At 63.9% G+C, this 56,090-nt stretch carries 56 protein-coding genes and 1 riboswitch (2 of these 57 cut by a window edge); of the genes, 43 read left to right on the top strand and 13 right to left on the bottom strand.

Annotation, left to right across the window (positions count from 1 at the left end):
- From DAEP_RS0112115 to DAEP_RS0112085, 7 genes are all read left to right on the top strand, one after another.
- Positions 1-159, top strand: the 3' end of a protein-coding gene (locus DAEP_RS0112115) for an FAD-linked oxidase C-terminal domain-containing protein (protein WP_027244851.1). Its footprint begins 1,287 nt before the window's first position; 159 of the gene's 1,446 nt are visible here — the last part of the coding sequence; its start codon lies off the left edge, out of view; its stop codon occupies positions 157-159.
- Positions 160-209: 50 nt separating this feature from the next.
- Complete coding sequence (locus DAEP_RS0112110) at positions 210-1,307, top strand: FAD-binding protein (RefSeq protein ID WP_027244850.1); 1,098 nt, start codon at positions 210-212, stop codon at positions 1,305-1,307.
- 3 nt (positions 1,308-1,310) lie between these two features.
- The gene (gene glcF / locus DAEP_RS0112105; protein WP_027244849.1) at positions 1,311-2,633 is read left to right on the top strand and encodes a glycolate oxidase subunit GlcF; all 1,323 of its coding nucleotides are present in this window, start codon (positions 1,311-1,313) and stop codon (positions 2,631-2,633) included.
- A gap of 102 nt (positions 2,634-2,735) precedes the next feature.
- Positions 2,736-3,545, top strand: coding sequence for a trypsin-like serine peptidase (locus tag DAEP_RS0112100; protein ID WP_027244848.1), 810 nt, complete (start codon positions 2,736-2,738; stop codon positions 3,543-3,545).
- The gene (locus DAEP_RS0112095) at positions 3,542-4,357 is read left to right on the top strand and encodes a trypsin-like serine peptidase (protein ID WP_027244847.1); all 816 of its coding nucleotides are present in this window, start codon (positions 3,542-3,544) and stop codon (positions 4,355-4,357) included. Before DAEP_RS0112100 ends, DAEP_RS0112095 begins: the two co-directional genes overlap by 4 nt.
- Before the next feature lie 132 nt (positions 4,358-4,489).
- Complete coding sequence (locus DAEP_RS0112090; RefSeq protein ID WP_027244846.1) at positions 4,490-4,954, top strand: Hsp20 family protein; 465 nt, start codon at positions 4,490-4,492, stop codon at positions 4,952-4,954.
- Between the two features lie 204 nt (positions 4,955-5,158).
- Complete coding sequence (locus DAEP_RS0112085) at positions 5,159-5,557, top strand: globin domain-containing protein (RefSeq protein WP_027244845.1); 399 nt, start codon at positions 5,159-5,161, stop codon at positions 5,555-5,557.
- A 27-nt stretch (positions 5,558-5,584) separates the two neighbouring features.
- Here DAEP_RS0112085 and DAEP_RS0112080 read toward each other — a convergent pair whose 3' ends face one another.
- Positions 5,585-7,057, bottom strand: a complete 1,473-nt coding sequence (locus DAEP_RS0112080) for an NAD-dependent succinate-semialdehyde dehydrogenase (protein ID WP_027244844.1) — start codon at positions 7,055-7,057, stop codon at positions 5,585-5,587.
- 200 nt (positions 7,058-7,257) lie between these two features.
- Between DAEP_RS0112080 and DAEP_RS0112075 the strand changes: the two genes are divergently transcribed.
- The 12 genes from DAEP_RS0112075 (at position 7,258) to DAEP_RS0112020 (ending at position 19,076) form a co-directional block, all read left to right on the top strand.
- Positions 7,258-8,043, top strand: coding sequence for an alpha/beta hydrolase (locus DAEP_RS0112075; RefSeq protein ID WP_008556453.1), 786 nt, complete (start codon positions 7,258-7,260; stop codon positions 8,041-8,043).
- Positions 8,044-8,237: 194 nt separating this feature from the next.
- Positions 8,238-9,446 (top strand): aminopeptidase P family protein, encoded by a 1,209-nt coding sequence (locus DAEP_RS0112070; RefSeq protein WP_027244843.1) that lies wholly within the window; start codon positions 8,238-8,240, stop codon positions 9,444-9,446.
- 304 nt (positions 9,447-9,750) lie between these two features.
- Entirely contained in the window at positions 9,751-10,491 is a 741-nt protein-coding gene (gene pssA / locus DAEP_RS0112065; protein WP_008553508.1) for a CDP-diacylglycerol--serine O-phosphatidyltransferase, read from the top strand.
- Positions 10,492-10,518: 27 nt separating this feature from the next.
- Entirely contained in the window at positions 10,519-11,142 is a 624-nt protein-coding gene (locus DAEP_RS0112060; protein WP_027244842.1) for a class I SAM-dependent methyltransferase, read from the top strand.
- Between the two features lie 180 nt (positions 11,143-11,322).
- Positions 11,323-12,405, top strand: coding sequence for a coiled-coil domain-containing protein (locus DAEP_RS0112055; protein WP_027244841.1), 1,083 nt, complete (start codon positions 11,323-11,325; stop codon positions 12,403-12,405).
- Between the two features lie 248 nt (positions 12,406-12,653).
- Positions 12,654-12,935: a hypothetical protein gene (locus DAEP_RS0112050; RefSeq protein WP_027244840.1), complete on the top strand. Its 282-nt coding sequence runs from the start codon at positions 12,654-12,656 to the stop codon at positions 12,933-12,935.
- Positions 12,932-14,053, top strand: coding sequence for a hypothetical protein (locus tag DAEP_RS0112045; protein ID WP_027244839.1), 1,122 nt, complete (start codon positions 12,932-12,934; stop codon positions 14,051-14,053). Before DAEP_RS0112050 ends, DAEP_RS0112045 begins: the two co-directional genes overlap by 4 nt.
- 104 nt (positions 14,054-14,157) lie before the next feature.
- Positions 14,158-16,095, top strand: a complete 1,938-nt coding sequence (locus DAEP_RS0112040; protein ID WP_027244838.1) for an AAA family ATPase — start codon at positions 14,158-14,160, stop codon at positions 16,093-16,095.
- Entirely contained in the window at positions 16,092-16,793 is a 702-nt protein-coding gene (locus DAEP_RS0112035) for a DUF2971 domain-containing protein (RefSeq protein ID WP_027244837.1), read from the top strand. Before DAEP_RS0112040 ends, DAEP_RS0112035 begins: the two co-directional genes overlap by 4 nt.
- Positions 16,790-18,151: a DUF6638 family protein gene (locus DAEP_RS0112030; RefSeq protein ID WP_027244836.1), complete on the top strand. Its 1,362-nt coding sequence runs from the start codon at positions 16,790-16,792 to the stop codon at positions 18,149-18,151. The genes DAEP_RS0112035 and DAEP_RS0112030 overlap by 4 nt, the downstream gene beginning before the upstream one ends.
- A 2-nt stretch (positions 18,152-18,153) precedes the next feature.
- The gene (locus DAEP_RS0112025; protein WP_027244835.1) at positions 18,154-18,420 is read left to right on the top strand and encodes a hypothetical protein; all 267 of its coding nucleotides are present in this window, start codon (positions 18,154-18,156) and stop codon (positions 18,418-18,420) included.
- Positions 18,421-18,431: 11 nt separating this feature from the next.
- Positions 18,432-19,076, top strand: coding sequence for a DUF1523 family protein (locus tag DAEP_RS0112020; protein WP_027244834.1), 645 nt, complete (start codon positions 18,432-18,434; stop codon positions 19,074-19,076).
- On the opposite strand, the gene DAEP_RS22660 is transcribed toward DAEP_RS0112020, so the two are convergent.
- Positions 19,001-20,251, bottom strand: coding sequence for a zinc-binding dehydrogenase (locus DAEP_RS22660; protein ID WP_342665822.1), 1,251 nt, complete (start codon positions 20,249-20,251; stop codon positions 19,001-19,003). The genes DAEP_RS0112020 and DAEP_RS22660 overlap by 76 nt on opposite strands.
- Before the next feature lie 318 nt (positions 20,252-20,569).
- A riboswitch (cobalamin riboswitch) is annotated at positions 20,570-20,768 on the top strand.
- 107 nt (positions 20,769-20,875) lie between these two features.
- On the opposite strand from DAEP_RS22660, the gene DAEP_RS0112010 reads away from it, so the two are divergent.
- On the top strand, positions 20,876-22,111 hold the full coding sequence (locus DAEP_RS0112010) for an aromatic ring-hydroxylating oxygenase subunit alpha (RefSeq protein WP_027244833.1): 1,236 nt from the start codon (positions 20,876-20,878) through the stop codon (positions 22,109-22,111).
- A gap of 4 nt (positions 22,112-22,115) precedes the next feature.
- Positions 22,116-23,201 carry an FAD-binding oxidoreductase gene (locus DAEP_RS0112005; protein ID WP_036760634.1) on the top strand — a complete coding sequence of 362 codons (1,086 nt, stop codon included), beginning with the start codon at positions 22,116-22,118 and terminating at the stop codon, positions 23,199-23,201.
- Between the two features lie 341 nt (positions 23,202-23,542).
- On the opposite strand, the gene DAEP_RS0112000 is transcribed toward DAEP_RS0112005, so the two are convergent.
- A complete protein-coding gene (locus tag DAEP_RS0112000) occupies positions 23,543-25,120 on the bottom strand; it encodes a DUF5928 domain-containing protein (protein ID WP_027244831.1) in 1,578 nt (525 codons plus the stop codon).
- Between the two features lie 141 nt (positions 25,121-25,261).
- Here DAEP_RS0112000 and DAEP_RS0111995 point away from each other — a divergent pair, with 141 nt between their 5' ends.
- A complete protein-coding gene (locus DAEP_RS0111995; RefSeq protein WP_027244830.1) occupies positions 25,262-26,080 on the top strand; it encodes a sulfotransferase family protein in 819 nt (272 codons plus the stop codon).
- A gap of 386 nt (positions 26,081-26,466) precedes the next feature.
- Here the strand turns inward: DAEP_RS0111995 and ilvD are convergent, their stop codons facing one another.
- Both ilvD and DAEP_RS0111985 read right to left on the bottom strand, forming a co-directional pair.
- Positions 26,467-28,311 (bottom strand): dihydroxy-acid dehydratase, encoded by a 1,845-nt coding sequence (ilvD, locus tag DAEP_RS0111990; RefSeq protein WP_008554891.1) that lies wholly within the window; start codon positions 28,309-28,311, stop codon positions 26,467-26,469.
- Between the two features lie 134 nt (positions 28,312-28,445).
- The gene (locus tag DAEP_RS0111985; protein WP_027244829.1) at positions 28,446-29,624 is read right to left on the bottom strand and encodes a benzoate/H(+) symporter BenE family transporter; all 1,179 of its coding nucleotides are present in this window, start codon (positions 29,622-29,624) and stop codon (positions 28,446-28,448) included.
- Between the two features lie 106 nt (positions 29,625-29,730).
- Between DAEP_RS0111985 and DAEP_RS0111980 the strand changes: the two genes are divergently transcribed.
- From DAEP_RS0111980 to DAEP_RS0111965, 4 genes are all read left to right on the top strand, one after another.
- Entirely contained in the window at positions 29,731-30,291 is a 561-nt protein-coding gene (locus DAEP_RS0111980; RefSeq protein ID WP_027244828.1) for a helix-turn-helix domain-containing protein, read from the top strand.
- Positions 30,292-30,372: 81 nt separating this feature from the next.
- A complete protein-coding gene (locus DAEP_RS0111975; protein ID WP_027244827.1) occupies positions 30,373-31,227 on the top strand; it encodes a DMT family transporter in 855 nt (284 codons plus the stop codon).
- A 45-nt stretch (positions 31,228-31,272) separates the two neighbouring features.
- Positions 31,273-31,755, top strand: a complete 483-nt coding sequence (gene smpB, locus DAEP_RS0111970; protein WP_008556184.1) for an SsrA-binding protein SmpB — start codon at positions 31,273-31,275, stop codon at positions 31,753-31,755.
- Between the two features lie 217 nt (positions 31,756-31,972).
- Positions 31,973-32,455, top strand: a complete 483-nt coding sequence (locus DAEP_RS0111965; RefSeq protein WP_027244826.1) for a hypothetical protein — start codon at positions 31,973-31,975, stop codon at positions 32,453-32,455.
- A gap of 70 nt (positions 32,456-32,525) precedes the next feature.
- On the opposite strand, the gene DAEP_RS0111960 is transcribed toward DAEP_RS0111965, so the two are convergent.
- On the bottom strand, positions 32,526-33,617 hold the full coding sequence (locus DAEP_RS0111960) for a leucine-rich repeat domain-containing protein (RefSeq protein WP_245595086.1): 1,092 nt from the start codon (positions 33,615-33,617) through the stop codon (positions 32,526-32,528).
- A 284-nt stretch (positions 33,618-33,901) separates the two neighbouring features.
- Between DAEP_RS0111960 and sseA the strand changes: the two genes are divergently transcribed.
- Positions 33,902-34,756, top strand: a complete 855-nt coding sequence (gene sseA, locus DAEP_RS0111955; RefSeq protein ID WP_008554545.1) for a 3-mercaptopyruvate sulfurtransferase — start codon at positions 33,902-33,904, stop codon at positions 34,754-34,756.
- Positions 34,757-34,759: 3 nt separating this feature from the next.
- Positions 34,760-35,944, top strand: a complete 1,185-nt coding sequence (locus DAEP_RS0111950; protein ID WP_027244824.1) for an amino acid aminotransferase — start codon at positions 34,760-34,762, stop codon at positions 35,942-35,944.
- A gap of 74 nt (positions 35,945-36,018) precedes the next feature.
- On the opposite strand, the gene DAEP_RS0111945 is transcribed toward DAEP_RS0111950, so the two are convergent.
- Entirely contained in the window at positions 36,019-37,353 is a 1,335-nt protein-coding gene (locus DAEP_RS0111945) for an ammonium transporter (RefSeq protein WP_027244823.1), read from the bottom strand.
- A gap of 26 nt (positions 37,354-37,379) precedes the next feature.
- On the bottom strand, positions 37,380-37,718 hold the full coding sequence (locus DAEP_RS0111940) for a P-II family nitrogen regulator (RefSeq protein ID WP_008557216.1): 339 nt from the start codon (positions 37,716-37,718) through the stop codon (positions 37,380-37,382).
- 269 nt (positions 37,719-37,987) lie between these two features.
- Here DAEP_RS0111940 and DAEP_RS0111935 point away from each other — a divergent pair, with 269 nt between their 5' ends.
- On the top strand, positions 37,988-40,201 hold the full coding sequence (locus tag DAEP_RS0111935; protein WP_008555324.1) for a transglycosylase domain-containing protein: 2,214 nt from the start codon (positions 37,988-37,990) through the stop codon (positions 40,199-40,201).
- 284 nt (positions 40,202-40,485) lie between these two features.
- Here DAEP_RS0111935 and DAEP_RS0111930 read toward each other — a convergent pair whose 3' ends face one another.
- Complete coding sequence (locus tag DAEP_RS0111930) at positions 40,486-41,073, bottom strand: MlaC/ttg2D family ABC transporter substrate-binding protein (RefSeq protein WP_027244822.1); 588 nt, start codon at positions 41,071-41,073, stop codon at positions 40,486-40,488.
- Positions 41,074-41,075: 2 nt separating this feature from the next.
- On the bottom strand, positions 41,076-41,837 hold the full coding sequence (locus DAEP_RS0111925; protein WP_008555814.1) for an MlaA family lipoprotein: 762 nt from the start codon (positions 41,835-41,837) through the stop codon (positions 41,076-41,078).
- A 179-nt stretch (positions 41,838-42,016) separates the two neighbouring features.
- Here DAEP_RS0111925 and DAEP_RS0111920 point away from each other — a divergent pair, with 179 nt between their 5' ends.
- From DAEP_RS0111920 to DAEP_RS0111895, 6 genes are all read left to right on the top strand, one after another.
- Positions 42,017-43,750, top strand: coding sequence for a type I secretion system permease/ATPase (locus tag DAEP_RS0111920; protein WP_027244821.1), 1,734 nt, complete (start codon positions 42,017-42,019; stop codon positions 43,748-43,750).
- The gene (locus DAEP_RS0111915; protein WP_008557492.1) at positions 43,747-45,051 is read left to right on the top strand and encodes an HlyD family type I secretion periplasmic adaptor subunit; all 1,305 of its coding nucleotides are present in this window, start codon (positions 43,747-43,749) and stop codon (positions 45,049-45,051) included. The genes DAEP_RS0111920 and DAEP_RS0111915 overlap by 4 nt, the downstream gene beginning before the upstream one ends.
- A gap of 159 nt (positions 45,052-45,210) precedes the next feature.
- Positions 45,211-45,669, top strand: a complete 459-nt coding sequence (locus DAEP_RS0111910) for a RidA family protein (protein WP_027244820.1) — start codon at positions 45,211-45,213, stop codon at positions 45,667-45,669.
- Entirely contained in the window at positions 45,666-46,439 is a 774-nt protein-coding gene (locus DAEP_RS0111905; RefSeq protein ID WP_027244819.1) for a glycerophosphodiester phosphodiesterase family protein, read from the top strand. The genes DAEP_RS0111910 and DAEP_RS0111905 overlap by 4 nt, the downstream gene beginning before the upstream one ends.
- A gap of 48 nt (positions 46,440-46,487) precedes the next feature.
- Entirely contained in the window at positions 46,488-47,675 is a 1,188-nt protein-coding gene (locus DAEP_RS0111900; protein WP_027244818.1) for a GNAT family N-acetyltransferase, read from the top strand.
- Positions 47,672-47,980, top strand: a complete 309-nt coding sequence (locus tag DAEP_RS0111895) for a 4a-hydroxytetrahydrobiopterin dehydratase (protein ID WP_008555268.1) — start codon at positions 47,672-47,674, stop codon at positions 47,978-47,980. The genes DAEP_RS0111900 and DAEP_RS0111895 overlap by 4 nt, the downstream gene beginning before the upstream one ends.
- 149 nt (positions 47,981-48,129) lie before the next feature.
- On the opposite strand, the gene DAEP_RS0111890 is transcribed toward DAEP_RS0111895, so the two are convergent.
- Positions 48,130-48,618 (bottom strand): peroxiredoxin, encoded by a 489-nt coding sequence (locus tag DAEP_RS0111890; protein WP_008554589.1) that lies wholly within the window; start codon positions 48,616-48,618, stop codon positions 48,130-48,132.
- Positions 48,619-48,713: 95 nt separating this feature from the next.
- On the opposite strand from DAEP_RS0111890, the gene DAEP_RS0111885 reads away from it, so the two are divergent.
- The 5 genes from DAEP_RS0111885 (at position 48,714) to DAEP_RS23600 (ending at position 52,002) form a co-directional block, all read left to right on the top strand.
- Positions 48,714-49,925, top strand: a complete 1,212-nt coding sequence (locus DAEP_RS0111885; RefSeq protein ID WP_027244817.1) for an NAD(P)/FAD-dependent oxidoreductase — start codon at positions 48,714-48,716, stop codon at positions 49,923-49,925.
- Entirely contained in the window at positions 49,922-50,473 is a 552-nt protein-coding gene (gene rsmD, locus DAEP_RS0111880; protein ID WP_027244816.1) for a 16S rRNA (guanine(966)-N(2))-methyltransferase RsmD, read from the top strand. The genes DAEP_RS0111885 and rsmD overlap by 4 nt, the downstream gene beginning before the upstream one ends.
- Before the next feature lie 133 nt (positions 50,474-50,606).
- The gene (locus tag DAEP_RS0111875; protein ID WP_008557633.1) at positions 50,607-50,933 is read left to right on the top strand and encodes a YgdI/YgdR family lipoprotein; all 327 of its coding nucleotides are present in this window, start codon (positions 50,607-50,609) and stop codon (positions 50,931-50,933) included.
- A gap of 190 nt (positions 50,934-51,123) precedes the next feature.
- Positions 51,124-51,786 (top strand): HAD family hydrolase, encoded by a 663-nt coding sequence (locus tag DAEP_RS0111865; protein ID WP_027244815.1) that lies wholly within the window; start codon positions 51,124-51,126, stop codon positions 51,784-51,786.
- Positions 51,787-51,810: 24 nt separating this feature from the next.
- Positions 51,811-52,002, top strand: a complete 192-nt coding sequence (locus DAEP_RS23600) for a hypothetical protein (RefSeq protein ID WP_008554259.1) — start codon at positions 51,811-51,813, stop codon at positions 52,000-52,002.
- A 73-nt stretch (positions 52,003-52,075) separates the two neighbouring features.
- Here DAEP_RS23600 and map read toward each other — a convergent pair whose 3' ends face one another.
- Complete coding sequence (gene map, locus DAEP_RS0111860; protein WP_008557078.1) at positions 52,076-52,885, bottom strand: type I methionyl aminopeptidase; 810 nt, start codon at positions 52,883-52,885, stop codon at positions 52,076-52,078.
- Between the two features lie 154 nt (positions 52,886-53,039).
- Here map and DAEP_RS0111855 point away from each other — a divergent pair, with 154 nt between their 5' ends.
- Positions 53,040-53,927, top strand: a complete 888-nt coding sequence (locus DAEP_RS0111855; RefSeq protein WP_027244814.1) for a mechanosensitive ion channel family protein — start codon at positions 53,040-53,042, stop codon at positions 53,925-53,927.
- Positions 53,928-53,951: 24 nt separating this feature from the next.
- Here DAEP_RS0111855 and sfsA read toward each other — a convergent pair whose 3' ends face one another.
- Positions 53,952-54,656: a DNA/RNA nuclease SfsA gene (gene sfsA / locus DAEP_RS0111850; RefSeq protein WP_027244813.1), complete on the bottom strand. Its 705-nt coding sequence runs from the start codon at positions 54,654-54,656 to the stop codon at positions 53,952-53,954.
- A 48-nt stretch (positions 54,657-54,704) separates the two neighbouring features.
- Here sfsA and DAEP_RS0111845 point away from each other — a divergent pair, with 48 nt between their 5' ends.
- Entirely contained in the window at positions 54,705-55,427 is a 723-nt protein-coding gene (locus DAEP_RS0111845) for a competence/damage-inducible protein A (protein WP_027244812.1), read from the top strand.
- Positions 55,424-56,090: the 5' portion of a GNAT family N-acetyltransferase gene (locus DAEP_RS0111840; protein ID WP_027244811.1), read on the top strand. Its footprint extends 59 nt past the window's final position; only the first 667 of its 726 coding nucleotides appear in the window; the start codon lies at positions 55,424-55,426; the stop codon falls past the right edge of the window. The genes DAEP_RS0111845 and DAEP_RS0111840 overlap by 4 nt, the downstream gene beginning before the upstream one ends.

The raw sequence follows: 56,090 nt of genomic DNA, 5'->3' as shown, positions 1-56,090 counted from the left end.
GAGAAACGGGATCTGATGCTGCATCAGTATGATGAGGCGGATCTGGAGGCGCAGCTGAAGGTCAAGGATGTGTTTGACCCCAAGTGGCTGCTGAACCCGGCCAAGGTTTTCCCGCTTTCGGTGACAGAGGGCCGGCGCGCGGCTTTGGCAGCAGAATGATTGGGGGCTTGCCCCCAAACCCCCAGAGTATTTCCGGAAAGATGAAGATGATGACACCAGGGAGCGAGGCAGAACTGGCGGAGGCCATTGCAGGCGCAAGCGGGCCGCTCTGCATTCAGGGTGGCGGCAGCCGCGGGCTGGCGGTGGAAGGGGAGGTGCTGAGCACACGCGCCCTGTCCGGTATCGGGCTGTATGAGCCCGGCGCGCTGACGCTGGTGGTGAAGGCAGGCACGCCGGTGGCTGAGGTGGAGGCGCTGTTGGCCGCCGAGAACCAGCGGCTGGCGTTTGAGCCGATGGACCACCGCGGGCTGCTGGGCACCGAAGGGGAGCCGACCATCGGCGGGGTGATTGCCGCGGGCATTTCCGGCCCCCGGCGCATTCAGGCGGGCGCGGCGCGCGATCATTTGCTGGGCGTGCGCTTCGTGGACGGTTCCGGCCAGGTGGTGAAGAACGGCGGCCGGGTGATGAAGAATGTGACCGGCTATGACCTGGTGAAACTCCTCTGCGGCGCCCACGGCACACTGGGGGTGCTGACGGAGGTATCGCTCAAGGTGCTGCCGCGGGCCGAGGCGGAGGCGACGGTGACGGTGGCCGGGCTGGACCTGCCGCAGGCCGTGCGGGCGATGTCGGCGGCTTTGGGCTCGCCCTATGATGTCACCGGCGCGGCCTATGACGCAGAGGCCGGTCAGGTCTGCATCAGGGTGGAAGGGTTTGCGGGGTCCGCCGCCTACCGCAGCGGCAAGCTGTCGGAGCTTTTGTCGCCCTTTGGCCAGGCGGAGGTGCAGCCGAAGGCCCGGGATCTGTGGCAGGGCCTGCGCGATGTGTCGGCCTTTCATGGACGCGCGGGGGATGTCTGGCGGATATCGGTGAAGCCATCGGACGCGGTGAAACTGGCGCCGCAGCTGCAGGCAGAGGCGCTGCAATTCGACTGGGGCGGCGGGCTGATCTGGGCACTGGTGCCGGAAGGCACGGAGCTGCGGAGCCGGATCAATGTGCCGGGTCATGCGACGCTGGTTCGCGCGGAAGCCGAAACCCGCGCCCGGCTGGGCGTGTTCCAGCCGCAGCCCGCGCCGCTGGCAGCCATTTCCGAAGGGCTGCGGCGGCAGTTCGATCCGCGCGGCATCCTCAATCCGGGCTTGATGGGATAAGACATGCAGACCACCTTTACCGAACAGCAGCTGCAGGACCCGGGCACCAAGCGCGCCAATGAGATCCTGCGCACCTGCGTCCATTGCGGCTTTTGCACCGCGACCTGCCCGACCTATCAGGTGCTGGGCGATGAGCTCGACAGCCCGCGTGGCCGGATCTATCTGATCAAGGACATGCTGGAGAACGAGCGGGTGCCGGACGCCAAGACCGTCAAGCACATCGATCGCTGCCTGTCGTGCCTGGCCTGCATGACAACCTGCCCTTCGGGCGTGCATTATATGCATCTGGTGGATCATGCGCGCGCCTATATCGAAAAGCACTACGACCGCCCGTGGAGCGATAAGGCCCTGCGCTGGCTGCTGGCGCGGATCCTGCCCTATCCGGCCCGGTTCCGGCTGGCGCTGATGGGCGCCAAGCTGGCCAGACCATTCAAGGGCCTGCTGCCCGACCCGCGGCTGCGCGCCATGCTGGAGATGGCGCCGAAACACATTCCGCCGGTGAGCCGCAATGACGATCCGCAAAGCTTTGCCCCAGCCGTGCCGCGCAAGAAGCGCGTGGCGCTGATGACCGGCTGCGCGCAGAAGGCGCTGAATACCGACATCAACGACGCCACCATCCGGCTGCTGACCCGGCTGGGCTGTGAGGTGGTGGTGGCCAAGGGCGCGGGCTGCTGCGGCGCGCTGACCCATCACATGGGACGCGAGGACGAGAGCCACGCCACCGCGGCCAAGAACATCCGCGCCTGGGCGGCAGAGATGGACGGGCAGGGGCTGGACGCCATTGTCATCAACACTTCCGGCTGCGGCACCACGGTCAAGGACTATGGCCACATGTTCCGCAATGAGCCGCTGGCGGCGGATGCGGCGCGGGTCTCTGCCATCGCGATGGATGTCTCCGAACTGCTGATGCAACTGGAGCTGCCCGAGGGCGCAGACAAGGGGCTGACCGTGGCCTATCACGCCGCCTGCTCCCTGCAGCACGGCCAGCAGATCAAGACCCACCCGAAGACATTGCTGAAACGCGCAGGCTTCACCGTGGTGGAACCCGCCGACAGCCACCTTTGCTGCGGGTCGGCGGGCACCTATAACCTGATGCAGCCGGAAATCTCTGCCGAGCTGAAGGCGCGCAAGGTGAAGACGCTGGAGGCAAAGAACCCTGACTTGATCGCGGCGGGCAATATCGGCTGTATGATGCAGATCGGTTCCGGCACTGAACTGCCCATCATGCACACCGTTGAGCTGCTCGATTGGGCCACCGGCGGCCCGCAGCCGCCTGCGCTGACCGCGCCCGGCAAACGCGCCCCGGAGGTGCCGATGCTGCGCTGAGGCTGCCCGCAAAAAGAATCAGGCTGCAATCTTCGCGGGCTTGCCGTAATTTTGCCGGAACGGGCACGTAATCTCCCAGCCGGTGGATAAGAGGAGACGCAGGTGAGGCAGTGGATTCTGGCGGTGCTGGCAGTGTTGCTGCCGGCCGCGGCAATGGCGCAGGACAGCCGCCTGCAGCGGATGGATAGTCTGGACGCGGGCCGCAAATGGGACGCCGTCGGGCGGCTTGATGTGAATGGCGAGGGGTTCTGCACCGGCGCGCTGATTGCCCCGGATCTGGTGCTGACCGCCGCGCATTGCCTCTATGACAGCCGCACCAAGGCGCCGATTGACCCCACCACCATCGAATTCCTGGCCGGATGGCGCAACGGGCGCGCCTCGGCCTACCGCAGCGTGCGGCGGGCGGTGCAGCATCCTGCCTATGTCTATGACGGGGAGCTGTCGACCGGCCGGGTGCGCAACGATATCGCGCTGCTGCAACTGCAGCGCCCGATCCGCAACACCACCGTAACGCCGTTCGAAACCGACGAGCGCCCGCGCAAGGGGGCCAAGATCGGTGTGGTCTCCTACGCCCATGACCGTTCCGAGGCGCCGTCCCTGCAGGAGGTCTGCGCGGTGATGGCGCGCCAGCAAGGGGTGCTGGTAATGTCCTGCGATGTGGATTTCGGATCTTCCGGGGCGCCGGTGTTCTCCTTTGAGGGCGGCACCCCGCGGATCGTATCTGTAATTTCTGCCAAGGCGGAGGTGAGCGGTGAGCGGGTCTCGCTCGGATCGGCCCTGGCCGAGGAACTGACGCTGCTGCAGGCGCAACTGACCGGCGTGGCTACCGGCGGCCGCCTGCCGCCCGGCGTTGGCCGTGTGCGCGTCGGCGAGGGGCGCAGTTCCTCCGGTGCGAAGTTCATCAGGCAATGAGCTGGCGGGCGCTGATCCTGGCGGCTGCCGCCCTGGCCTATACCGGCGGCGCAATGGCACAGGGCACCGGCCTCCGGCGCCTGACCGGCCGCGACGACCTGCTGGGCTGGGAGGCCGTGGGGCGGCTGGAGCTGAACGGGCAGGGGTTTTGCACCGGCACACTGATCGCGCCGGAGCTGGTGCTGACGGCGGCCCACTGCGTCTATGACCGGAATGCCAAGGTGCGGCCGGCTGAGCAGATCACCTTCCGCGCCGGGCTGCGCGATGGGGTGGCGATTGCCGAACGGCAGGCGCTGCAGGTCGCCGCGCATCCGGGGTATAATCCGCACGGACGCCTCGACCTCGAAAACATCCGCCATGATGTGGCGCTGATCCGGCTGGCCGAACCCATTCTCAGCGGCGAGGCCGATGCCTTTGCCCTGCACTCCGGCAGCGGGTACGGCAGCGGCATTTCCGTGACCTCCTATGGCCGGGGCCGCGCCGAGGCGCTGTCGCGGCAGCGGCAGTGCAACCTTATGGGCGAGCATGAGGACGTGCTGATGATCGACTGCAACGTCACCTTCGGTTCCTCCGGTGCGCCGGTGTTCTCCGAGGCCGGCGGCCGCGGGCGCATCCTGGCGCTGGTGTCCGGCGGCGGCAATTACCGGGGCAAGCAGGTGGCGTTTGGCATGAAGCTGCCGCAGCGGGTGGCAGAGCTGAAGGCCCAGCTGCGCCGCAATCCTGCGGCCGCGCCCGACCGCCGGATCAAGCGGATCCGGGCTGGCGGCGGCGCCTCTGCCGGGGGCGCGAAATTTGTGCGCCCGGGCGGCTGACAGCCCCCTTGAAGCCGCATTTTCCGTCCCTATCTGAGGACTATCCGGGCAGCCGCTGATTGGGGCCCGGAAAATTCCTGCCTGTCCCCGCGGGGAAGGCATCCTGAAATCGCTCATGAATGAGGATGGAAAATGCGTACGTTTGATTTCACACCGCTGCACCGTGCAACCATCGGCTTTGACCAGATCGCCAACCTGATGGACCGCGCCCTGAGCGCTGATGCCGCCCAGTCCAGCTACCCGCCCTACAACATCGAAAAGACCGACGCCGACAGCTATCGCATCTCGATTGCCGTCGCCGGTTTTGCCGAGGAAGACCTGAACGTCGAATTGAAGGAAAACGCTCTGGTCGTTGCTGCCAAAAAGGCGGAAGACGCCGAGGAGCGCACCTTCCTGCACCGCGGCATCGCAACCCGCGCCTTTGAACGCCGGTTTACCCTCGCCGACCATGTCCGTGTGACCGGCGCCAGCCTGGAAAACGGCATGCTGCATATCGATCTGCACCGCGAGGTGCCGGAGGCGCTGAAACCGCGCCGGATCGAAATCTCCTCCTCCCGCCCGGCCCGTCCGGAGATCGAGGCCAAAGCGGTCAACTGATCCCGCGGACTGCGGTCCGAGCGTATATGCCCCCCGGTTTTGCCGGGGGGCTTTTTTGTGTCGCGGGCTTCAAACAATTCTTAGCCTTTTGGCCGCAGTGTTTGGGGGAAGATGTCGTTTGCACCGGCGCAGTTTCCGCCAGCGGCAGGCTGCGCTGCGGAGAGGTTTGGTGCCTTGGTTTGGTTGCGGTGAATTGGCGGTTTGATGACCCCTCAGGAAGTTCAGCATGTTCAGCAAAGCTTTGCCGGGGTTTTTGCCCGCAAGGCGGATCTGGCGGAACGGTTTTACGTGCATCTGTTCACCCGCCTGCCGCAGGCGCGCGGAATGTTCCGGGGCAATTTCGTGAAGCAGAAGGCGATGCTGACGGAGATGATTGCCGCCTGTGTGCGCAATCTGGACGATCCGGCGACGCTGGCAGAACTCAGCGCTCGGCTGGTTCAGGACCACGCGCACCTGGATCTTGGCGCGCGGGAGAGCGAGGCGGCAAAGCGGGCGCTGATTGCCGCTTTGCGCGATGTTCTGGGGCCGGCGCTGGACCCGGAAACGGAAACCGCCTGGGCCAGCGCCATCAGCAGGGTGGCCGGGGCGATGGCCCGGCATTGACCTGCCCTTGCACCCTGCGTTTCGGGATCAGACCGACATGCAGATGTATTTCATCTCCAGGTAATCCTCGATGCCGTGGTGGCTGCCTTCGCGGCCCAGACCCGACTGTTTGACGCCGCCGAACGGGGCCACTTCGGTGGAAATGATGCCGGTGTTTACTCCGACAATCCCGTATTCCAGCGCTTCGGCCACCTTGTACACGCGGCTGAGGTCCTTGGCATAAAAATAGGACGCAAGACCGAAGATGGTGTCATTGGCCATCGCGATCACCTCGTCCTCGTTCTCGAACTTGAACAGCGGCGCAAGCGGGCCGAAGGTTTCTTCGGTGGCAAAGGCCATGTCCTGGGTCGCGCCGGTTACGACGGTCGGCTGGAAGAAGGTGCCGCCCAGCTCCGACGGGTTGCCGCCCAGGATCACGCTGCCGCCTTTGGATTTGGCGTCGGCAATGTGCTCCTCGACCTTCTCCACCGCGTCCTTGGTGATCAGGGGGCCGAAATCCGTTCCCTCTTTCAGCCCGTCGCCGATGGTCATTTTCTGCAGCGCCGCTTTCAGCTTCTCCGCAAAGGCATCGTAAACGCCGGCCTGCACATAGATCCGGTTGGCGCAGACACAGGTCTGGCCATTGTTGCGGAACTTGCACATGATGGCGCCTTCGACTGCGGCGTCCAGGTCGGCATCGTCAAACACGATAAAGGGCGCGTTGCCGCCCAGCTCCATCGAGCATTTCATCACCTGCTCGGAGGCCTGCTTCAGCAGGATGCGGCCCACTTCGGTGGAGCCGGTGAAGGTCAGCTTGCGCACCGCGGGGTTCTCGCAGAATTCCTTGCCCACATCGGAGGACCGCGACGAGGGCACCACGTTGAACACGCCCGCGGGGATCCCCGCGCGCTCTGCCAGAACCGCCAGCACGATGGCCGACAGCGGCGTTTCTGCCGCCGGGCGCGCAACGAACGAACAGCCCGCCGCCAGCGCCGGACCGGCCTTGCGGGTGATCATCGCGTTGGGGAAATTCCACGGGGTGATCGAGGCGGCCACCCCGATCGGCTGCTTGATCACCGTGATGCGCTTGTCGCGCTGGTGGCCGGGGATGGTCTCGCCGTAGATCCGCTTGGCCTCCTCGGCGAAGAACTCCACAAAGGAGGCGCCATAAGCGACCTCGCCGCGCGACTCGCTGAGCGGCTTGCCCATCTCGGCGGTCAGGATCACCGCCAGATCCTCCTGGTTTTCCATCATCAGGTCGAACCATTTGCGCAGCACATTGGCGCGCTCCTTGCCGGTCCACTTGGCCCAGTCCTTCTGTGCGGCCTCGGCCTGGGCAATGGCGCCCGCCACTTGGGCGCGGCTGACATCCGCCACCTTGGCAATCACGTCGCCGCGCGCCGGGTTGGTCACGTCAAAGGTGCCCTCGCCATCGACGAACTGGCCGCCGATATAGGCGCGCGTCTCCAGCAGGCTGGGGTCTTTGAGCAGGGATTTCAGGTCAGTGGTTGCATCAAGCATTGCGGGCCTCCCGGGGGTTCTGTCTCTGAAATGCAAATCAGCTGTGCCTTGATATGTCCAGACAGATCGATAAGTCCAGAATTTGATCAAATTATTTTGCCAAGAGTGCCGCGGACTGAAATTTCCGCCGGGCAATTTGACATGTCCTGTGCGAGACTGTCAGGTAGCCGCAAAGCATAATTTCAACGGGGAGACTGGGCATGGAATTGGATGATGCCTATGCCAACGGGGCCTACATTGAGAACGCAGAGAAGTACCCGCCGCGCTGGGCCGCCTCAGCCGAGGACTTCCGCAACAGCCTGCACAAGCGTGCCCGGCTGGACATCCCCTATGGCGAGGGGGCGCGGCAGCGGTTCGACCTGTTTCTGCCGGAGGGCGAGCCTAAGGGCGTCTTTATCTTTGTCCACGGCGGCTACTGGCTGGCCTTCGACAAAAGCTCCTGGTCGCATCTGGCCCGCGGCGCGATTGCGCATGGCTGGGCGGTGGCAATGCCGTCTTATGACCTGTGCCCGGAGGTGCGGATCGCCGATATCACCCGGCAGATCACCGCGGCGGTGACCCGGATCGCGGCGGAGGTGGACGGCCCGATCGCGCTGGCCGGCCATTCGGCGGGCGGCCATCTGGTGGCGCGGATGCTGGACAAGGCGCTGCTGCCGGCAGAGGTGGGCGAGCGGATCAAGACGGTGATCCCGATTTCGCCGCTGGCGGATTTGCGGCCGCTGCTGCGGACGTCGATGAATCAGAAGTTCCGGATGGACTCGGCTGCGGCCATTGCCGAAAGCCCGGTGGAGATGACAGACCGCTATCCGGCGGAGGTCACGGTCTGGGTCGGCGGCGAGGAGCGCCCGGCGTTTCTGGATCAGGCCATCTGGCTGGTGGAGGCCTGGGAGACCGACCACGTGATTGCCTTTGGCAAGCACCATTTCAACGTGATCGACCCGCTGGCGGACCCCGAAAGCGACCTGGTGGCGCTGATCGTGAATTGATCGCGGAGCGGTGGGCGGGATCGCCCACCCTACAAGCTCCCTGGCCGTAAAAACGTCTTGCCAGAATCCGGTTTTCACCGCATCGTCCGCGCAAGGGCCAGGCGATGGCGTCGCCGCATGGAATACATGGTGCCCCCGCATTCCCAAACCGTCCTGAACGCCGGGACCTTTCTTGTAAGAAGGAAGGGTCTGATATGACTGCACGTCCTGAAATGTACCGTTTTCACAATGGTGAGAAGGCGCCGCTGCAATTTGCCGTCTCCGAGTACGAGGCGCGGATCGCCGGCCTGCGCAAGATCATGGCCGAAACCGGGGTGAGCGCCGCCGTATTCACCTCGATGCACAACATCTCCTACTATTCCGGCTTCACCTATTGCGCCTTTGGCCGGCCCTACGGCCTGGTGGTGACCGGGACCGAGGCGGTTACCATCTCGGCAGGCATCGACGCGGGCCAGCCCTGGCGCCGCTCGTTCTGCGATAACATCACCTATACCGACTGGCAGCGCGACAATTTCTGGCGTGCCATCAAGTCGGTAAGTGGCGAGGGCGCGGTTGTCGGCTATGAGAGCGACCACCTCACCCTGCTGCAAAAGGGCAAGTTGGAGGCGTTCCTGGCACCGTCGAAACTGGTCGATCTCTACCTGCCGACCATGGAACAGCGGATGCGCAAATCAGCGGCCGAGATCGGGATGATCCGGGCCGGTGCGGCGGTGGCCGACGTGGGCGGTTTTGCGATCCGCGATGCGGTCAAGGAAGGCGTGCGCGAGATTGATGTGGCGATGGCCGGGCGTGACGCGATGGAGCTGGAGATTGCCAAGCGGTTCCCGGATGCCGAATATCGCGACACCTGGGTCTGGTTCCAGTCCGGCATCAACACCGACGGCGCCCACAACCCGGTGACGGGACGCAGGCTTCAGCGCGGCGATATCCTGTCTCTGAACACCTTCCCGATGATCTCCGGCTATTACACCGCGCTGGAGCGGACCATGTTCGTGAAGGAAGTGGACGCCGATAGCCTGAAGATCTGGGAGGCCAATGTGGCGGCCCATGAATACGGCATCTCGCTGCTGCAGCCGGGCGCGAGCTGTGCGGAAATCACCCATAAGATCAACGCTTTCTTTGAGGAGCGGGATCTGCTGCAGTACCGCACCTTCGGCTATGGCCATTCGTTCGGCGTACTGTCGCACTACTATGGCCGCGAGGCTGGGCTGGAGCTGCGCGAGGACATTGACACGGTTCTGGAGCCGGGCATGGTGATCTCGATGGAGCCGATGCTGACCATCGCCGAGGGCAATCCCGGCGCCGGCGGCTACCGTGAGCATGACATCCTGGTGATCCACGAGGACGGCAACGAGAACATCACCAAGTACCCCTACGGGCCGGCGTTCAACGTGGTCGGCTGAGCCGCGGCGCAGGCGGGGGCTCCCGCCTGCTCATGGCCTCCCGCCGGGAGGCCTTCGCAGTTGGGCGTGGCACCGTGCGATGCACGGTGCCCTTTCTTTTCTGGGGGCACCGCCTGTACACTCCCCATGCACCCCCTGTGCACCCCCTTGACGCCGGGGCGGCTGCCGGGTCCGTGAATATTGCGCTGCGGCAGCGCTTGGGGCATAGGAGCGCAACGGTTACAGTAGCCCCAAGTTTACCCCAAGGTTTGCCTCTGCGCCGCGGCCTCTCCAGCGCCGCCGCGAGGAAGAAAGAGCCACCGCCATGTATGACGTCCCGGAAAAGAAGAAATCCGAATTTGCGCTGATCCAGCTGATGCCGAACTTGATGACCATCGGCGCCATCTGTGCGGGCCTGTCGGCGATCCGCGCTGCGGTTTACGGCAACTACACGCTGGCGGTGATGCTGATCCTGCTGGCCGCGGTGCTGGACGGGCTGGACGGGCGGCTGGCGCGGGCGCTGCACAGCGAAAGCAAGATGGGTGCGGAGCTGGATTCGCTGGCCGATTTCCTGAACTTCGGGGTGGCGACGCCGATCGTGATATACCTCTGGGCTTTGCAGGATGTGCGCGGCGTGGGGTGGATTTCGGTGCTGGTGTTCTCGGTCTGCTGTGTGGTGCGTCTGGCACGGTTCAACGTCAGCAGTAAATCGGAGGAGGAGCCGAAGGGGCGTAGCGGCTATTTCGAAGGCATCCCGTCGCCTGCCGGGGCGTTCCTGGCGATGCTGCCGATGTTTGTCGCCTTTGCCTTTGACGGAGCGATGGTGCTGCCGGAGCTGCTGATCTGCCTGCATATGGTGGTGGTCGGCCTGCTGATGATCAGCCACATCCAGACCTGGTCGCCCAAGGCGATGAAAATCTCCCGCGAGCATGTTAAATACCTGCTGGTGGGATTTGCCTTCATGGCTGCGGCACTGTTGACCTATGCATGGACGGTGCTGGTTGTGCTATGCGTTGGCTACGTTGCTATGGTGATTTGGGGGCTGGTTTCCAAACCAAAGGACTAGCCCAAGACGTCCAATGGGAGGGACGAATTGGATATCAAGGCAGTTGAGGAATCTTACGCGCGCTGGGCGCCGGTATACGACAGGACCTTTGGCGCGGTGACGCGCTCAGGCCGCCGCCGCGCAACCCGCTATATCAATTCCCGGCAGGGCAATGTGCTGGAGGTCGGCGTCGGCACCGGGCTGTCGCTGCAGCATTATGCGCCGCATCTGCGGGTGACCGGCATCGATTTCAGCCATGACATGCTGAAAAAGGCGCAAGCCAAGGTGCGGGAGTTGGGGCTGACCCAGGTCGAAGCGCTGCGGCAGATGGATGCCCGGCAGCTGGATTTCCCGGACAACTCCTTTGACAACGTCGCTGCCATGCATGTGCTGTCCGTCGTGCCCGAACCGGAGCGTGTCATGCGCGAGATCGCCCGGGTGCTGAAGCCCGGCGGCAAGGTGGTGATCACCAATCATTTCAAGAGCGGCAAAGGGGTCAGGGCCTCGCTGGAGAAGCTTTCTGCGCCCTTGGCCAATGTGATCGGCTGGCATTCCGACTTTGCGCTGGAAACGGTGCTGCAGGAGGACGGGCTGAGTGTCGAGCAGCAGGAGAACATTCCGCCGTTCGGCATGATGACCTTTCTGGTTCTGGGCAAGCAGCAGACCATGTGACGATGCCCCGTTTGCGCGAAACCGCCCCCGGATCCGCTCAGGCGCGTCCGGGGGTTTTCTTTGTGCAGCCTCTCTGCAACAGTGATTTGGAAACGGGCGGAATTGCGCCGCCCGGGGGATGTAAAATCTTTTTACATCCCCATATCCGGATCAGTTATTTGAGCGGGAGGAACGGACACGATGAGTGTTTCCCAATTTGACAGGATGGTACAGGAGAGCCAGGAGAAGGTCCGGGACTCCCAAGCCAGGATCGAGGCGATGACCTCGCGCATCGAGACTGCGCGCAGCAAGATCGAGGCGGGCGAGGATGCCAGCATCGACATCGAGAACGCGACGCTGGAAGATGTTCACGCGCATACCGAGGTGATGAACGCCAATATCGCCGAGCTGATCATGGGGCTGGACGACGTGACGGCGGCGTTCTCCAAGGACTTCAATGAGATGCGCTCGAAAACCGGGTGGGAGAGCTTTGTCGGCTTCTTCTCCAAGGGCAAATCGGACTCGATGCGCCAGGAGCGGATGCGCACCGCCAATATCGACGACAAGCTGCAGGATCTGATCGCCAAGTCGGACGTGATCGTGAAGCTGCTGGAAGGCCAGCTGGCCACCCTGGAAGAGCAGCGCGAGAAGGTGCAGGTGAACTTGTCGGCCACGCTCGATGACCGCGAGTTCACGGTACAGGAGCTGGAGGGCGTGCGCGCCCGGATCGTGGCGCTGGACCCGCAGATCATCGAGCTGGAAAACAAGATCGCGGTCGAGCAGGACGCGGCCGCGCGCACCAAACTGGAGACTGAGCTGGCCGAGCTGAACACCAAGTACAACGCGCTGGTGCAGGAGGAGCAGGTGAAGCTTGCGAAATCCCAGACGCTGGAGCGTTATATCGAGAAGGGCAAGACTTGGGTCGACTCCCTTCAGAACCAGGCGGCGACGCAGATGGTGCTGATCAACAAGCTGCAGACGGACACCCAGCAGCGGGTGGTGCTGTATGACGCGCTGACCAAATCGCTGAAGACCGCGCAGCAGCAGGATGTGGCGCACCGGATCAACGAGATCGGCGTGCAGACCGACAAGGAAGCCCAGACCGCAATGGCGGCGATCGGCACCGCGACCAACCAGAAGATGGCCGATATGCTGGAAAGCCATGAGGGCAACATGGTGTTCGCCCGCGACGTGCTGGAGAAAAAGGCCAAGGCCGATGAACGCTTTGCCCGCAGGTTTGCCGCGATTGTCGAGAAGCACGACAAGAACCTGTATGGTGGGTGAGCTTGGATTGGCTTGAGTTCCTGAATATCCCGTATCCGCCGAACTGGTTCTGGTGGAGCGTGCTGGCGGTTATTTTGGAACTTTGGCTGTTCTCTACTTCGTCGTCGGAGGCCCTTTTGCAGGCTGGGTTGTGGCCACAGTAGCGGGAGTGTTCGCAATCTTTGCCTGGGAACTTTCTAAGGAGCGGATTGGTTAGACACCTCGGCCCACAACGCTGGCTGGAGAAAGCCGTAAACACTGGTGTGCACATGACAAAGTTCGAAAAACGGATATTCAGAATCGGGGTTGGCATAGGGCTGGCTGGGTTCACGCTGTGCAGCGCAATGGCCTATCTCCTCAGTGCTCCGGCCTTTGCGATGGTGGCAAGTGTCTTTGCCTTTATCGGCATTGTGATTGCCTTTCTTTGGTTCATTCAGGCCTGTGCGGACTCTTTCCGCGACTATGGCCTAGGGGAAGGCACGGCAAACCTGTACGGAGAAGACCATGCCAAGCGCATATTTGGCGAAAACTACATGAAGCCTAAGCCATGACCGATCCCTCGCGCGATCACGCTGGCCTCGGCGATACCTTCGCCTCGCGCCGGTATTTCAGGAAGTTCGAGACCATCATCCGGCATCTGACCCGGGTGGCGGCAGCGATGCAGGCGGAGGGACGGCTGTCGAAATCAGATGTGAAGGTGCTGACCAGCTATCTGATGCGGCTGAACTTCACCTTCCGCGCGCTCTCCATGAAGTACCTGATGGCGGGACGCGACACCGGGCGGTTCTTTGGCAGCCTTGCGATGGACAAGCGCGACAGCGGCTTTCCGGTCGCCGCCGAGTTGATGACTATGGCCAATGACGCCCAGCAGGCGGAGCGGCATCTGGCCAATATGGCGAGCGAGGCGCAGCTGAAGGACGATATGGTGCGCACCATCATCTCGGACCGCACGGTGCCGGCCAAACTGCAGTTCGCGCTGTCGCAGCGGCTTTATTATCAGGAGCTCTCGAAGGGGCAGCTGTTCTGGGTCCAGAACCATCCGGTCTGCGAATGGCTGGAAAACATCGGCGAGCGGCGGCGGCGCTTCCTGCTGCATTGGGCCGCCTATGACAGCCAGGTGAACCTGCCGGTAATCTACCTGATGGAACTGGAGGACAGCGGTAAGGTGGCGCTGCCGAAGGACGAACGCCGCTGGCCGGAGGTGCAGGCGCATCTGATGGCGCAGGCACTGGCGGGGCTGAAACTGGTGACCATTGCCAAAGGGTTTGACGAGGATTTCGCGGACCTCCACCCCAAGCGTCTGCGCCGCTATCATGTGGGGCCGATGTATTCCTCCGCCTATACCGAGCAGACCGGCCCGCTGCACCGGGTGCTGGAGGAGGCCGAGGCCCCTGAGGGCCAGGACTGGGCCTTGGCCTGGACGCTGGAGGAACTGGAAAGCGAGGAGGTGCGGGAAGAGCGCGCCGGCTGGTTCGGCACCGTGGAGCGGGAGATCTTTGCACTCGACCCCTTTGGCGGGCGCGGTGCGGATACCGGCGCGACCCGGACCCAGCGCGCGATCATCCTGCCGCAGCGCCCGTTCCAGGTGCTGGCAGAGCTGGACCCGCCGGGGTTTGCGGATGTGCAGAAATTCGTGGTGAGCGATGCGGGGCAGGTGCTGCGGTATTGAGGTCTGCGCGTGTTGCCAGCGGCGGGAGCCTCCGGCGGGGATATTATTAGCCAGATGAAGATCGGATCGGTTTCGGTTTGCAGCGTTGGGATTAAGAGGGTGAGATGAGCATTTCAGGCACTCAGATGGAGCTGCGGGAAGAGGATATCCGCAAGCATTACGCCGCCGCGGCCGCGATGCTGGAGGGGTTCGACCACACCCCGCGCGTGGCCAAGCCGCAGGCAAGCGCGCCGGTGCAGGAGCGTTCGCCCGGGATTGCCCGCAGCCGCCGCTTCCGTTCCACCACACCGGGGCTGGTGACGCGCTCCACCGCGCGCCCGGAGGGCGTGCATCTGATTGCCCGGATCGAGGCGGCGGACGGAGACGATCCGCTGACCTCGCCCTTGCAGGCAACCTTGCAGCACGCGCTGCGCCGGGCGCTGGCGGTCTCGCTGGCGATGGCGGAGGTTTATGCGGATGTCTCGGGCCTTGCTGATCTGAAGCGGGCCAATCTGGCAGGCTCTTTGGACGCGGCGCGTAAGGGGGAGTTTACCGAACTGCTGGCGGCTGAGGCGCTGATCGCGGCGCATGTGTTTGCCAATGCCACGGCCTATCTGCTGGCACCGCACGGGTCCGAGACGCAGGCCGAGGTAGGCGAGGCTGAGGAGCTGCTGACGGATAATGCGCCGCTGGCGCTGCACGGCGCGCTGTGGGAGCTGGACCAGAAGCTGGCGCTGCATGCGCCCGACGATGCGCATCTGATTGCGGCGGCGGCTGCCTATGCCGAGCAGCTGATGGAGAAGGCCGCCCTGCGGGCGCAGAACGCACCGCGGCTGGAGGCCTTCACCGCGGCTTCTTGGCGGGTGGAGGCGGATGATCTCACCATCAGCGGCTTTGATGCGGCCGCCAAGGCGAAATCCACCACCCTGACGATGGCGTTCAAGAAACCGCATGAGGTGGTCGGCAACCATATCGCCAAATACCAGGCGATGCGGCTGGCCAAGATGCTGATGGCCTATGATTTCGACCGCCGCCTGAACCCCTTTGCCGAGATGGGCGGTTTCATCTTCACCTTCATGGGTGACGGCAAGCCGGGGACCGGCAAGACCACCCTGATCCAGATGATGGCGGGGCTGATCCACGACTATTGCCAGAATGCGGGCTACCCCTTCCGCTATCAGAATTTCGGCATCGACAATATCGACAGCTACCAGGGCAAATCCGGCCAGAACGCCAAGAGCTTCATCCAGAACGTAATCGATCCGGGCGTCATCGGCTTTGGCACCATCGACGACATCGACCAGATCGCGGGCAAGCGCGGCGACCGGCAGTCCTCGGCGGGCCAGCAGGAGGTGACGGCGGTGTTCATGGAGGCCTTTGCCGGGGCCAACACCGTGGTGCGCGGCAACTGCACCTTTGGCATGTTCTCCAACTACCCAGAGAATGTGGACGACGCGCTGCGCCAGCGGGCGGGGGCGCGGTTCCTGGTGGACGGGCCGCAGACGCGGGAGGATTACATCGACATTCTGACCCTTCTGATGGGCAAGAACCATGCGATCCCGCTCGGTGAGCATGACCTTTATGGCGCGCAGGAGATCAAGAAGGCGGTCGCGCGGTCTTTCGAGGCGCACAACCGCCCGCAGGAACCGGGGCTGATGGAGGTCTTTGGCCGGGTGCAGGATCAGATTGGCGAGCTGGATGATCTGGCCAAGCTTGGCACCTATTTGAAGGCCATTCAGCAGGCGGATGAGCGGTTTACCGGTCGCGCCATCAAGAACATCACCGATGCGGTCAAGGTCCGGGCGATGGATTTCGAGCTGCCGGATGAATGGATGGAGAATCCGGAGCTGTTCCTGTTCAAGGATTACGAGACCAAATCCGCGATGATTGCGGAGCTGCGGGTGCCGATCACCGTCGACATGGTGGTGCAGGAGATCAACCGCTACGCCGACAGCGAATTCCGCTATGCCGACAAGTCGGATGAGGTGGCGATTGAAAACATGGTGCGCGATTTCGGGCGGCAGGAAGAGGCCAAGCGGCGGTATCTGGAGGGGAAGGGGTGACCGTCAAGATAAACTGGTTGCAGAGAGAGGCCACAGACCGGCGGCGGCTGTTCTATTTTACCTCACCAGATCATCTGTTGGGGAATTTGAGAGAGAACAAAATAAAAGTTTCCGAGTTCAAGAAGTGCAACGATGTCTTCGAGTTAGCGTCAGTTGAGCTAAAGGACAAACAAACACGCGCGGACCAACAGGCTTGGTCCGAAGAACTTTCACGCGAATTGGGGCTGATTTGTTTCTCTCAAGATTGGCGCAATCAGCTGATGTGGGGTCACTACTCGAAGAGCGGAAAAGGTGTTTGCCTTGTCGTGGATGTTCTCGTCGAGGAACTTCAGAGGGTCAAATACTTGCCTAGAAGGAAGACAAGTAATGGCGTTCCGTTCCCTAGTTCTAGTGATCCTGCGTTTAGGCAGTTTTGCTCTCAAAAATCACATCACTGGAGCTATGAAAAAGAGGAGCGCCTTTTTGTCGATTTTCGCTCTAAGGGAGTTTTCTCCACAAAGGACGGTAGGTTCTTGCAAATGGGGGACGAAGTCCAACTCGTAGGTTTTATCAACGGACCCCAGCCTGAATTTTCTGCTAAGGAGATCCAAAAGGCATATGGCAGATCGCTCGAACATTTTCAGTGCAGAGCTGCTTTCCGGGACTTTAGGATGGTAGTGCAGCAAAACAAGAAGCTCTGGAAAAAGGTGCAACCATGAAACGCCTCATCCAGCATGGCCTGATGTTCGGCAACCTCTTCCATGTGGCCTCGCCCGCGCTGGTGGAGCGGTACAATCGCGCGCTGAAGCATCTGACCGGCAAGACCACCGCCCTCACGGATTTCCACGTCGATATCTCGGGTTTTTCGCCGGAGATCGGGGATGAGCTGGGGGATGATCACTATCTGAACCATGCGGGCGTGAACCGGCAGTTCATTCTGCTGTCGACCGAGCAGAAGCGCTGCCCGCTGCTTCACGTGAAATTCTCCACCAGCCGGGACATCCTGCGCCGGTTCATCGAGGTGAATGAACGCCAGCTGTTTGCGCTGACCGCGACCGATGCCGTGGCCGGCGAGCTGGTGAATTCGGTGTTTGAGGTGTCCTCACCCGCGCGCCTGTTCGACATCCGGCAGGTGCGGATCGAGGCGGACACCACCCGCGGCACGCTGCGCCATGCGGACCGTCTGGCGGAGCTGGTGGAGCGGTTCAAATCAGGTGAGGATGCCTGGTTTGATGATGCGTTGATCGGGGAGATGATCCAGACGGCGGAACAGACCGGCGATGTGACGCGCAATCCGGTGCATCTGGAGCATGAGGTTTTTGAGCAGGGCAACTTCTGGACCGCGCATTTCGGCGGGCTTTATGTGTTTCAGGACGTCGGGCATCCGGCGGTGATTGCCAGCGGGGAGAAGCCGGAAGGCGTGCCGCTGAAGCATGTGTTCGCCTTAAGCGAGCGCAATGCGATTGCCCGGTTCCTGGAGGTGAACCGGCTGGCGGAGCCGGTGATCCGGGCGCGCGGCGTTGATGGGGCCGCGATCCTGCGGCAGAAGATGGGGTTTCTTGCGGTGTCCGTGCTGACCGAGAAGGGGCGCGACCTGACCGGACTGTCACGCTCGGACCTCAGGCGGATGGCGGCGCGGCACGCCGATGAGCTGCCGGCGGAGTTTGACGGGCTGGCGGCGCTGGTGCGCTGGGCCGAAGGGGGCGGCAGTTGGCCGCGGATCACCTCGGATCATCCGGCCTATTTCTATAGTCTGCGGGCGTCGGACACGCCCTGCCGCGACTTGGTGAATATGCTGCTGGCGGAGCTGTGCCCGCATGATTTCCGGCAGATGTTCATCTGCCACAAGGAGGAGTTTTACCGCCAGTACCGCGGCTGGCCGGAGACCAAGAAGGCTTACGCGGCGGAGTTCCTGGCGCGGGAGTATGCGTTGGACAAGGCCGGCGCGCGGCAGGCGCTGTTCGGGCATGAGCCGGATATGGAGGGACGGGTGCCCGAACTGCCGCGCAGCCAGCGCCAAGGGGTGGTCGAGCGCGTCGGCCCCTGGGGCGCGGTGAACCGGGTGAGGGGCCGCTAGAGATGTTCGGCTTTATCCGCCTGATCCTGATCCTGTTTGTGGTGCTGACCGTGGCCTATGGCGCGGTGTCGCTCTACTCGCGCGAGGTGCGGCGGGCGAAGCTGAAACGGCGCTGGAAAGACAAGGGGTTGACCGGCGACCGCGCGGCCTTCATCCAGCGGGGGCTGAGGCAGTATGACCGCTCGTTCCGGCGCAAACTGATCCTCCTGGTCTATATCATCCCGCTAGGGGCCATCGCGCTTCTGGTCTATGTCATTAACTTCATGTGAGGAGCTGCCCGATGCGTTTCATCAAATGGGCCATCCTGATCACCTTCTGGGTGCTGTTCGGCGCCTTCCTGCATTACACGCTGCCGCAGTACGACGTGGCGCGCATCGTCAACACCTACGAGGAGCGGCAGGAGCTGAACGACTGGACCCGCCTGTTCTGGTCCAAGCCCGACGACCAGTCGGCGCAGCTGATCAACCGCGATGTGCAGTTCATCCAGGCAGTGCGCGCCAACGGCCGCAATATGGTCTACCGCAATGAGGACACCGGCTGGAACTGGCCGCCCTATTTCAAGTTCGACACCGCGAACCTCTATACGGATGCCAATGACAGCATCTCGACCAGGGCCAACCCGGAGTGGGTGGCGGTGATGCATTACGGCTGGCGCAACGAGTTCCTGTCGATCTTCCCGAATGCGGTGTCGATCAAGCCCGTGGCCGGGCCGGAGGATAAGCCGACAAACTGGTTCAGCATCATCTTCCTGGTGCTGCTGGCCGCCATCCTGTGGGCCATCTATGTGCGCTGGCGCCGGTTCCGGCGGGCGCGGATCGAGCCGATGATCGAAAGCGCCGAGGACAGCCTCTATGCCGCGGGGGATGCGATTGCGGAACGGCAGGGCCGCTTCCGCCGCTGGCTGGACAGCTGGAAATCGAAGTGATGAGGGGCCGCCGCGTGGGCGGCCTTTTCATTGGCTTTGAGGGTCTTGCGGCTCGTCAGGCCTGTGGCGGCACAAGAACGAAGTTGCCGAAATGGGTTTTCTTCAGGAATTCCTGCTGGGCCCTGGCGATGTCCTTGAGCGGGAAGACTTTGGCGACAAGCGGCCGGATTTCGCCGCGCTCGATATAGGAAATCAGGTTCGGAAATCAGGTTCGGAAAAACCGGCTCATCCCAGGCGGTGCAGCCGATCAGGGTGATGTCCTTCAAATACATATCCCGCATGTCCAGATCGACAACCGGCCCGGCGATGGCGCCGCTGGACACCAGGCGGCCGCCGCGTTTCAGCAGTTTGAGCATTTGCGGGAAGCCAGCCCCCGCCACATTGTCAACGACGGCGTCAACGCTTTCCCCGCCCAATTCCGCCAGCAGGCCGCTGTCCCGGTCCAGAACGATATCCGCACCAAGGCCGCGCAGCTGATCCATCTTCCCCCGGCTGGTGACCGCCGCCACCCGGGCGCCGCGGCGTTTGGCCAGCTGCACTGTGGCCGAGCCGACACCGCCGGAAGCGCCGGTCACAAGCACCAGCTCGCCAGCGCGCACGCTGGCGCGGTGCAGCATGTTTTCCGATGTGCCATAGGCGCAGGGAATTGTCGCCAGCTCCTCGTCCGACCAGGCGCAGTCGACCGGGAACACCTCAGTTGCCGGGACTTTGACATATTCGGCAAAGGCGCCGTCAAAGTCCGAGGCCATCCAGACGTTGTCCATAACGCCGTAGCCATTGGGGCGCATGCAGGGGCGCACCAGAACCCGCTTGCCGGTCAGGGCCTGGCTGGCGCCTGGGCCTGCCGCAACAACCCTGCCGCAGCAGTCGGTGCCCTGGATCAGCGGGAAGGGGGTTGCCTTGTTCCAGCCGCCGTCGGCCTTTTGTTCGGCATGGGCTTCCTGGCGGCCTGCGGCCGCGGCGGTGTCCGTCGTCACGCTGGAGGAATACCATCCGAGCCGGGTGTTGATTTCGGTGTTGTTCACCCCGGCTGCCAGAACCCGCAGCAGCAACTCTCCCTCGCCGGGGTCCGGGATGGGCACGGGTTTGTACTCAAGCTTGTCGTAGCCGCCGTTTCCGGTGGTCACGACGGCCATCATGGTGCCCGTGCTGCTGCGCGTCATTGGTTCGTTCATAAGCGGCCCCTTTCGTTTGCGCGGGGTGCCGGAAGATATCGGGATACAGTGCAAATACTGCCCGCAGGGCAGGGGCGGCGGCAAGAGGTGAATCCAAAGACACGGTGCGGCCTGTCCGTCGGGCGCAGTCTGGCGAATCGCTGAGCCGAGCCGATTCGGAGGAAAATACCCTGAAGATCAGCACTTTGCCGCAAACGGACCGGCGAGTGCCGGTTTGAGATTCTGCGCCGGAAACGGGCCTAAGGCGGGGATAACATGCATGTCTTTTTCCGGTTTCGGCGGGTCGGATTTGTCTCCGCCCAAGGGGTGCGTTTCGGGCAATTTGCGCCTCAGCAAGGTGCCGCCCCCTGGGGCGGAGAATTGGGAAGCTGGTGAAATTCCGGTACTGCCCCCGCAACGGTGACCCCGGGCAAGGCATGGCAAAGACCACTGAAGCAGGCGCTTCGGGAAGGTGCCAGGCCCCGCCGCCGAATGGCCCCGGGACAGTCCGGAAACCAGCCTTGCCCCGAAAACGTCAACCGCGGGCGGCGGCGGGGCGGTTGCAGGCGCTTGGCCTGTGATCTCTCTCCTCATGCCCGCAGCCAAGCCAACCTGCCGCGGGGATGCGGCAAAGGAGAGAAGCATATGCTTCACGACAGCGAAATTCTGGCCAGACTGGTGGCCCGTCAGAAAAACTATTCCCTGGAGCAGGCCTTCTATACCGATCCGGGCGTGCTGGATCTGGACATGCGCCAGATCTTCTACCGCGAGTGGCTGTTTGCCATTCCCGCCTGCGAGATCCCGAAGGCGGGGAACTTCGTGACCCACCAGGTTGGCGCCTACAACGTGATCATCGTGCGCGGCACCGATGGCGAGGTGCGTGCCTTTCACAATGCCTGCCGCCACCGCGGCTCCGTCGTGTGCAAGGCGAAAAAGGGCAATTCGCCCAAGCTGGTCTGCCCCTACCACCAGTGGACCTATGAGCTGGACGGCTCCTTGCTGTGGGCGCGCGACATGGGGCCGGAATTTGATGCCTCCAAGCACGGGCTGAAGCCGGTGCACTGCCGCGATCTGGCGGGACTGATCTATATCTGCCTGGCCGATGAGGCACCGGATTTCGATGCCTTCGCCGCTGTGGCCCGCCCTTATCTGGAGCCGCATGATCTGGGCAACGCCAAGGTCGCCTATGAAAGCTCGATCATCGAGAACGGCAACTGGAAGCTGGTCTGGGAGAACAACCGCGAATGCTATCACTGCGGCGGCAACCACCCGTCGCTGTGCCGGACCTTCCCCGAAGATCCATCGGTGACCGGTGTTGAGGGCGGCGAGACCCCGCCGCACCTGCAAAAGCATTTCGACCGGATCGAGGCGGCGGGTATCCCGGCCCAGTTCCAGATCGACGCGCGCGGCCAGTACCGGGTGGCGCGGATGCCGCTGAATGAGGGCGCCGAGAGCTATACCATGGACGGTAAGGCAGCTGTGGCCAAGAAACTGGGCCGGGTGCCGTTTGCCGATGCGGGCACGCTGTTGAAGTTCCACTACCCGACCACCTGGAACCATTTCCTGCCGGATCATTCCATCGTGTTCCGCGTGACCCCGATCAGCCCGACGGAGACCGAAGTCACCACCAAATGGCTGGTGCACAAGGATGCGGTCGAGGGCCAGGATTACGACCTGAAGCGGCTGACCGAAGTGTGGGTTGCCACCAACGACGAGGACCGCATCGTGGTGGAGGACAACCAGCGCGGAATCAACTCGCCCGCATATGAGCCCGGCCCCTATTCGGAAGTGCAGGAAAGCGGCGTTATCCAGTTCTCCAACTGGTATGCCGAGCACCTGACCCGTGCGCTGACCGGCCGCCACCTGATCGCGGCGGAGTAACGGCATGGGACTGCAGGCCAATTTCGAAACGCTGGATGAGACGCTGGCGTGGAAGGACGACGAGATGCTGGAATGCGTCACCGTCGTGCCCGAGGCGCCGAACACCGCCACCTTCAGCTTCCGCGCGCCTTCCGGCGCGTGGTTCAAATACCAGCCGGGCCAGTTTCTGACGCTGGAACTGCCGGTGCCGGGCGGCACTGTCTGGCGCACTTACACCATCAGCTCCTCACCCTCGCGGCCCTTGTCTATCTCTGTCACCGTGAAGGCGCAGGCCGACAGCATCGGCACCCGCTGGATGCTGGACAACCTGCGCCCGGGCATGTTCCTGAGGGCCTCCGGCCCGGCGGGCCTGTTCACCCTGCCCAAACGCCCGAACGGCAAGTTCCTGTTTATCTCCGCAGGTTCCGGCATCACGCCCAGCCTGTCGATGACCCAGTATCTGTTCGACCGCGGCCAGTCGCCCGATGTCAGTTTCATCAACTGTGCCAAGCGGCCCAGCGAGATCATCGCGCGGCGCCAGCTGGAGGGCATGGCGGCGCGGGTGCAGGGGATCAAGCTGCATTTCGTGGTTGAGGAGGACGACCCCTATCAGGTCTGGACCGGCTACCGCGGGCAGCTGAACCAGATTATGCTGGGCCTGATTGCCGGCGACTACCTGGAGCGCGAGGTCTACTGCTGCGGCCCGGACCCGTTCATGCAGGCGGTGCGCGACATGCTGAATGGCCTGGGCTTCGACATGGAGAACTACAATCAGGAAAGCTTTGGCGCGCCGGTGGAGACCGAAGCCGATGCGCCGGAGCTGGACGATGTGGTGCCGGAAGAGACCGCGGCGGCAGAGATCACCTTTGCCGCGTCGGGCGTCACCGCCACCTGCACAGAGACCGATACGGTGCTGGCGGTGGCCAAGGCGTCGGGCCTTAACATCCCGTCGGGCTGCACCTTCGGCATCTGCGGCACCTGCAAGGTCAGGAAAACCGCGGGCGACGTGCATATGGTCCACAACGGCGGCATCTCGGAGGAGGATGTGGAGGCAGGGTATATCCTGGCCTGCTGCTCCAACCCGATCGGCCGGGTCGAGGTCGAGATCTGAAGGCCCAGGGGGGGCGCACCGGATCCGGTGCGCCCCCTTTCCGTGCCCCGGTTCCAGGCCAAAGATCAGCAGGGGATCCAGCGCTGCATTCTGCCCGCCGCCGTTACGCGCCATCACCCGCATTGCTGGCAGGATGATCCGGACTTAGCACATCGCCAGGCCCAGACCTCCGCCCTGGACGCCAAGCAATGTCAGGATCCGCTCAGTCCAGGCCAGCCTAAGGGCCGGCATCACCAGCCCGGCGATGAAAGCCAATCGGCGCAATCCACCGCGAACATCGCCATCAGCCCTATGCTGGCCGTGACCGGCATGGAGGTCACTTGCCGCATCAGGCTGCCGGTTCAGTCCGCAAACAGAGACCGGGCTGCGGCAATCTCCATCGCCTTGTCCCGGGGCAGGTTCAGGAAACCGCCGAGCTGGGCTGCGTTTTCCTCCGCGCTGGCGCCCTCGCGCAGGTGAAAAAGCTGGCTGTAGACGGCATCGCGGATGCGGTCGCATTCATGCAGGATATCGTTGCGGATCGTCGGCAGCAGCCGCTCCAGCGTCAGTTGCGGCGTGCGCGCGCCCGCCAGGCCGGCCCGCTGGGCGTGGCCGATCAGGTAGTCATCGCTGAAGGTGCAGTCGATGTGCAGGAACCGGGTCGAGGAGCGGTCTGAAAGGAAATCATTCATCAGGTCGATGGCCGCGGGGTCCAGACAGATGATCAGCTGATCCGTCTCGTAGTATTCGAACAGCATCCGCAGCAGTGCCCGGCGGTGGCGGGTGCGCTTCATCAGCGCGGCCTCGATGCCGCCAAGGTCCGGCAGGGCGGTGTCTTCCTCGTCAAACAGATACTCGACAGCGGGAATACTGGTAGCCTGGCGGATCTGCTCCAGCAGCCGCTTGGCCACATGCCACTTCTTGCACACCACGACCAGCAGCTCGCGCTGGCGCCCCAGGCTGCTCTCGGTCTCCCAGAACCGCGGCGCAAAGCGGTGCCCGGTGCGACCGCGCTGGGCCAGGAACCTGTAGAGGCTGCGCCCCTCGTTGGAAATCTGGAAACTGACGCCCTGCGCCGCGTACAGCCGGCCCAGGCGCAGTTTCAGCTCCTTCGCCTCGGGGCTGATCTTGCGGGCAAACAGGAAGTCCTGGCTGAGCAGCAGATCATAATGGTCATTGTAGAAATTCACCGGCATCCCGTAGTCGGTGAACATCAGGAAGGTGAGCGTGCGCGTTTCGATTTCCGCCTCCGGGATCAGATGGCGCACCAGGGTTTGAAAAAATGTCTCATCCGGGATCCAGGTGGTGCGGAAGAACCGCATCACATCGCGGCGCTTGCGGATAAAGCCCAGGATCCACTCCACCGTGCGCCGCCGCAGGCACCACCACTGGCTGCCGATCTGCATCTGGATGTCGGCAGGGATGTCCCGTTGCAGCCCCAGCCGCTTCTGCAGGCCGTGGCTCCAGTAGAACAGCTGCTTGTGCTTTCGCTCGTTGAAGAAATGCCGGTAGATCAGCCGGTCCTCCTTCATGCCGGTCTTGATCCAGTCGCTTTCGAAGAAATCGAAGCTTTCGATGAAATCCTTGTCGTGCTCATCCAGGAAGCGGTGGGCGTATTCGGCGGTTTTCACCGCCATGCAATCGCCCGACAGCATGTAGAAATGAGTGGCGCGCGGGAAATCCTCCAACGCGCTTTGCAGGGCGTGCAGCGTTGCCTGAACCAGAGACCATTCCCCCCAGCCGCATTTGATCCGCTTCCGGGCGAAGGTGACATTGGGGTTGCCGGCCAGCTCTGTCCGGATCAGCCGGTAGTCCTCCTCCGCCGCCCGCCCGTCGAAGTGAATGGCCATGTAGTCGCCGGCCGCGGTCAGCTGTTCAGCCTGCTGGACAACCGCTTCGGGGTCTTTGTGGCAGAGCAGGATATATGCGATTTTCGCCATAGGGTGGACGGAGCGCCTTGTCTTGCCTGATTGTTTCTCTTGATAAGCGGGCTGACAGCACGAATAAACCAGATAGTTTCCGTTTCGCTAAACTTATGCGAAGAAGCTGGGGACAACGCGCAAGAAAAATGAGGGCAGCGGATGGGGTTCCCCGGCACCTGGATGACGGAAAGTGAAAGTGCGGTCTACCGGGTGGTGCCCAAATGCGCCTGCTCGACGATCGGACAGATCCTCTATTACTCCGATCACGGTCGGTTCTTCGACGGCGACATCCATGATTCCGAGGACGGCCTGCACAAATGGGCACAGGAGCACAGCCAGGGTCCGATCACCCGCAATGTGCAGGGGCACCGATCCTATGCCTTCACCTGCGTGCGCAACCCCTATACCCGCATCCTCAGTTCCTTTTTTGACAAGATCTGCGGCATCCAACGCAACGGCCGCCGTTACCGCGGCAATCTGGTGCCCAAGCTCGCCTATGAATACGGGATCGAGGTCGGCGGCGACGACGGCAAGCAGGAGTTCGACCAGATCGCCAGCTTCCGCCGGTTCCTGCTGTTTGCGCGCGACACCATCCGCTGGCGCCGCCCGATGGACCCGGACATTCACTGGTCGGCGATGTCCGGGCATGTGTCGACCTTCATCCTGAACGGCGGGCGCTACAACCGGATCTTCTGGACCGAGGCGTTCAACGACGGGATGCAGCAGGTGCTGGACGCGATCGAGACACCGCATGCCGTCGACCTCGCCGCAATTCCGCGCTTCAACGAAAGCGAGGGCCACGGCCCCAAGCGCGCGCATCCGGTGGAGGATTACTTCGACGATTTGTCGATGCACCTGGTCTACGAGATCTACAAGCGCGATTTCGAGCTGTTCAAATACGACTTCGAGAACCCCGCCAACAAGATGCCGGTGGGCGAGATCGACCTCGACGAGGTGCACGCCAAGCTGGGGGAGTAGCGTATCGGGGGCCGCGGCTCCCGCGCCTGTGACGCAGCATCGAAGATGCCGCGCCAAGCCTTGGGCCCGGCGCCGCTGGCGCGGCGCGGGCGGGTAGCTGCAATAGGCCCGTCGGCTTCATCTTTCCCCAAATACTCCCGCCGGAGGCGCGCCGTGCGTCAGCAAGGCGCCCGGCCCAACACCGCGCGGCGGGCTGGCGTCAGGCAGCGGGCCAGAGCGGGGGCGGGAGAATTCTGGTCTCACAAGAAGATTTCTGAGAAGCGGTACAGGGGCAGGTTGGCCCTGAACGCGCCTTTGCCTGTGGGACCCGGCCGCAGGCGCGGGGCAAAAAGAAAACCCGCCGCGGTTGGGGCGGCGGGCTAATTGTGACTTTCTGGGGTCCTGCCTCAATCTTCGTCAGGCAGCGCGCGCACGGCGCCCTTGGCGGCCGACGTGGCCAGCAGCGCATAGGCCTTCAGCGCCTTGGAAACCTTGCGCTTGCGCGGCTCTGCGGGTTTCCAGCCCTTGGCGTCCTGTTCCTCGCGCCGCGCCGCCAGCTCCTCGTCGGAGACAGCCAGATGGATCGAGCGGTTGGGGATGTCGATCTCGATCTTGTCGCCCTGGCGCACCAGGCCGATGGTGCCGCCTTCGGCCGCCTCGGGTGAGACATGGCCGATCGACAGGCCGGAGGTGCCGCCGGAGAAGCGCCCGTCGGTGAGCAGCGCGCAGGCTTTGCCCAGGCCCTTCGACTTCAGGTAGGAGGTCGGGTAGAGCATTTCCTGCATCCCCGGACCGCCGCGCGGGCCTTCGTAACGGATCACCACCACATCGCCTTCCTTGACCTTGCCGGTCAGGATGTCGTTCACCGCCGCGTCCTGGCTTTCGCAGACATGGGCGGTGCCGGTGAACTTGAGGATGCTTTCATCGACACCGGCGGTTTTCACGATGCAGCCGTCCTGCGCGATATTGCCGAACAGAACCGCAAGGCCGCCGTCCTGGCTGAAGGCATGCTCCTTGGCGCGGATCACGCCGTTCTGGCGGTCGGTGTCCAGCTCCTTGTAGCGGTTGGCCTGGGAGAACGCCTGCGTCGTGCGCACGCCGCCGGGGGCGGCCTTGAACAGTTCCTCGGCCTCGGGGTTGTTGGCGACCTTGATGTCCCATTTGGCAATCGCTTCGCCCATGGTGGCGGTATGCACGGTGTGGCAGTCATTGTGCAGCAGACCTGCACGGCTCAGTTCGCCCAGGATCGAGAAGATGCCGCCCGCGCGGTGCACGTCCTCCATGTGGACGTTATGGATATTCGGCGCGACCTTGCACAGGCAAGGCACCCGGCGGCTGAGCCGGTCCATGTCGGTCATGGTGAAGTCCACCTCGCCCTCGTTGGCAATCGCCAGCAGGTGCAGCACGGTGTTGGTGGAGCCGCCCATGGCGATATCCAGGCTCATCGCGTTTTCAAACGCCTCGAACGTGGCGATCTCGCGCGGCAGCAGGCCCTTTTCCTCGTCCTGGTAGTGACGCTTGGTGATCTCGACGATCTTGCGCCCGGCCTCCAGGAACAGCCCCTTGCGGTCGGCGTGGGTGGCCAGCGTCGAGCCGTTGCCCGGCAGCGCCAGCCCCAGTGCCTCGGCCAGGCAGTTCATCGAGTTCGCGGTGAACATGCCCGAGCACGACCCGCAGGTCGGGCAGGCGTTTTCCTCGATGTGTTTGACCTGCTCGTCGGTGAACTTGTCATCCGCTGCCGCGACCATGGCGTCGACCAGGTCGATCTTCTTCATGTCGAGATCGGCAATGTCGATCTTGCCCGCTTCCATCGGGCCGCCGGACACGAAGATTGCCGGGATGTTGAGGCGCATGGCGGCCATCAGCATCCCCGGAGTGATCTTGTCGCAGTTGGAGATACAGACCATGGCGTCCGCACAGTGCGCGTTGACCATGTATTCGACGCTGTCGGCAATCACCTCGCGCGAGGGCAGTGAGTAGAGCATTCCGTCATGGCCCATGGCGATGCCGTCATCCACCGCGATGGTGTTGAACTCCTTGGCGACGCCGCCGGCCGCCTCGACCTCGCGGGCGACCATCTGGCCGAGGTCCTTGAGGTGGACGTGGCCGGGCACGAACTGGGTGAAGGAGTTGACGATGGCGATGATCGGCTTGCCGAAATCATCGTCCTTCATGCCGGTGGCGCGCCACAATCCGCGCGCGCCCGCCATGTTGCGGCCATGGGTGGAGGTTCTGGATCGGTACTTTGGCATCAGGCTGGTTCCCTTAGTCTTTGCCCTCAGGGACACGATTTGCGCAATAAAGGCAACCGCGCGGGGCTCTCTTCGGTAATATTGGCGCAGATTGCGCCGGATTTCAGTGGCGAAATGTCTCTGGCGGTGTGTCCTCAGGCGCGGACAGGGGCGGGGGCTGGGGGCTTCAGCCAGTGATTCACCGCAAGCCCCAGAACCAGCGCCCAGAACGGCGCGCCGATTCCCAGGAAGCTGATGCCGGAGACCGTGGTCATGAAGGTGATCAACGCTGCCTCGCGCCCTTGCGGTTCTGCCAGCGCGGCGGACAGGCTGTTGCCGATGGTGGCCAGCAGCGCCAGCCCCGCAACGGTGGCGACCAGCGCCTTGGGGGCGATCAGAAACAGGCTGATCACGGTGGCGCCGCCCAGCCCCACCAGAATGTAGAATAGGCCGGTCATCACCCCTGCCAGATAACGGGTCTTGGGGTTGTCGTCCGCCTCCGGGCCTGCGCCGATGGCGGCGGTGATGGCGGCGAGGTTGAAGGCAAAGCCGCCGAAGGGGGACAGGATCAGCGAGGCCAGGCCGGTGACAGTGAGGCTGGCGGACACCGGCGGTTCATAGCCGCAGGCCTTCAGCGCCACCACACCGGGCATGTTCTGCGAGGACATGGTGACGATGTAGAGCGGCAGCCCGATTCCGATCAGCACCGGCAGCGAGAAGGCGGGCATCACGAATTCCGGGCGGGCCAGGCTCAGGTCGAGTGCTTCGAGGCTGCCGAATGCGCCGGTGCCCGCGCACCAGGTCACGCCCGCGGCGAGTACCGCGGGGATACAGTAGCGGGGGAACAGTTTTCGGCCTGCGAGGAAGGTGAGGCCCATCACCGCCACCAGCGCGGTATCACTTTGCAGCGACGTGAAGGCAGAAAGCCCGAACTGGAACAGGATGCCTGCCAGCATGGCGCTTGCCAGGCTGTCCGGGATCAGGCGAGACAGGGCGGCGAACCAGCCGGTAATACCGGTGAGGGTCAGAAGGACCGCGCAGAGGAGGAAGGCACCCACCGCCTCCGCCAGCGGCACGCCATTGAGGCTGACTGCCAGCAGCGCCGCGCCGGGGGTGGACCACGCCGTCAGGACCGGCATCCGGTAGACCAGCGACAGGATCAGGCTGGTGAACCCCATCCCAAGGCCAAGCACCAGCATCCAGCTGTTGGCTTGGGACTGGGGCGCACCCACGGCCTCGATCGCCTGAAAGATGATGGCGACGGACCCGGTATAGCCGACCAGCACGGCCACCGCGCCGGAGACGAGATGCGAGAGCTTCAGATCCTTGAGCATGCGGGTTTTCCTGCGCGCGCGAATGGGGTAGGAGTTTTGTGCGTTATAGCGCACACTACACCTCGTGCGTTATAGCGCACAAGCTTTTTTTTGACGGGCAGAGACAATGAGCGATGACGGCATCACCCTGAACCTGCGGGAAATCCGGTCGGCGGCGGGGCTTAGCCTCAGCAAGGCGGCGGAGATCACCGGTGTCAGCAAGGCGATGCTGGGGCAGATCGAGCGCGGCGAATCGAGCCCGACAATTGCGACGCTGTGGAAGATCGCCAAGGGGTTCCACCTGCCGCTAACCGCCCTGCTGGGCGAAGCCGCACGGCCCGTGAGTGCTGCGACCGGAGTCTATGAGACGGTGCAGTTTCCGGGCAGCATCGGGGTCAAGATCGTCTTTCCTTTCGACCCGATCTTGGGCGCCGAAACCTTTCAGGTCACGCTGAAGCCGGGCCAAAGCCACCAGTCGCAGCCGCATGACACCGGGGTGACCGAGGAGGTTTTTGTGCTGCATGGGTCGATGGAGGTGCTGAAGGACGGCGCGTGGGTGGCGCTGGAGGCAGGCCAAGGCCTGCGCTTTGCCGCCGATCAGCCGCACGGCTACCGCAGCCGGGAGACCGGCGCGGCCTTCCTCAACATGCATCACTACCGGCAGGCGGTTCTGACGCAGCGGGACTGATCTGCTTCACTTGTGCATTTCCGGCCGCCTCCCTACCACTTACCCAAGTCATTTAGGGTCAGGGATTTGAGGAGCGCCGGAATGGACACGCTGCGCGGAAGCCTCCTGATGGTGCTGGCCATGGCGGCCTTCGCGCTGGAGGACATGTTCATCAAGTCCGCAGCCGCCAGCCTGCCGGTGGGGCAGATCCTGATCCTGTTCGGCCTTGGCGGTATGGTGCTCTTTGCTGCGATGGCGCGTGCGCAGGGCCACGCCCCCTGGCACCCGGGTTTTGGCACGCGCCCGATGCTGCTGCGCTCCCTGTCTGAGGTCGCGGGACGCCTGTGTTACACTCTGGCGATTGCGCTGACGCCACTGTCTTCGGCGTCGGCCATTTTGCAGGCCACACCGCTGGTGGTGGCAGCCGGCGCGGTGGTGTTCTTTGGCGAAACCGTTGGCTGGCGGCGCTGGCTTGCGATCGGGCTGGGCTTTGCCGGGGTGCTGCTGATCCTGCGCCCGGGGCTCAGCGGCTTTGAACCCGCCTCGCTGTTTGCGGTGGCCGGCACGCTGGGGTTTGCGGGCCGCGATCTGGCCACCCGCGCCGCGCCCAGGGACATGAGCAACAACCAGCTGGGTTTCCTGGGGTTCTCCATGCTGGTGGTTGCCGGTGCGATTGCGCTGGGCTGGACCGGCGGGGCGGTCTGGCCGGCCCCGCGCAACTGGCTGGATATCGCGGCGGCGACGGTGATCGGCGTGATTGCCTATAACGCCTTGTCCGGCGCGATGCGGGCGGGGGAGATCTCTGTCATCGCGCCGTTCCGGTACACAAGGCTGGTCTTTGCCATGGTGCTGGGGGTGCTGGTGTTCGGTGAACGCCCGGACGCGCTGACCCTGATCGGCAGCGCGGTGATTGTTGTCAGTGGTGTTTTCACGCTGCTGCGCAGCCGCAAGGCGTAAGCACCATCTTGCGCCCGCTGCGGCGCGGCCTTACATCTGCCCCCCATGGCCAAGAAAAAGCAGACATCAGACCCGAACTACAAGGTGATCGCCGAGAACCGGCGGGCGCGCTTCGATTATGCGATCGAGGACGACATCGAGTGCGGCATTATGCTGGAAGGGTCCGAGGTCAAGGCGCTGCGCGGCAACGGCACCAATATCGCCGATAGCTACGCGGCGGTGGAGAATGGCGAGCTGTGGCTGGTGAACTCCTACATCCCGCCGTACGAGCAGGCCAAGGTGTTCAAGCATGAAGAGCGCCGCCGCCGCAAACTCCTGGTGTCGCGCAAGGAACTGGCCGACCTGTGGAACCTGACCCAGCGCAAGGGGATGACCCTGGTGCCGCTGGTGATCTATTTCAACCACAAGGGCCGCGCCAAGATCAAACTGGGCATCGCCAAGGGCAAGAAGCTGCACGACAAGCGCGAAACCCAGGCCAAGCGCGACTGGGGCCGCCAGAAGCAGCGGCTGCTCAAGGACGCGCGGTAAAGCCCCCTGCGGCGGCAACGCTTGCAGCTCCCTTTCATCTTTCCGAAAATACTCGCGCCGCAGGCCAGCGCCGCAAGGCGCTGCTCCGTGCCCGCTGGCTATTGCAGTATCCGACTAAATAAGTCAGATAAATTCTGCCCAGCAGATTCGCTTTTGGATCAGGCCCGGTCGGAGACGGCAGCCCGCCTGCTGCCCAAACTTCACCAGGGGAAAGCGAATGAAAGAACCTTCGCATGAGGCCGCGCTGGCGGCGCATGGGTTTGACGCGTTTGAGACCGGACTGCTGCCGGTACTGCGGCAATTTCTGCTGAGCCATGAGACACCGGAGACCCAAGCGTGGCAGCGTGCCTACATGGTGGCGGCGGAGCGCTGGGGTGAGGCCATCGGCCTTCCGGCGGCGCAGGCGCTGATGAAACTGCTGCGGGCGGTGCTGGACTGCCGGGACGGGCGGTTTACTTTCATCGATCCCTTTGACCTGGAGCTGCGCGGGACCGTAACGCCGGATGAGGCGGCGCTGCTGCAGATGCTGCACCACATGCGCCGGGACCTGACGCCGGGGGCGCGTGAAGCCGTTGCTGAGGTCACCGGAGGGAAAATGGACCCGCATGTGATCCGGGCGGGCCTCGCATTTGCGCACCGGTTTTCAGCGGGGCAGGCGGCGGCCCGGCCGGAAGCGCCGCGTTTGCGGGTGGTGGCCTGAGGCCTTGGGAACCGGCCGGCCTGCTTGGTGCCGGGGCGGAGGCGGCGAAGGCCGGATCGGCCTGCGGGCATCACTGATGGCGGGTAATGTATTCCGTGATCTTTTCCCGGCCCAGCAGGCGCTTGCGCGCTGCCAGCGAGGGGCCGGCAAAGACGATCCGCAGGCTGTCGATCTCCAGCAGCGGCGGCAGCGCCGCAGCGGGCAGGCCGATCACCCGCAGAATCGCCAGCTTTTTCAAGCCGGTCAGCGGCGTCAGGTCGCGGATGCCGGTCCCGGAAATGCTGAGCTCCCACAGGTTGTCCATGTCTTGCACCCCGTCCAGCTCCGCGACCGCGGTATTGGTCAGCGAAAGCTCCCGCAGGTTCTTGCCCGCCAGCGGTTCCAGGCTGGTCACTGCGGTGCCTTTCAAGGTCAGCTTGCGCAGCGCGCTCAGACCGGCCAGCGGGGCGATGTCGCTGACCTTCGTGCCATCCAGCGCCAGTTCAGTCAGGCTGGCCGCATCCGCGATCGGGGCCAGCTCCGCCACCGGTGTGTCCGACAGGATCAGCGTTTGCAGCGCCGGCTTGTTCTGCAGCCCCTCCAGGCTTTGCAGCCGGGTGCCATCGGCCCGCAGCATCTCCAGCCGGTCCGAGGCGGCCAGCGCGGCCACGCTTTCGACAGGGCAGTTGGAGATCCAGGCCACCCGAAGATTGGCGGCCGCCAGCGGGCTCAGATCGGAAACTTGCGTGTTGAAGGCCAGAAAGACCTCCAGATCCTGAAGACCCTCCAGCGGGCTCAGGTCGGTCACACCGGAGTCGGCGATGTTCAGGCTTTGCAGCCGCGTCAGGCCGCGCGCAAAGGACAGATCGGTGACCTCCTTGATGCCCCAGACCGACAGGTGTTCCAGCCCGGTCATGCCGGCCAGCGGGGTGAAGTCCGGCGCCTGCACAGAATCAAGGCTCAGCCGCTTAAGCCCCGGCAGCCGGGTGAGCGGTGCCAGGTCCGGCGCGGTGATGCTGACCAGCGCCAGCCGCTCCAGCCCGGGCAATGCCGCCAGCGGCGACAGGTCGACCGGCGCGTCAAACCGCAGGTCGGCCATCAGTGTCAGCTCCTTCAGATGCGTGAACCGTTCCAGCCCCTGCAAGTCCGGCGTATGGCGCCCGATCCTGATCTTGGCCTTCAAGTCATTGTCATTAATGCAAGTTTTTCCTATCTCCACGCAGCTTGCGCGCAGTGCCTGGGGGCTGGCCAGGAAAAGGAGAACGAGGAGGGCTGAAAGAATGCGTCGAAAACCGGGCATGGCAATACGCCTCTGCAATAACAAGCTCAAACAATGGTCCCCGTTTATTGCCGGCGCGTTAAAGGCCCGCAAGAATTTTGTAACCGCAGGTAGAGAGCCGGGATAGCTTGCACCGCTTTGCTGCCGGATGTACCCATGGCGCTATGTGCAGATAGGGAGACACTTTGATGCAGGACGATCCGAAGACGCTGGTTTCCACGGACTGGCTTGCCGCCCATCTGAAAGACCCGGATTTGCGGGTTCTGGACGCGTCCTGGTATCTGCCGCAGCAGGGCCGCGACGCCCGGGCGGAGTATGACGCCGCCCATATCCCCGGTGCGCGGTTCTTCGACATTGACGAGATTTCCGACAACCGCTCTGACCTGCCGCATATGGTGCCGCCGGTGGAGAAATTCATGTCCAAGCTGCGCGCCATGGGCGTGGGCGACGGCCATCAGGTGGTGATTTATGACGGCGCCGGCCTGTTTTCCGCCGCCCGCGTCTGGTGGCTGTTCCGGCTGATGGGCCAGGCCAATGTTGCTGTGCTGGACGGCGGTTTCCCGAAATGGCAGGCCGAGGGCCATCCGGTCGAGGACCTGCCGCCGGTGATCCGCGACCGCCATATGACCGTGCGGGTGCAGAACCACATGGTGCGCGACGTGACCCAGGTCTCTGCCGCGGCCAAGCTGGGCGACCATGAAATCATCGACGCCCGCTCCGCCGAACGCTTCCGCGGCGACGCGCCGGAGCCGCGCGAGGGACTGCGCGCAGGCCATATTCCGGGCTCCAAGAATGTGCCCTTTGGCCAGGTGCTGAATGCAGACGGCACCATGAAGGATGCCGAAGGGCTGCGCGCCGCCTTTGAAGCTGCCGGCGTCGATCTGAGCAAACCTGCAATTACTTCCTGCGGATCGGGCGTCACCGCCGCCATCCTCAGCCTCGCCCTGGAGCGCATCGGCAAGACCGATCATGCGCTTTATGACGGGTCCTGGGTGGAATGGGGTGCCTTCCCGACCCTTCCCGTTGCTACCGGAGAGAACTGAGCAATGTTCGAAACCCTGAAACCCCAGCCCGCCGACAAGATCCTGATGCTGATGCAGATGTATCGCGACGACCCGCGCGCGGACAAGATCGACCTGGGTGTCGGCGTCTACAAGAATGCCGAGGGCGTCACCCCGGTGATGCGCGCCATCAAGGCGGCCGAGCATAAGCTGTGGGAAGAGCAGACCACCAAGTCCTATGTCGGCCTGGCGGGCGATCCGGCCTATTCTGACGCGATGATCAAGCTGATCCTGGGCGATGCGGTGGCGCGTGAAAACATCGCGGCGGCAGCGACCCCCGGCGGCACCGGCGCGGTGCGCCAGGCGTTTGAGCTGATCAAGATGGCCAACCCCAAGGCCCGCGTCTTTGTATCGGACCCGACCTGGCCGAACCATGTTTCGATCCTGAACTACGTCGGCATCGAAACCGTGGTCTACCGCTACTTCGACCGCGACACCCGCGGCGTGAACTTCGACGGCATGATGGAAGACCTGAAGGGCGCGCAGAAGGGCGACGTGGTGCTGCTGCACGGCTGCTGCCACAACCCGACAGGCGCCAACCTGAACGAGGTGCAATGGAAAGAGGTCATCGCGCTGCTGAATGAGCGCGGCCTGATTCCGATGATCGACATCGCCTATCAGGGCTTTGGCGACGGACTGGAAGAAGACGCGCTCGGCGTGCGCCTGGTGGCCTCCAGCTGCCCCGAGGTGCTGATTGCGGCGAGCTGCTCCAAGAACTTCGGCATCTACCGCGAGCGCACCGGCCTGCTGATGGCAGTCTCCAACGATGCCTCCGCGCAGGCGCTGAACCAGGGCACGCTGGCGTTCCTGAACCGGCAGAACTACTCCTTCCCGCCGGACCACGGCGCGCGTCTGGTGACCATGATCCTGAACGACGACGCCCTGCGCGCCGACTGGGCGGCAGAACTGGAAGAGGTGCGCCTGGGCATGCTGGGCCTGCGCCAGCAGCTGGCGGATGAGCTGCGCCGGCTGACCGGCTCCGACCGGTTCAGCTTCATCGCGCAGCACCGCGGCATGTTCTCGCTGCTCGGCACCACGCCGGAGCTGGTCGAGAAGATGCGGGTCGACAATGGCATCTACATGGTCGGCGACAGCCGCCTGAACATTGCTGGTTTGAATGCGCAGACCGTGCCGGTGCTGGCCAAGGCGATTGTCGACGCGGGCGTCTGAGCCCCGCTGCATAACGACAAAAAAACGCGGCCCCTTATCAGGGCCGCGTATTGCATTTCCGGTTATGGCCTTCGTCAGCTCGGCGAGAACTCCGGATAGGCCTCCATGCCCAGTTCGGCCATGTCGAGGCCGTTGACCTCGTCTTCTTCCTCCACCCGGATGCCCACGGTGGCGCGCAGGATGATCCAGACCACGGCGGAGGCTGCGACCGTGAACACGCCCACTACGACAATGCCTGTCAGCTGTTTCAGCAGGGTGGCGTCGGGGTTCGACAGCACCACGGCGACGGTGCCCCAGATGCCGCAGATCAGATGCACAGGGATGGCGCCGACAACGTCGTCAATCCGCAGCTTGTCCAGCATCGGCACTGCGAACACCACAATCACGCCGCCGATGGCACCGATCAGGGTGGCAAGGCCCAGGCCCGGGGTCAGCGGCTCGGCGGTGATGGCCACCAGCCCGGCCAGCGCGCCGTTCAGGATCATGGTCAGATCCGGCTTCTTGAACAGCACCTGGGTCAGCACAAGCGCCGCCACTGCACCGCCCGCCGCGGCCGCGTTGGTGTTGGCGAAGATGCGGCTGATATCGGCCACGTCACCAATCGAGCCCATCGCCAGCTGCGAGCCGCCGTTGAAGCCGAACCAGCCCATCCACAGGATAAAGCAGCCGAGCGTCGCCAGCGCCAGGTTGGAACCGGGCATCGGGATGGTCTTGCCGTCCTTGTACTTGCCGATGCGCGGTCCAAGGATCAGCGCGCCGGTCAGCGCGGCCCAGCCGCCCACCGAATGCACCACGGTGGAGCCTGCGAAATCCAGGAAGCCCATCTGCTCCAGGAAGCCGCCGCCCCATTTCCAGCTGGCCTGGAACGGGTAGATCACGGCAGTCAGCACGATGGTGAAGATCAGGAACGGCCACAGCTTGATGCGCTCCGCCAGGGTGCCCGACACGATCGAGGCGGTGGCGGCGCAGAACATCAGCTGAAAGAAGAAATCCGATCCGGTGGAGGCGTAGGAGTAATCATCGGCCCCTTCTGCGGTGATCCCCACGGCCTCCAGCACGGCGGGACCGAAGACCCCGGACAGGACGCCGTCGACCGCCCAATTGCCCAGCGGGTACATCAGGTTATAGCCGATCAGCCAGTAGAACACCGCGGCCAGCGAAAACAGCGCCATGTTCTTGGTCAGCTGCATCGTGACGTTTTTGGAGCGCACCAGCCCCGCTTCCAGCATGGCAAAGCCTGCAGCCATCCAGAACACCAGGCAGCCGCCGATCAGGAACAGGAGTGAGTTCAGGATGAAAACGGTATCGGTTGCCGGGTTCACACCCGGGGCGGGGCCGTCCTGGGCCAGCGCCAGGCCCGGCAGCGCGGTCAGCGCCACGGCTGCCAAGGGGAGTTTCAGTTGCTTCATATGTATTTCCTCCGTGCCGGGCGCGTCTACAGCGCCTCGAGGTTGGTTTCGCCGGTGCGCACCCGCACCGCCTGTTCCACATCCAGAACAAAAATCTTGCCGTCACCGATCTTGCCGGTGCGGGCGGTTTCGGTGATGGCGCTGACGGCCGCCTCGGCCTGATCCGCGGGCACCACCAGTTCCAGCTTCAGCTTCGGCACGAAATTCACTTCATATTCCGCGCCGCGGTAAATTTCCGTGTGCCCGGCCTGCGCCCCAAAGCCCTTGATTTCGGTGACCATCAGCCCGCTCACGCCCAGCGATGTCAGCGCTTCGCGGACCTCGTCCAGCTTGAAGGGCTTGATGGCAGCTATGATCAGTTTCATCTCAGCATCCCCTGCATTTGCGTCACGCCGGCCCCATGCCGATGCATTTCGCACTTGCAGCAAAACCGGCGATGCGAGTCGTGCAAAGAAACGGGCAGCAAGTTTCCGCGCGTCTTTCTGCGAGCGCACAATAATTTTGCGCCTTTTGCCCGCTTCGCCTAAAAACCGGCCATCTGGCAAAGGGGGAAAGGTCCGGATTCTGCCCCTCTACAAACCGCGTCAGGCAGAGTATTGTCGCGGCAATCGGGCAAACCGGGCAGGAAATGACGATGGCTCAAGGATCCGGGCGCAAGCCTCTGGTGGCAGAAAAACGCTATAACGCAGGCGGCAAGGGGAAACCCTCTGCCGCCAAAACGTCTGCGCGCAAGACATCCGCGCGCAAGACAAAGAAATCCGGGCTGTTCGGGCTGCTCTTCCGCAAGAAGACGCGCCCAAGGCCCGCGCCCAGGAAAAAGGGCGTCATCGGTCTGCTGCTGGCGCCCTTTGCCTGGGCGTTCCGGCTGGCCTGGGGGTTCACCTGGCGCATCGGCATGGTGGTCTGCCTGCTGGTCGGCCTGGCGGTGGCCTTTCAGTATGTGAAGCTGCCGGATGTTTCCGCCTATCTGGACGGGCGCGCGCGCGGCTCGGTCACGCTGCTGGACCGCGAGGGCGAGGTGTTTGCCTGGCGCGGCGACCAGTTCGGCGGCGTGGTGACGGCGGACACCGTCTCGCCGCATCTGAAGAACGCGATTGTCGCGACCGAGGACAAGCGGTTTTACCGCCATTTCGGCATCTCGCCCCGGGGCGTGGCCAGCGCCGTGCGCATCAACCTGAGCGAGGGGCGCGGGCCGCTGTCCGGCCATGGCGGCTCCACCATCACCCAGCAGACCGCCAAGCTCTTGTGCCTGGGCCGCATGTACGATCCGGCGGAGTGGAAAAGTGAAAGCGCCTATGAGGCCGACTGCCGCAAAAGCTCGCTGTGGCGCAAGGCAACCGAAGCGGTCTTTGCCCTGGCGCTGGAGGCCAAGTACACCAAGGATGAAATCCTCTCGATCTACATGAACCGCGCCTATATGGGCGGCGGCGCCTATGGCGCCGAGGCCGCGGCGCAGCGCTATTTCGGAAAATCCGCTAACCAGCTGAACCCGGCTGAGGGCGCGATGCTGGCCGGGCTGCTGACGGCACCCTCGACGCTGGCGCCGACCAACAGCCTGCAGCGCTCGCAGGACCGGGCCGCGACCGTGCTGCGGCTGATGCAGGAGCAGGGGTATCTGACCACGGCGGAGATGAAGCGCAACCAGGACAACCCGGCAGAGCTGAGCGAAGCTGCTGCGGCGCGGGCTGGCGGGTATTTTGCCGACTGGGTCATGGATACCATCCCGGATTTCCTGGGCGATCAGACCACCGAGGACGTGGTGATCCGCTCGACCCTGGACCAGCGGCTGCAGGCCGCGGCAGAGGGCGCGCTGAAATACATCTTTGAGAACAAGGTCCGAGAAGGCTCCAAGGCGCAGGCTGCGATTGTGGTGATGAGCGCCGACGGCGCCGTGCGCGCCATGGTGGGCGGCCGCAAGACCCGCGTCTCAGGCGTGTTCAACCGCGCGACCCAGGCCAAGCGGCAGACCGGCTCAGCCTTCAAGCCCTTTGTCTATGCCACAGCACTTGAGCTGGGCTATTCCCCTTATGACAGGGTGCTGGATGCAAAATACTGCATGAGCATTCCCGGCTCCGGCCAGTGGTGCCCGGAAAACTATACCCGCAAGTTCTATGGCGAGGTGACGCTGGCGCGCGCGCTGCGGGATTCGCTGAACGTGCCGGCGGTCAAGATTTCCGAGGCGGTGGGCCGCGACAAGGTGAGCCGGGTGGCCCGGGATTTTGGTATCGACAGCGACCTGGCGGCTGGGCCCGCGCTGGCGCTCGGCGCCTCCGAAGCCAGCCTGCTGGAGATGACCGGGGCTTATGCCGGCATCCTCAACGGCGGCTCCTCGGTGACGCCTTACGGGGTGACCGAGCTGAAGCTGGTCGAGGACAACGCGCCCTTGATGGGCGCAAGCGGCGGCATCGGCGAGCGGGTGATCCGCACCGAGGCGGCGCAGCAGCTGGTCTGGATGATGGAGAAGGTGATCGCCGGCGGCACTGGCACGCGGGCGCAGATCCCGGGCTGGCAGGCGGCGGGCAAGTCGGGCACCACCTCTGCCGCCAAGGACGCCTGGTTCATCGGCTTTACCGCGGATTACGTGGCGGGTGTCTGGATGGGCTATGACGACAACACGCCGCTGTCCGGCGTGACCGGCGGCGGCCTGCCGGCCGAGATCTGGAGGGAAACCATGGTGCGCGTGCATGAAGGGCTGGAGCCCAAGCCGCTGCCGATGCTGGAACCCGCCCCGATCGCCCCGCCGCCGCAACAGGTCCAGCGCGAGCGCCGCCGCCGCCAGGGGCCGAACCTTGGCAAGGAACTGGGCCGCGCGGTCGACAATATCCTGCGTGACATTCTGGGCAACTGACGCGGGCGCTGTGGCAGTCCTTTCGTAGGCGCTCCCGCCTGGCATAGGCCCCCCTGCGGGGGGCATCGCCAGTTGGGTCCGGCGCCGCGCCCCCTCGGGGCGCGGCGCACGCCCTGCCCGCGGGGCAGGGCGCCCGGCCCAACGGGAGCAAGGCATCTTTAATGCTGCCGCGACGGGCGGGAGGGCCGCGCTGGAGGTGCAACCGCACGCGCCCCGGTGCCGCTCGCAGGCCAAAGAAAAGGCCCCCCGCAGGGAGCCTTTTCAGATCCGGATGCCGGGCGGGCTCAGCTCAGCCGGTGCAGCTCGGCAATCAGCGCGTCGATGTCGCCCCGCTTGCTGTCCAGGATCGCGCCGATCTCGGTGCGCTCCGTCAGCAGCAGGTTCACGCCCTCCACGAACATATTGAAGAACAGGTCGCGGCCCGAGCGGTCCGACACCAGGAACGTCACCTCAAACGGCGACTGGCCCTTGAGGTAGGCAATGGTGCTCACCTCATACCATTTCTTCACCTTCTTGACGCCGGTCACCTCCAGCTTGCCGCCGATGAACTCGCGGAAGCGTTTGCCGTATTTGCGCGAGATGTAGCCCTGGAAGGCCTGGGAGAACGCCCGTTTCTGGGCGGAGGACGCCCGGCGCCCGTCCGCACCCAGTGCGTAGGCGGCGATATAAGAGGTGTCGCTGTAGCGCTGGAAGATCTGCTCAAAGTCGCGGTACATCGCGCTCTCGCCCTTGCCGGAGGCGATCACCCGGTTGATGTCGGTCACCAGGCTGTTGATCAGCGAGCTGGCGCTGTTTTCGTTCAGCGCCCACAGGGCTTGCGGCGCAGTGGCCAGCACGGCGCCGGCACCAATGATAAATTTGCGGCGGTCCATTTTCAGAATCCTTCGGTGTTCAGGTCGAACGGGTCGATTTCGGTGATCTCTTCGCCCTCGCCCAGCTCGAACCGGCGGTTCTGCAGGTAGATCAGCCGCGATTGCGCATAGCTGTCGGCGCTCTCGTAGAGAATCGAATCGATCGTGTCGGAATAGTTGCCACGATCGCCCATACGGCGCACGATCTCCGCATAGATGCTAATGTTGTCGGCAGTATTCTGCTCGACATAGCCCAGCGGGTTGGTGAAGAAATCCACGGCGATCCCCGCGGCATCGCGGGAGGTGGAGGGGCCAAAGAACGGCAGCTCGACATAGGCGCCTTCGCCCACGCCCCAAACATGCAGCGTCTCGCCGAAATCGGTATCGACCGGCGGCACGTTAAATTCGCTGGCCGGGTCGGCGAGACCGGCAAAGCCCACAGTCGAGTTGATCACGAAGCGCGAAAACGCATTGCCGGCCATCTTCAGGTCGCCCTGCAGCAGCGCGTTGATCATTTGCCCCGGCATCGACAGGTTCTCGGCAAAATAGGAAAAGCTGGTCACCATCGGCGGGGGCACGATCGCCACATAGCCCTTGGACGCAGGCCGGAACGCCAGACGGTCCACGCCGCGGTTGAAGGCGTGAACGGTGCGGTTGGTTTTCTCGTAAGGGTCGAACACTTCGCCGGAGGCCCGTGCGACCGGATCCTGGCTGGCGCAGCCCGCGGCAAAGGCGGCAAAAATCAGCGCAAATAGAAATTTATGCGGTCGCAACATGTAGGCCATTCGGTTAAGTGTCCAATTGAAACTGGCGCCGGCGCGTTCGGAGGGCACATAAGGGTTCTCCCGCCGTTTTCCAGTCTGATTGCATTTTTTTACCTGCTTGTGTCACAACTGATACAACCCAGGCCATGATGCAACCCAGCCCTGACCCGAACCCAAGGAACCACTAGTGCAGTCTGCCCATGAGTAAAAGCGTTTATAAGAATGGTTATGAGGAGCTGCGCGCCGTGCGGCGGCAGAGCCGGGGCCTGTACTGGTTCACCGGGGTCTTCAGTTTTTTCGTGAACCTGCTGATGCTGACCGGCCCCCTTTACATGATGCAGGTCTATGACCGGGTGCTGGGCAGCCGCTCCGAGGCGACGCTGCTGGCGCTGTCGCTGCTGGTGGTGTTCCTCTATGGCATGATGGGGCTGCTGGATTACGCCCGCGGCCGGATCATGGCACGGGTGGGGGCGCGGTTCCAGGCGGCGCTGGACAAGCGGGTGTTCGACGCGATGATCCGCCGCTCCGCCGTGGCGCAGGACCCGGCCGCGCAGACCGGCCTCAGCGATCTGGAATCGGTGCAGCGGCTGATTGCCTCGCCGGTGCTGACCGCCGCCTTCGACCTGCCCTGGACGCCGGTGTTTCTGGCGGGCATTGCCCTGTTCCATCCCTGGCTGGGCCTGCTGGCGCTGGCGGGCGGCGCGGTGCTGGTGATCATTGCTGTCCTCAACCAGCTGTTCACCCGGCTGCCGATGCAGAAGGCCAACATGACCGGCCACAAGGCCAACCTGATGTCCGAGGAGATCCGCAACGAGGCGGAGATGATCCAGTCGATGGGCATGCGCGGCGCCTCCTTCGAACGCTGGAAACAGGCCCGTGACGCGGCGTTGGCCGACAGCGTCACGGCCAATGACACCGGCGGCGGCTTCACCACGCTGACCAAGACGCTGCGGCTGTTCCTGCAGTCGGCGATGCTGGGCCTGGGTGCTTATCTGGTGCTGCAGGGCGAGGTGACGCCGGGCGCGATGATTGCGGGCTCGATCCTGATGGGCCGGGCGCTGGCACCCATCGAACTGGGCCTGGGGCAATGGCCGATGGTGCAGCGGGCGCTGAAAGGCTGGCACAGCCTGGCCGAGCTCTTGGACAAGGTGCCGGAGGAGGCCTCGCGCACCGCGCTGCCCAAGCCCAAGGCCCTTTTGGAGGTGCAGGGGCTGGCGGTGGTGCCGCCGGGCAGCAACGCGCCGCTGCTGCGCAATGTGAATTTCCGGGTGCAGCCGGGCCAGGCAATCGGGGTGATCGGCCCCTCCGGCTCCGGCAAGTCCACCCTGGCGCGCTCGCTCACCGGTGTGTGGCGGCCTGCGGCGGGATCGGTGCGGCTGGATGGCGCCTCGCTCGATCAATACGCGCCGGACGTGCTGGGCGGCCACATCGGGTATCTGCCGCAACGGGTGCAGGTTTTTGACGGCACCATCGCCCAGAACATCGCCCGCCTGAGCCAGCAGCCAGACGCCGAAAAGGTGGTGGAGGCCGCCCGCAAGGCGGCTGCGCATGAAATGATCCTGAAGCTGCCCGAAGGCTATGACACGCGGGTGACGGCCTCCGGCGGGAGGCTGTCGGGCGGCCAGATGCAGCGGGTCGGGCTGGCGCGGGCGCTGTTTGACGATCCAGTGATCGTGATCCTGGATGAGCCGAACTCGAATCTCGACAACGAAGGCTCGATCGCGCTCAACCAGGCGATCAAGCAGATCAAGGCGGAGGGACGCTCGGTGCTGATCATGGCGCACCGCCCAGCGGCGATTCAGGAATGCGACATGCTGCTGGTGATCGACAAGGGAACCCAGACGGCCTTCGGGCCCAAGGACAAGGTGCTGCAGGAAATGGTTGCGAACCATCAGAACATCCGTCAGGCCACCGGTGCAGGAGGCGTGCGATGAGCGGCGATGGCAACTGGTCCGCGCAGCGGCCGCTGATTATCGGTCTGATCACGCTTCTGGTGCTGGTGGGCGGCTTTGGCTCCTGGTCGGTGCTGTCGTCGATTTCCGGCGCGGTGGTGGCATCTGGCCGCATCGAGGTCGACCGCAACCGTCAGGTTGTGCAGCATCTGGACGGCGGCATCGTCGCGGAAATCCTGGTGGATGAGGGCGACACCGTGCAGGAGGGCGACACGCTGATCCGGCTCGACGCCAATGAACTGACCTCGCAGCTGGTGATCACTGAAGGCCAGTTGTTTGAGCTGATGGCGCGCCGCGGCCGGCTGGAGGCAGAGCGGGACGAGGCGGCGGACATCACCTTTGATGAGGAGTTGCTGGAAGCGGTTGAAACTCAGCCGGACGTGCAGGATCTGGTGGAGGGCCAGCAGCGCCTGTTCCAGGCCCGCAGGGCCACCACCGCCCGCGAAATCGAGCAGCTGGAAAAGCGCCGGGTGCAGATCGAAGAGCAGATCCGCGGCATCCAGGCGCAGCAGCAATCGATGAAAGTTCAGCTGGAGCTGATCAATGAGGAACTGAGCAACCAGCAATCGCTGCTCGACCGGGGCCTGGCGCAGGCGGCGACGGTGCTGAACCTGCGCCGCACCCAGGCCAATCTGGAAGGCCAGCTGGGCGAGCTGGTGGCGGCGGAGGCGCAGGCCGAGGGACGGATCACCGAAATCGACATCGAGATCCTGAAACTGGCCACCGGCCAGCGCGAGGAGGCCATCACCCGCCTGCGCGACCTGCGCACGCAGGAGGTGGAACTGGCCGAAACGCGCCGCTCGCTGCGGCAGCGGCTGGAGCGGCTGGATATCACCGCGCCCGTGTCGGGGATCGTCTACGGGATGCAGGTGCAGACGCCGCGCTCGGTGATCCGCCCGGCGGATCCGGTGCTTTACCTGGTCCCGCAGGACCGGCCGCTGGTGATTGCGGCGCAGGTTGCGCCGACCGATATCGATCAGCTTTATACTGGCCAGGAAGTGACCCTGCGCTTCTCCGCCCTCGACCAGCGCAGCACGCCGGAGCTGTTCGGCCATGTGACCCAGGTCTCGGCGGATGCGTTTGAGGATCAGGGCAGCGGGGTGTCGTACTACCGCGCCGAGATCGAACTTGACCCCGGCGAGCGCGAACGCTTGCCCGAGGGCACGGTGCTGATCCCGGGGATGCCGGTGGAAAGCTACATCCGCACGGCTGACCGCTCGCCCTTGGCCTATCTGGTCAAGCCGCTGTCCGACTATTTCGTGAAAGCCTTCCGCGAAAGCTGACGGCGGCCGGAAACGGGCCGGGTTCATTGCATGAAACCGGCTCCCCCGCCTGCTGCATCCGAAGGGCGGAAAGCGGCGCGGGGGCTTCGCATTTGCTCTTTCCGAAAGCCGCCGCGCCGGGTAGCGTCCCGGCCAGCAAAGACTCGGAGGAAAAGGGCCATGAGCATCGAAGCGAAACTGAAAGAGCTGGGGGTGACCCTGCCGGACGCGCCGGCTCCGGCCGCCAACTATGTGCCGTATGTGGTCGCGGGCGATATGGTCTATATCTCTGGCCAGATCCCGTCCGACGAAAACGGGCTGATCACCGGCACCCTGGGCAAAGACATGGATGTGGAGGCCGGCAAGGCCGCGGCCAAGCGCTGCGCCATTGCGCTGCTGGCGCAGCTGAAGGCGGCTTGCGGCGGCGATCTGGAGCGGCTGGTCCGCGTCGTCAAGCTGGGGGCCTTTGTCAGCTCCACCGCGGACTTCACCCAGCAGCCGCAGGTGGTGAACGGCGCCTCCGATTTCCTGGTCGAAGCGCTGGGCGAGATTGGCCGCCACGCGCGCTCCGCGGTCAGCGCGCCCTCGCTGCCGCTGGGCGTTGCGGTCGAAATCGACGGCGTCTTCCAGATCAAATGAGACCTGACCTGCCTGCAAGCTTCCTGAGCGTGCCGCTGGCCCACCGGGCCTTGCACGATGCGGCGGACGGGCGGCCGGAAAACAGCCGCGCGGCGGTCCGCGCCGCGATTGCCGCGGGCTATGGCATCGAGATCGACCTGCAGCTGTCCAGCGACGGATGCGCCATGGTCTTTCACGATGGCGTGCTGGACCGGCTGGCGGACGCCAGCGGCCCGGTCCGGGCACGCACCTGCGCCGAGCTGCGCGCCATCCCGCTGAAGGGCGGCGATGGCGAGGGCATTCCGGGTCTGGATGAAATTCTGGAGCTGGTGGGCGGCCAGGTGCCGCTGCTGATCGAGCTGAAGGACCAGCACGGCGGAATGGGCATCACCGATGGCGCGCTGGAGCGGGCCGCGGCCAAGGCGCTGGACGGCTACAGCGGGCCGGTGGCGCTGATGTCGTTCAACCCGCATATGGTCGCCGAACTGGCCCGCCTGGCGCCGGAGCGTCCGCGCGGCCTGACCACCAGCGCCTATGATCCGGCGGACTGGCCGGAACTGCCCCGGGCGGTCTGCGACGACCTGCGCGCGATTCCGGATTTTGAACGCACCGGCTCAAGCTTTATCAGCCACGAGGCCGGCGATCTGGCCCGGCCGCGGGTGCAGGCGCTGCGCAACGAAGGGGTGCCGGTGCTGTGCTGGACCGTCACCTCCCCGGCGCAGGAGGCCGCGGCCCGCGCCTTTGCTGTCAATGTGACCTTTGAACAGTACCTGCCGCCGCTAACATCTTGATCAGGCTGGACCGCACCCCACATCTGAGAAGTGGTGCGGAGGAAAGGCATGTCGCAGGCGCAAATCGAAATCCGGGTGCTGGCGTCGCTGTCGCAGATCGCGGCGGCGGAGTGGGATGCCTGCGCCTGTCCCGAAGCGGGAGACGGGGGCCGTCCGCACGACCCTTTTACCACCCACAGGTTTCTGAGCGCGCTGGAGGACAGCGGCTCTGTCGGGCCGGGCACAGGCTGGCAGCCGCAGTATCTGACCGCCTATCAAAACGGCCGCCTGATCGCCTGCGCGCCGCTTTACGCCAAGGGTCACAGCCAGGGCGAGTACATCTTTGACCACAACTGGGCCCACGCCTATGAGCAGGCGGGCGGGCATTATTACCCCAAGCTGCAGATCGCGGTGCCTTTCACGCCGGTAACCGGGCGGCGGTTCCTGGTGCGCCCCGGCTTTGACGGCATCGGCCATTCGGCGCTGCTGCAGGGCGCGGTGCAGCTGGCGGCGGACAACAACCTGTCGTCGCTGCATGTGACCTTCTGCACCGCGGACGAGGCGCGGCTGGGCGAGGAAATGGGGCTGATGCTGCGCACCACCCAGCAGTTCCACTGGCAGAACCAGGGCTATGGCGATTTCGAGGATTTCATGCGGGCGCTGTCGTCGCGCAAACGCAAGAACATCCGAAAGGAACGGATGCAGGCGCAATGCTTTGGCGGCGAAATCCAGGTCTTTCAGGGCAGCAGCCTGCGCCCTGAGCATTGGGACGCCTTCTGGGAGTTCTACCAGGATACCGGCGCGCGCAAATGGGGCTCGCCGTATCTGACCCGGCAGTTCTTCGATATCGCGCACCGCACGCTGGCGCAGGACATGGCGCTGATTCTGGCGTGGCGCAACGGGCGCTATGTGGCCGGCGCGTTGAATTTCGTAGGCCGGGATACGCTTTACGGGCGTTACTGGGGCTGCGTCGAGCACCACCCGTGCCTGCATTTCGAACTGTGCTATTATCAGGCCATAGAGTTGGCCATCGCCCTGGGGCTTGACCGGATCGAAGCCGGCGCGCAGGGTGAGCACAAGCTGGCGCGCGGCTATTTACCGTGCCAGACCTATAGCTTGCACTGGATCGGCGATCCCGGGTTTGCCGGGGCTGTCGGACGCTACCTTGAGGCTGAACGGGCCGCCACCGAGGAAGAAATCGAAATCCTGACCGATTACGGCCCGTTCCGCAAAGCGCATGTGGAGGAGCAAGAATGACGGAAAAACTGTCCGACGCCACCCGCGGCCCGCTGCTGGAGCCGCTGTTCGCCACCGGCTGGGAAATGGTGGAGGGCCGCGATGCCATCACCAAGACCTTCAAGTTCAGCAATTTCGCCGATGCCTTCGGCTGGATGACCCGTGCCGCGATCTGGGCGGAGAAATGGAACCACCATCCCGAGTGGAGCAATGTCTACAACAAGGTGACAGTGGTGCTGACCACGCATGACGTGGATGGGATCAGCTCCCAGGACGCCAAGCTGGCGCGCAAGATGGACGGCCTGTACGGCGAGCCGCAGATGTGAGCCGCAGGGCCTGATAAAAAAGGTCAGAAACACTGTCCAAATGTTTCGCGCGCGAAACATTGCGGCAGAGCTGCTGACCTGATTTTTTAAGGTTTGTTAAGGGTTTGCGCCTGCGGCCGCCAGCACTGGCAGCCGCAGACATCAAGACCTTAGCCCATTGATTCCAGCAGACCTTCGCCTGCCGACAGCTCGCACTGGCCGGGGTTGTCTTCCTTGTTGAGGATTTTCACTTCGCCATCCTCCACCAGCATCGCATAGCGCATCGAGCGGCCGATCAAACCGGCCGGAGGCGCGTCGAAACGCATGCCGATCGATTCGGTAAAGGTGCATTCGGCGTCGGACAGCATGGTGATCCCGGCCTCGGTGGCGCCGGTGTTGTCGCCCCAGATCGACATGACGAACGGGTCGTTGCCGGCCAGGCAGATGATTTCGTCAACGCCCTTGGCGGCAAACTGGTCCTTGGTGCGGATGAAGCTGGGCACATGGGCCGAATGGCAGGTGCTGGTAAACGCGCCGGGAACCGCAAAGATCACCACTTTCCGCCCCTTCAGCTTGCTTGACAGCTGAACTTGCTCCGGCCCGTCGTCTCCGATCCGCGTCAGCACGGCGTCGGGCAGCTGGTCTCCAACAGAAATCATTGCACGTTCCTCTTTCTCGTGATTGCGTTTTGGGACCCCCGGTATATAGGGTCCGTTGGAAGCGTGACGGGAACTATTGCGGGAGGCAAGCAGAGATGTCCCATATCGTCGTGATTGGAGCGGGGCAGGCGGGGGCCTCGCTGGTGGCAAAGCTGCGCAAAGACGGGTTTGAGGGGGAGATTACCCTGATCGGCGCGGAAGAAGCGCTGCCCTATCAGCGGCCGCCCCTGTCCAAGGCCTATCTGCTGGGCGAGATGGAGGTGGAGCGGCTGTTCCTGCGTCCCGAAAGCTTTTATGCCGAAAACAACATCACCTTGAAACTGGGGCAGCGCGTCACCGCGATTGATCCGGCAGCCAAAACCGTTTCGCTGGGGGATGAAGTGATTTCCTATGACCAGCTGGCGCTGACCACCGGCTCCGACCCGCGCCGCCTGCCGGCCGCAATCGGCGGTGATCTGGACGGCGTCTTTGTGGTGCGCGGCCTGACCGACGTCGACGCGATGGCGCCGCACGTCACCGAAGGCAAGCGCGCGCTGATCGTCGGCGGCGGCTATATCGGGCTGGAGGCGGCAGCAGTCTGCGCCAAGCGCGGTGTGCAGGTGACGCTGGTCGAGCTGGCGGACCGCATCCTGCAGCGTGTCGCAGCGCCGGAGACGTCGGATTTCTTCCGCAACCTGCATACCTCCCACGGTGTCGATATCCGCGAAGGCGTCGGCCTGGAGCGGCTGGAAGGCGAGAACGGCCAGGTCACCCGCGCGGTGCTGAGCGGCGGCGAGGTGCTGGACGTGGATTTTGTTGTGGTTGGCGTTGGCATCACCCCGTCGTCGCAACTGGCAGAGATGGCCGGGCTGGAGCTGGACAACGGCATCAAGACGGACGCCAAGGGGCGCACCTCGGATGCGTCCATCTGGGCGGCGGGCGACTGCGCCTCCTTCCCGTTCCAGGGCAGTCGTATCCGTCTGGAAAGCGTGCCCAACGCCATCGACCAGGCTGAGGTCGTGGCGCAGAACATGCTGGGCGCGGACAAAGACTATGTCGCGCAGCCCTGGTTCTGGTCGGATCAATACGACGTCAAGCTCCAGATCGCGGGTCTGAACACCGGCTATGACAATGTCGTCACCCGTCAGGGCGACGGCCGGCAGGTCTCGTTCTGGTACTATGCCGGCGACCGGCTGGTGGCGGTCGACGCGATGAACGATCCGCGCGCCTATATGGTGGGCAAGCGGCTGATCGACATGGGCAAGACCGCAGACAAAACCGTGGTCGCCGATCCCTCCGCCGATCTGAAGCCGCTGCTGAAGGCGTGAGGATCATCGCAGGAGAATTCCGCGGCCGCGCGCTGGCCGCGGTGGGCAAGGGGGATGCAGGCGCGCATCTGCGCCCCACCACCGACCGCGTGCGCGAAAGCCTGTTCAACGTGCTGATGCACACCGGCGCCATCCCCGGCGCCCGGGTGCTGGACCTGTTCGCAGGCACCGGCGCACTGGGGCTTGAGGCGCTGTCACGCGGTGCGGCAGAAGTGGTGTTCGTGGATGACGGCCGCGTCTCCACCGGTTTGATCCGCAAGAACATCGCCATCTGCCGGGCGGAGGACCGCTGCACCCTGTTGCGCCGCGATGCGCTGAAGCTGGGGCAGAACCCGGAGCCCCCGTTTGACCTGATCTTTCTCGATCCGCCCTATGGCAAGGCGCTGGGAGAAAAGGCCCTTGCCGCTGCCGTAACTGGCGGCTGGGTGGCGGAGGATGCTTTGGTGGTCTGGGAAGAAAGCGCGCCGATGGCCGCCCCCGAAGGGTTCGAACTGCACGACAGCCGCAAATACGGTGATACCCATATCTCGCTGATGTGGCGGCAATAAAACAGGTGCGGACCCGAACGGGCAGTTTCTCCGATTAATTGATTTTCTATTTGCAAAAATAATCCTCTGGATGTAACGACCCCGTGATTTCAATCAAATTTCCGTCAATTCTGGCGGTTTCAAAGGGTTTCATATGAAAACTGCAAAAATCCTTGGCCTGCTGGCCGCTGGTTCGCTGTTCCTGGCTGGCTGCGTGTCTCCTGAGGTCGTCACCACCAACAATATCGACGACGCTTCGCTGACCTGCGACGAGATCAAGACCCAGATGGGTCAGCTGGACGAGATCCGCGCCGAGGCCAAGAAAGGCAAGACCGCATCGGGCGCCAATGTGGCGGCGGCGATCCTCTTCTGGCCGGCGGTCATCGGCAATTACTCCAACGCAAACGAGGCCATGAACGCGGCAAACAAGCGCCATGAAGTTCTGGTCGCTCTGGCCAAGAAAAAGCGCTGCAAGTTCTGAGTTTATCAAGACCAGTGAACGATATGAAATGCAGGGGGCTTCCCCTGCATTTTTTGTTTCCGGCGGTTTCAAGCCCGGCCCGTATCGTGATCACTCCGGCGAAAAACCGCGGTGCCCTGTTTGCCGGGGGCCTGATTGCCGCATAAACCTGTGACCCAGAACAGGATTATTCCGGCAAAGGCCTCTCATTATGCCAAAGACATTTCCAACCCCGAAACTGGTGATCTTCGATTGCGACGGCGTGCTGGTCGACAGCGAGCCGGCCTCCAACCAGGCGCTGATCGAAAACTTGGCCAGGCACGGGCTGGAGCTGACCATGGAGCAATCGATGGCGCATTTCGTCGGCTGCACCATGGCCGGGGTGATGGAAAAGGCCCGCAGCCTGGGGGCCGCGCTGCCGGAGGACTGGACCCGCGCAGTCTACGCCGAGACCTATGCGCGGCTGAAGCAGGGGGTGCCGCTGACACCGGGCATTTCGCAGCTGCTGGCGCGGCTTGATGCCAGGGGCATTCCGGTTTGCGTCGCCTCCAACGGCAGCGAGGAGAAGATGCGCATCACCCTGGGGCAGCACGGCCTGTGGGACCGGTTCCATCCGCAAGCGATGTTCTCGGCACAGTCCCTGGGCGTGGCCAAGCCGGAGCCGGGGCTGTTCCTGGCGGCAGCCAGCCATTTCGCGGTGCAGGCGCGCGACTGCCTGGTGATCGAGGACAGCGGCAGCGGCGTCACCGCCGCGGTGCGGGCAGGCATGCGCTGCCTCGGTTATGCGCCGAAGGGCGGCGGACAAAAGCTTGCAGCACTGGGGGCGGAGGTGTTCCGCGATATGGCTGAGGTGCCCGCGCTTTTGTCGATCTAAGGCGGGTGTGCTATTGTTCCGGGCATGGAACAGACACTGCGTACGCCGTTCCTGCCGCCTGTAACCAAGGCCGAAGCCGGGACAAAACCCAAACCGAAATCCGCTCGATCACCGCTGTTCATCCAGGATGCGGTGACTCCATGGGCGGACGGCACCCTGCTGCTCGCCCTGTGGAGGATGCAGGAAGCGGAAAGTCAGGATGGCGCCGGCTCCTGACGGGATCCGTCCTTCATCTGGCTGAAAATATCCCGGGGGTGCGGGGGCTGGCCCCCGCCTGCGCCTTAACAGCTTACCCGTAGGTCGGGTGGAATTTCCCGGCCGGTGACAGGGTGAAAATCTCGGCCCCGTCAGCAGTTACCCCGATCGAATGCTCGAACTGCGCCGACAGCGACTTGTCGCGGGTGACGGCGGTCCACTCATCGGCCAGGATCTTGGTCTCCGGGCGGCCCAGGTTGATCATCGGCTCGATAGTGAAGAACATGCCTTCTTCCAGAACCGGGCCGGTGCCGGGACGGCCGTAGTGCAGGACGTTGGGCGGGGCGTGGAACACCTGGCCCAGCCCGTGGCCGCAGAAATCGCGCACCACGCTCATCCGCTGGCTTTCGGCATAGGTCTGGATTGCGTGGCCGATGTCGCCGAAGGTATTGCCGGGCTTCACCGCCTCGATCCCCATCATCAGGGAATCGTGGGTGACCTGAATCAGCCGCTCCGCCTTGCGGCTGAGCTTTCCTGCCACGAACATCCGCGAGGTATCGCCGAACCAGCCATCGACAATCACGGTCACGTCGATGTTCAGGATGTCGCCGTCTTTCAGCTTTTTGTCGCCGGGGATGCCGTGGCAGACCACGTGGTTCACCGAGATGCAGCTTGCGTGCTGATAGCCCTTGTAGCCGATGGTGGCGGAAGTGGCGCCCGCGTCCTCAACCATTTTGGTGATCAGCCGGTCAATCTCGCCAGTGGTCTGGCCCGGGAACACATGGGCTGCGATATCATCCAGAATGCGCGCAGCAAGCGCCCCCGCCTTGTGCATGCCCGCAAAATCGCCGGGCTCATGAATGCGGATGCCGTCCTTGGTCGTGCGGCCGTCTTTCGATCTCATCAGGCGGAGCTCCATCGGATGTCTTTGCGTAGCTATGTAAGGGGTTCCCGGGAAAAGGGCCAGAGGGGGCAAGGGCGGCATCCTGGAACTTTTTCCGTTGCGCCGCGTTACCGGTGGTGAGGGAATCTGCGGCAAAACGGAGAGAAACAGCGGTATGGAAAGCTTCAACGACCTGATGCAAACTGAAATTTACGGCGGAAAGTCACTCTCCGATCTGGTGACCCTGGAATTCCTGGCCGAGGTGATGGGCAGCGTTGTGGCCGCAGTGGTCATCCTGCTGGCGGGCTTTATCGTGGCAAGCTGGGTCAAGCGGCGGATCGTGACGCTGGGGGACACCCATGCCAGTCTCGACGTGACCCTGTTCCACTTTCTGGGTAATCTCGCCCGCTATGTTATCCTCGCCTTCGCGGTTCTGTTCGTGCTGAACACCTTCGGAGTCGAGACCACCTCGATCATCGCGGCCATCGGTGCTGCGGGCCTGGCCATCGGCCTGGCGATGCAGGGGGCGCTGTCCAATGTTGCGGCAGGGGTGATGATCATCCTGTTCCGCCCCTTCAAGCTGGGCGATTTCATTGAGGTCGATGGCGAGATGGGAACGGTGAAGGACATCAACCTGAACAATACCGTCATCGCGAGCCTTAGTAACCTGAAGGTCATCATCCCCAATTCCGAGGTCTGGGGCAACACCATCACCAATTACTCATCGTTCGACACCCGCCGGGCCGAGTGGACCTTTGGCGTCGGCTATGGCGCCAACCTGGCCGTGGCTGAGCGGGTGATCCGCGAAACCATCATGAGCGACAGCCGCTCGCACAGCGAACCGGAGCCGTTCATCCAGGTCAACGAGCTGAACAGCAGCTCGGTCGATTTCCTGGTGCGCGTCTGGGTCGATGCGGCGGAGTATTTCCAGTATCAGGCCGACATGAAGCGCAAGGTGAAAGAGGCGCTGGACGCGGCCGGGGTCGATATCCCCTTCCCGACCCACACTATCGTTCGGGCCGAACCGGACGCGCAGGAGGATGAGGCCAGCAAGGCCGCCTGAACCGGAGCGCCAGCGCCCCCGCCGTTACTCCCTGGCGGGGATGGGGGCGCCGGCCTCGACACCAGCCGGTGAGATCTTTGTGCCCATCACCAGCCGCTCCACCCCCGCGGCCTGGGCGCTGGAAAAGGCGTCTGCATAGGCCGGGTCGATATCCGCTGCCAGCTGGAAGCGGTCGCAATCGGTGCGCTGCACCAGATACAACATCACCGCCCGGTGGCCTTGCGCGGCCATGTTTGCAAGTTCCCCCAGATGCTTGGTGCCGCGCGCGGTGACGCTGTCGGGAAATTCCGCAAGGCCCGGCTGGCGCGAGAGCGTCACGCTTTTCACCTCGACATAGCAGTCGGGCAGGCCGTCCTGGCTCAGCAGAAAGTCGATCCGGCTGTTCGCCCCGTATTTCACCTCTGCCCGCACGGTTTTGTAGGCCGCAAGCTCCGCGACGTCCCCGTTTTCGAGCGCGGCACGCAGGGCGCGGTTCGGAACCGAGGTGTCGACGCCGGTGAAATGGCCGCCGTCATGCTCGACCAGCCGCCAGCCGTATTTCAGCTTTTTCTTCGGGTCGTCGTTGGGCTCCAGCCAGATCTTCATGCCGGGCTCCGCCAGCCCCATCATGCTGCCGGGGTTGGCGCAATGAGCCGTCACTTCCCGCCCGTCCTCCAGCCGGCAATCGGCGAGGAAGCGTTTGTAGCGGCGGATCAGCACGGCGGGGATCAGAGGGGTTTCAAAGCGCATGGCAACGGGCCTATACCTGCGGAGACGAGGTATCAAGGGAGGACAACCATGGCCAATCCGACGGCTGCCATGCTGGTGATCGGGGACGAGATTTTGTCGGGCCGCACCCGGGATGCCAACATGCATTACCTGGCCGGGGAGCTGGCCAAGCATGGCATCGACCTGAAGGAAGTCCGCATCGTCAGCGACGATGAGCAGGCGATCATCGCAGCGGTCAAGGCGCTGGCCGCGGCCTATGATCATGTCTTCACCAGCGGCGGTATCGGCCCGACCCATGATGACATCACCGCCGATTGCATCGCCAAGGCTTTTGACGCGCATCTGGGCGTGCGCGATGATGCCCGGGCAATCCTGCAGGCGCATTACGACACCCAGGGGATCGAGCTGAACGAGGCCCGGCTGCGCATGGCGCGGATCCCGGACGGTGCCGATCTGATCGACAATCCGGTCTCTGCGGCGCCGGGGTTCACCCTTGGCAACGTGCATGTGATGGCCGGGGTGCCGATGATCTTTCAGGCGATGGTGGCCAGCGTGATCCCAACGCTCACCGGCGGCCAGCCGATGCTGTCGCAGACCCTGCGGGTGATGCGCGGCGAGGGCGAGATTGCCGGTCCGCTGCGCCTGCTGGCTGAGGCTTATGCGGATTTGTCGGTCGGCTGCTACCCGTTTCAAAAAGACGGCGTTTTTGGGGCCAACGTGGTGATCCGCGGCACCGATGGCGCCCGGATCGACGCGGCGATGACCGAGCTGGCAAAGGAGCTGGAGCAGTGACCACCGACCCCCGGTATTACGCCGTGACAGAGGCGACCTGGCCGCCCGCCTCGCTGCGCACGCTTGGCCCCGTGACCCTGCGCGAGGGGCAGGGCGGCGGCAGCCGGGTGTCGGCGGCAACGGTGTCCGGCCCGGTGTCCGGCGCGCAGATCGCAGCGGCGGAAGAGGCGATGCGCGCCATGGGTCAGGACTGCCTGTTCATGATCCGGGACGGCGAGACGGAGCTGGACGCGCAGCTGGAGGCCCGTGGCTATGCGGTGAAGGATCCGGTCAACCTTTGGACCTGCCCGGCGGAACGGCTGACGGATATACCGGTGCCGCGTGTCACCGCCTTCTGCGTCTGGGAGCCGCTGGCGATCCAGCGCGAGATCTGGGAGCAGGCTGGCATCGGGCCCGAGCGTCTGGCGGTGATGCAGCGGGTGCGGGGGCCCAAGACAGGGCTGCTGGGACGCCACAGGGACAAGCCGGCCGGCGCGGGCTTTGTCGCCATCCATGACGGGGTGGCGATGGTTCATGCGCTGGAGATCCTGCCGCATCAGCGCCGGGCCGGCATGGGCGGCTGGATGATGCGCCAGGCCGCCTACTGGGCGCTGGAGCATGGCGCCAGCGAACTGGCGGTGCTCTGTACGAAACGTAACGAGGGCGCAAACGGGCTTTATGCTT

This window comes from Leisingera daeponensis DSM 23529 (assembly GCF_000473145.1).
Classification (GTDB): domain Bacteria; phylum Pseudomonadota; class Alphaproteobacteria; order Rhodobacterales; family Rhodobacteraceae; genus Leisingera; species Leisingera daeponensis.
This window is presented reverse-complemented; position numbering and strand designations above follow the sequence as displayed.

Coding starts and splice junctions, on each gene's coding strand:
- DAEP_RS0112110 (WP_027244850.1), top strand. CDS start 210: ATGACACCAGGGAGCGAGGCAGAACTGGCGGAGGCCATTGCAGGCGCA.
- glcF (WP_027244849.1), top strand. CDS start 1,311: ATGCAGACCACCTTTACCGAACAGCAGCTGCAGGACCCGGGCACCAAG.
- DAEP_RS0112095 (WP_027244847.1), top strand. CDS start 3,542: ATGAGCTGGCGGGCGCTGATCCTGGCGGCTGCCGCCCTGGCCTATACC.
- DAEP_RS0112090 (WP_027244846.1), top strand. CDS start 4,490: ATGCGTACGTTTGATTTCACACCGCTGCACCGTGCAACCATCGGCTTT.
- DAEP_RS0112085 (WP_027244845.1), top strand. CDS start 5,159: ATGACCCCTCAGGAAGTTCAGCATGTTCAGCAAAGCTTTGCCGGGGTT.
- DAEP_RS0112080 (WP_027244844.1), bottom strand. CDS start 7,057: ATGCTTGATGCAACCACTGACCTGAAATCCCTGCTCAAAGACCCCAGC.
- DAEP_RS0112075 (WP_008556453.1), top strand. CDS start 7,258: ATGGAATTGGATGATGCCTATGCCAACGGGGCCTACATTGAGAACGCA.
- DAEP_RS0112070 (WP_027244843.1), top strand. CDS start 8,238: ATGACTGCACGTCCTGAAATGTACCGTTTTCACAATGGTGAGAAGGCG.
- pssA (WP_008553508.1), top strand. CDS start 9,751: ATGTATGACGTCCCGGAAAAGAAGAAATCCGAATTTGCGCTGATCCAG.
- DAEP_RS0112055 (WP_027244841.1), top strand. CDS start 11,323: ATGAGTGTTTCCCAATTTGACAGGATGGTACAGGAGAGCCAGGAGAAG.
- DAEP_RS0112050 (WP_027244840.1), top strand. CDS start 12,654: ATGACAAAGTTCGAAAAACGGATATTCAGAATCGGGGTTGGCATAGGG.
- DAEP_RS0112045 (WP_027244839.1), top strand. CDS start 12,932: ATGACCGATCCCTCGCGCGATCACGCTGGCCTCGGCGATACCTTCGCC.
- DAEP_RS0112040 (WP_027244838.1), top strand. CDS start 14,158: ATGAGCATTTCAGGCACTCAGATGGAGCTGCGGGAAGAGGATATCCGC.
- DAEP_RS0112030 (WP_027244836.1), top strand. CDS start 16,790: ATGAAACGCCTCATCCAGCATGGCCTGATGTTCGGCAACCTCTTCCAT.
- DAEP_RS0112025 (WP_027244835.1), top strand. CDS start 18,154: ATGTTCGGCTTTATCCGCCTGATCCTGATCCTGTTTGTGGTGCTGACC.
- DAEP_RS0112020 (WP_027244834.1), top strand. CDS start 18,432: ATGCGTTTCATCAAATGGGCCATCCTGATCACCTTCTGGGTGCTGTTC.
- DAEP_RS22660 (WP_342665822.1), bottom strand. CDS start 20,251: ATGAACGAACCAATGACGCGCAGCAGCACGGGCACCATGATGGCCGTC.
- DAEP_RS0112010 (WP_027244833.1), top strand. CDS start 20,876: ATGCTTCACGACAGCGAAATTCTGGCCAGACTGGTGGCCCGTCAGAAA.
- DAEP_RS0112005 (WP_036760634.1), top strand. CDS start 22,116: ATGGGACTGCAGGCCAATTTCGAAACGCTGGATGAGACGCTGGCGTGG.
- DAEP_RS0112000 (WP_027244831.1), bottom strand. CDS start 25,120: ATGGCGAAAATCGCATATATCCTGCTCTGCCACAAAGACCCCGAAGCG.
- DAEP_RS0111995 (WP_027244830.1), top strand. CDS start 25,262: ATGGGGTTCCCCGGCACCTGGATGACGGAAAGTGAAAGTGCGGTCTAC.
- ilvD (WP_008554891.1), bottom strand. CDS start 28,311: ATGCCAAAGTACCGATCCAGAACCTCCACCCATGGCCGCAACATGGCG.
- DAEP_RS0111985 (WP_027244829.1), bottom strand. CDS start 29,624: ATGCTCAAGGATCTGAAGCTCTCGCATCTCGTCTCCGGCGCGGTGGCC.
- DAEP_RS0111980 (WP_027244828.1), top strand. CDS start 29,731: ATGAGCGATGACGGCATCACCCTGAACCTGCGGGAAATCCGGTCGGCG.
- DAEP_RS0111975 (WP_027244827.1), top strand. CDS start 30,373: ATGGACACGCTGCGCGGAAGCCTCCTGATGGTGCTGGCCATGGCGGCC.
- smpB (WP_008556184.1), top strand. CDS start 31,273: ATGGCCAAGAAAAAGCAGACATCAGACCCGAACTACAAGGTGATCGCC.
- DAEP_RS0111965 (WP_027244826.1), top strand. CDS start 31,973: ATGAAAGAACCTTCGCATGAGGCCGCGCTGGCGGCGCATGGGTTTGAC.
- sseA (WP_008554545.1), top strand. CDS start 33,902: ATGCAGGACGATCCGAAGACGCTGGTTTCCACGGACTGGCTTGCCGCC.
- DAEP_RS0111950 (WP_027244824.1), top strand. CDS start 34,760: ATGTTCGAAACCCTGAAACCCCAGCCCGCCGACAAGATCCTGATGCTG.
- DAEP_RS0111945 (WP_027244823.1), bottom strand. CDS start 37,353: ATGAAGCAACTGAAACTCCCCTTGGCAGCCGTGGCGCTGACCGCGCTG.
- DAEP_RS0111940 (WP_008557216.1), bottom strand. CDS start 37,718: ATGAAACTGATCATAGCTGCCATCAAGCCCTTCAAGCTGGACGAGGTC.
- DAEP_RS0111935 (WP_008555324.1), top strand. CDS start 37,988: ATGGCTCAAGGATCCGGGCGCAAGCCTCTGGTGGCAGAAAAACGCTAT.
- DAEP_RS0111930 (WP_027244822.1), bottom strand. CDS start 41,073: ATGGACCGCCGCAAATTTATCATTGGTGCCGGCGCCGTGCTGGCCACT.
- DAEP_RS0111925 (WP_008555814.1), bottom strand. CDS start 41,837: ATGGCCTACATGTTGCGACCGCATAAATTTCTATTTGCGCTGATTTTT.
- DAEP_RS0111920 (WP_027244821.1), top strand. CDS start 42,017: ATGAGTAAAAGCGTTTATAAGAATGGTTATGAGGAGCTGCGCGCCGTG.
- DAEP_RS0111915 (WP_008557492.1), top strand. CDS start 43,747: ATGAGCGGCGATGGCAACTGGTCCGCGCAGCGGCCGCTGATTATCGGT.
- DAEP_RS0111910 (WP_027244820.1), top strand. CDS start 45,211: ATGAGCATCGAAGCGAAACTGAAAGAGCTGGGGGTGACCCTGCCGGAC.
- DAEP_RS0111905 (WP_027244819.1), top strand. CDS start 45,666: ATGAGACCTGACCTGCCTGCAAGCTTCCTGAGCGTGCCGCTGGCCCAC.
- DAEP_RS0111900 (WP_027244818.1), top strand. CDS start 46,488: ATGTCGCAGGCGCAAATCGAAATCCGGGTGCTGGCGTCGCTGTCGCAG.
- DAEP_RS0111895 (WP_008555268.1), top strand. CDS start 47,672: ATGACGGAAAAACTGTCCGACGCCACCCGCGGCCCGCTGCTGGAGCCG.
- DAEP_RS0111890 (WP_008554589.1), bottom strand. CDS start 48,618: ATGATTTCTGTTGGAGACCAGCTGCCCGACGCCGTGCTGACGCGGATC.
- DAEP_RS0111885 (WP_027244817.1), top strand. CDS start 48,714: ATGTCCCATATCGTCGTGATTGGAGCGGGGCAGGCGGGGGCCTCGCTG.
- DAEP_RS0111875 (WP_008557633.1), top strand. CDS start 50,607: ATGAAAACTGCAAAAATCCTTGGCCTGCTGGCCGCTGGTTCGCTGTTC.
- DAEP_RS0111865 (WP_027244815.1), top strand. CDS start 51,124: ATGCCAAAGACATTTCCAACCCCGAAACTGGTGATCTTCGATTGCGAC.
- DAEP_RS23600 (WP_008554259.1), top strand. CDS start 51,811: ATGGAACAGACACTGCGTACGCCGTTCCTGCCGCCTGTAACCAAGGCC.
- map (WP_008557078.1), bottom strand. CDS start 52,885: ATGAGATCGAAAGACGGCCGCACGACCAAGGACGGCATCCGCATTCAT.
- DAEP_RS0111855 (WP_027244814.1), top strand. CDS start 53,040: ATGGAAAGCTTCAACGACCTGATGCAAACTGAAATTTACGGCGGAAAG.
- sfsA (WP_027244813.1), bottom strand. CDS start 54,656: ATGCGCTTTGAAACCCCTCTGATCCCCGCCGTGCTGATCCGCCGCTAC.
- DAEP_RS0111845 (WP_027244812.1), top strand. CDS start 54,705: ATGGCCAATCCGACGGCTGCCATGCTGGTGATCGGGGACGAGATTTTG.